Origin of the sequence: Neisseria sp. P0013.S005 (assembly GCF_051958425.1) — a bacterium.
Lineage (GTDB): Bacteria > Pseudomonadota > Gammaproteobacteria > Burkholderiales > Neisseriaceae > Neisseria > Neisseria subflava.
In genome coordinates this window covers 1-56524 of the sequence record NZ_JBQCVL010000003.1, presented here as the reverse complement: position 1 = coordinate 56524, position 56524 = coordinate 1, and the positions used below count along the sequence as shown (strand labels likewise).

The 56524-nt window shown below is 49.2% G+C and carries 56 protein-coding genes and 2 pseudogenes (1 of these 58 cut by a window edge); 38 read left to right on the top strand and 20 right to left on the bottom strand.

Going from position 1 to position 56524, the window contains the following annotated elements:
* From cmk to ACTHTA_RS04235, 10 genes are all read left to right on the top strand, one after another.
* Positions 1 to 657 carry the 3' portion of a (d)CMP kinase gene (gene cmk / locus ACTHTA_RS04280; protein WP_308887259.1) on the top strand. 3 nt of this gene lie to the left of the window's left edge, so the window shows 657 of its 660 coding nt (coding positions 4-660); its start codon lies beyond the left edge, outside the window; its stop codon occupies positions 655 to 657.
* A gap of 154 nt (positions 658 to 811) precedes the next feature.
* Positions 812 to 2497 carry a 30S ribosomal protein S1 gene (gene rpsA / locus ACTHTA_RS04275; protein WP_152333218.1) on the top strand — a complete coding sequence of 562 codons (1686 nt, stop codon included), beginning with the start codon at positions 812 to 814 and terminating at the stop codon, positions 2495 to 2497.
* Between the two features lie 10 nt (positions 2498 to 2507).
* Positions 2508 to 2822 carry an integration host factor subunit beta gene (locus tag ACTHTA_RS04270; protein WP_003678992.1) on the top strand — a complete coding sequence of 105 codons (315 nt, stop codon included), beginning with the start codon at positions 2508 to 2510 and terminating at the stop codon, positions 2820 to 2822.
* Between the two features lie 260 nt (positions 2823 to 3082).
* The gene (gene zapE, locus ACTHTA_RS04265) at positions 3083 to 4219 is read left to right on the top strand and encodes a cell division protein ZapE (RefSeq protein WP_308887257.1); all 1137 of its coding nucleotides are present in this window, start codon (positions 3083 to 3085) and stop codon (positions 4217 to 4219) included.
* A 93-nt stretch (positions 4220 to 4312) separates the two neighbouring features.
* The gene (gene ndk, locus ACTHTA_RS04260) at positions 4313 to 4738 is read left to right on the top strand and encodes a nucleoside-diphosphate kinase (protein WP_063075507.1); all 426 of its coding nucleotides are present in this window, start codon (positions 4313 to 4315) and stop codon (positions 4736 to 4738) included.
* 168 nt (positions 4739 to 4906) lie between these two features.
* The gene (rlmN, locus tag ACTHTA_RS04255) at positions 4907 to 5995 is read left to right on the top strand and encodes a 23S rRNA (adenine(2503)-C(2))-methyltransferase RlmN (RefSeq protein WP_308887256.1); all 1089 of its coding nucleotides are present in this window, start codon (positions 4907 to 4909) and stop codon (positions 5993 to 5995) included.
* Between the two features lie 8 nt (positions 5996 to 6003).
* Positions 6004 to 6759, top strand: coding sequence for a type IV pilus biogenesis/stability protein PilW (gene pilW / locus ACTHTA_RS04250; protein WP_063075505.1), 756 nt, complete (start codon positions 6004 to 6006; stop codon positions 6757 to 6759).
* Positions 6760 to 7644, top strand: a complete 885-nt coding sequence (locus tag ACTHTA_RS04245) for a helix-turn-helix domain-containing protein (RefSeq protein WP_308887255.1) — start codon at positions 6760 to 6762, stop codon at positions 7642 to 7644. It abuts the gene before it with no gap.
* Between the two features lies 1 nt (position 7645).
* A complete protein-coding gene (gene ispG, locus ACTHTA_RS04240) occupies positions 7646 to 8911 on the top strand; it encodes a flavodoxin-dependent (E)-4-hydroxy-3-methylbut-2-enyl-diphosphate synthase (protein ID WP_308186610.1) in 1266 nt (421 codons plus the stop codon).
* A 33-nt stretch (positions 8912 to 8944) separates the two neighbouring features.
* On the top strand, positions 8945 to 9790 hold the full coding sequence (locus ACTHTA_RS04235; protein ID WP_049329646.1) for a DUF817 domain-containing protein: 846 nt from the start codon (positions 8945 to 8947) through the stop codon (positions 9788 to 9790).
* Between the two features lie 58 nt (positions 9791 to 9848).
* Here ACTHTA_RS04235 and ACTHTA_RS04230 read toward each other — a convergent pair whose 3' ends face one another.
* Together ACTHTA_RS04230 and ACTHTA_RS04225 are read right to left on the bottom strand one after the other, a co-directional pair.
* Positions 9849 to 11390 carry an L-lactate MFS transporter gene (locus ACTHTA_RS04230; RefSeq protein WP_440364137.1) on the bottom strand — a complete coding sequence of 514 codons (1542 nt, stop codon included), beginning with the start codon at positions 11388 to 11390 and terminating at the stop codon, positions 9849 to 9851.
* A gap of 224 nt (positions 11391 to 11614) precedes the next feature.
* Positions 11615 to 12196, bottom strand: coding sequence for a superoxide dismutase (locus ACTHTA_RS04225; protein ID WP_003683473.1), 582 nt, complete (start codon positions 12194 to 12196; stop codon positions 11615 to 11617).
* 154 nt (positions 12197 to 12350) lie between these two features.
* Here ACTHTA_RS04225 and dnaB point away from each other — a divergent pair, with 154 nt between their 5' ends.
* From dnaB to ACTHTA_RS04195, 6 genes are all read left to right on the top strand, one after another.
* Complete coding sequence (gene dnaB, locus ACTHTA_RS04220) at positions 12351 to 13757, top strand: replicative DNA helicase (protein WP_308887253.1); 1407 nt, start codon at positions 12351 to 12353, stop codon at positions 13755 to 13757.
* A 157-nt stretch (positions 13758 to 13914) separates the two neighbouring features.
* Positions 13915 to 14580 (top strand): GspH/FimT family pseudopilin, encoded by a 666-nt coding sequence (locus ACTHTA_RS04215; protein WP_308887252.1) that lies wholly within the window; start codon positions 13915 to 13917, stop codon positions 14578 to 14580.
* Positions 14581 to 14595: 15 nt separating this feature from the next.
* A complete protein-coding gene (gene pilV, locus ACTHTA_RS04210) occupies positions 14596 to 15243 on the top strand; it encodes a type IV pilus modification protein PilV (protein WP_308887251.1) in 648 nt (215 codons plus the stop codon).
* A gap of 2 nt (positions 15244 to 15245) precedes the next feature.
* Entirely contained in the window at positions 15246 to 16181 is a 936-nt protein-coding gene (locus ACTHTA_RS04205) for a PilW family protein (RefSeq protein WP_308887250.1), read from the top strand.
* Positions 16160 to 16705 carry a pilus assembly PilX family protein gene (locus ACTHTA_RS04200; protein ID WP_308887249.1) on the top strand — a complete coding sequence of 182 codons (546 nt, stop codon included), beginning with the start codon at positions 16160 to 16162 and terminating at the stop codon, positions 16703 to 16705. The genes ACTHTA_RS04205 and ACTHTA_RS04200 overlap by 22 nt, the downstream gene beginning before the upstream one ends.
* Positions 16706 to 16709: 4 nt before the next feature.
* Positions 16710 to 17198 (top strand): PilX family type IV pilin, encoded by a 489-nt coding sequence (locus ACTHTA_RS04195; RefSeq protein WP_308887248.1) that lies wholly within the window; start codon positions 16710 to 16712, stop codon positions 17196 to 17198.
* 52 nt (positions 17199 to 17250) lie between these two features.
* Here the strand turns inward: ACTHTA_RS04195 and ACTHTA_RS04190 are convergent, their stop codons facing one another.
* Positions 17251 to 17871 carry a Smr/MutS family protein gene (locus ACTHTA_RS04190; protein WP_308887247.1) on the bottom strand — a complete coding sequence of 207 codons (621 nt, stop codon included), beginning with the start codon at positions 17869 to 17871 and terminating at the stop codon, positions 17251 to 17253.
* Between the two features lie 136 nt (positions 17872 to 18007).
* Between ACTHTA_RS04190 and ACTHTA_RS04185 the strand changes: the two genes are divergently transcribed.
* The 7 genes from ACTHTA_RS04185 to mutL all read left to right on the top strand — a co-directional run bounded on the left by ACTHTA_RS04185 (position 18008) and on the right by mutL (position 25596).
* Complete coding sequence (locus tag ACTHTA_RS04185; RefSeq protein ID WP_308887246.1) at positions 18008 to 18385, top strand: hypothetical protein; 378 nt, start codon at positions 18008 to 18010, stop codon at positions 18383 to 18385.
* A 135-nt stretch (positions 18386 to 18520) separates the two neighbouring features.
* Entirely contained in the window at positions 18521 to 19996 is a 1476-nt protein-coding gene (trpE, locus tag ACTHTA_RS04180) for an anthranilate synthase component I (protein ID WP_308887245.1), read from the top strand.
* A gap of 79 nt (positions 19997 to 20075) precedes the next feature.
* Positions 20076 to 21014: a DNA cytosine methyltransferase gene (locus tag ACTHTA_RS04175; RefSeq protein ID WP_308887244.1), complete on the top strand. Its 939-nt coding sequence runs from the start codon at positions 20076 to 20078 to the stop codon at positions 21012 to 21014.
* Complete coding sequence (locus tag ACTHTA_RS04170; protein ID WP_308887243.1) at positions 21015 to 21875, top strand: NgoMIV family type II restriction endonuclease; 861 nt, start codon at positions 21015 to 21017, stop codon at positions 21873 to 21875.
* Between the two features lie 16 nt (positions 21876 to 21891).
* Positions 21892 to 23028 (top strand): 5-(carboxyamino)imidazole ribonucleotide synthase, encoded by a 1137-nt coding sequence (locus ACTHTA_RS04165; protein WP_308887242.1) that lies wholly within the window; start codon positions 21892 to 21894, stop codon positions 23026 to 23028.
* A 72-nt stretch (positions 23029 to 23100) separates the two neighbouring features.
* Positions 23101 to 23583: a GNAT family N-acetyltransferase gene (locus ACTHTA_RS04160; RefSeq protein WP_003683615.1), complete on the top strand. Its 483-nt coding sequence runs from the start codon at positions 23101 to 23103 to the stop codon at positions 23581 to 23583.
* 36 nt (positions 23584 to 23619) lie between these two features.
* Positions 23620 to 25596 carry a DNA mismatch repair endonuclease MutL gene (gene mutL, locus ACTHTA_RS04155; RefSeq protein ID WP_308887241.1) on the top strand — a complete coding sequence of 659 codons (1977 nt, stop codon included), beginning with the start codon at positions 23620 to 23622 and terminating at the stop codon, positions 25594 to 25596.
* A 56-nt stretch (positions 25597 to 25652) separates the two neighbouring features.
* On the opposite strand, the gene kdsA is transcribed toward mutL, so the two are convergent.
* From kdsA to ACTHTA_RS04140, 3 genes are all read right to left on the bottom strand, one after another.
* Positions 25653 to 26495: a 3-deoxy-8-phosphooctulonate synthase gene (gene kdsA / locus ACTHTA_RS04150; protein ID WP_036472435.1), complete on the bottom strand. Its 843-nt coding sequence runs from the start codon at positions 26493 to 26495 to the stop codon at positions 25653 to 25655.
* 74 nt (positions 26496 to 26569) lie between these two features.
* Complete coding sequence (gene panD, locus ACTHTA_RS04145; RefSeq protein ID WP_070748848.1) at positions 26570 to 26953, bottom strand: aspartate 1-decarboxylase; 384 nt, start codon at positions 26951 to 26953, stop codon at positions 26570 to 26572.
* A 78-nt stretch (positions 26954 to 27031) separates the two neighbouring features.
* Positions 27032 to 28573 carry a YdgA family protein gene (locus ACTHTA_RS04140; protein WP_308887240.1) on the bottom strand — a complete coding sequence of 514 codons (1542 nt, stop codon included), beginning with the start codon at positions 28571 to 28573 and terminating at the stop codon, positions 27032 to 27034.
* A 175-nt stretch (positions 28574 to 28748) separates the two neighbouring features.
* Here ACTHTA_RS04140 and ACTHTA_RS04135 point away from each other — a divergent pair, with 175 nt between their 5' ends.
* Entirely contained in the window at positions 28749 to 29339 is a 591-nt protein-coding gene (locus ACTHTA_RS04135) for an aminodeoxychorismate/anthranilate synthase component II (RefSeq protein ID WP_308887239.1), read from the top strand.
* Between the two features lie 88 nt (positions 29340 to 29427).
* Positions 29428 to 30456 carry an anthranilate phosphoribosyltransferase gene (gene trpD, locus ACTHTA_RS04130; RefSeq protein ID WP_308887238.1) on the top strand — a complete coding sequence of 343 codons (1029 nt, stop codon included), beginning with the start codon at positions 29428 to 29430 and terminating at the stop codon, positions 30454 to 30456.
* 65 nt (positions 30457 to 30521) lie between these two features.
* Here trpD and ACTHTA_RS04125 read toward each other — a convergent pair whose 3' ends face one another.
* From ACTHTA_RS04125 to ACTHTA_RS04105, 5 genes are all read right to left on the bottom strand, one after another.
* A complete protein-coding gene (locus ACTHTA_RS04125) occupies positions 30522 to 30770 on the bottom strand; it encodes a CsbD family protein (RefSeq protein ID WP_308887237.1) in 249 nt (82 codons plus the stop codon).
* 121 nt (positions 30771 to 30891) lie between these two features.
* Complete coding sequence (locus ACTHTA_RS04120; RefSeq protein WP_308887236.1) at positions 30892 to 31458, bottom strand: SGNH/GDSL hydrolase family protein; 567 nt, start codon at positions 31456 to 31458, stop codon at positions 30892 to 30894.
* A gap of 122 nt (positions 31459 to 31580) precedes the next feature.
* Complete coding sequence (locus ACTHTA_RS04115; protein ID WP_308887235.1) at positions 31581 to 31838, bottom strand: hypothetical protein; 258 nt, start codon at positions 31836 to 31838, stop codon at positions 31581 to 31583.
* 88 nt (positions 31839 to 31926) lie between these two features.
* Positions 31927 to 34125, bottom strand: coding sequence for a heavy metal translocating P-type ATPase (locus tag ACTHTA_RS04110; protein WP_440364624.1), 2199 nt, complete (start codon positions 34123 to 34125; stop codon positions 31927 to 31929).
* A gap of 99 nt (positions 34126 to 34224) precedes the next feature.
* Positions 34225 to 34434 carry a heavy-metal-associated domain-containing protein gene (locus ACTHTA_RS04105; RefSeq protein ID WP_440375714.1) on the bottom strand — a complete coding sequence of 70 codons (210 nt, stop codon included), beginning with the start codon at positions 34432 to 34434 and terminating at the stop codon, positions 34225 to 34227.
* Positions 34435 to 34581: 147 nt separating this feature from the next.
* Between ACTHTA_RS04105 and cueR the strand changes: the two genes are divergently transcribed.
* Complete coding sequence (cueR, locus tag ACTHTA_RS04100; protein WP_049351350.1) at positions 34582 to 34974, top strand: Cu(I)-responsive transcriptional regulator; 393 nt, start codon at positions 34582 to 34584, stop codon at positions 34972 to 34974.
* A gap of 246 nt (positions 34975 to 35220) precedes the next feature.
* Here cueR and ACTHTA_RS04095 read toward each other — a convergent pair whose 3' ends face one another.
* Positions 35221 to 35430, bottom strand: coding sequence for a heavy-metal-associated domain-containing protein (locus ACTHTA_RS04095; protein WP_004519826.1), 210 nt, complete (start codon positions 35428 to 35430; stop codon positions 35221 to 35223).
* 145 nt (positions 35431 to 35575) lie between these two features.
* On the opposite strand from ACTHTA_RS04095, the gene ACTHTA_RS04090 reads away from it, so the two are divergent.
* The 3 genes from ACTHTA_RS04090 (at position 35576) to ACTHTA_RS04080 (ending at position 39056) form a co-directional block, all read left to right on the top strand.
* The gene (locus tag ACTHTA_RS04090) at positions 35576 to 36748 is read left to right on the top strand and encodes a sugar transporter (RefSeq protein WP_440364387.1); all 1173 of its coding nucleotides are present in this window, start codon (positions 35576 to 35578) and stop codon (positions 36746 to 36748) included.
* Between the two features lie 265 nt (positions 36749 to 37013).
* Positions 37014 to 38429 (top strand): SLC13 family permease, encoded by a 1416-nt coding sequence (locus ACTHTA_RS04085; RefSeq protein WP_440364388.1) that lies wholly within the window; start codon positions 37014 to 37016, stop codon positions 38427 to 38429.
* A gap of 117 nt (positions 38430 to 38546) precedes the next feature.
* The gene (locus tag ACTHTA_RS04080) at positions 38547 to 39056 is read left to right on the top strand and encodes a peptidylprolyl isomerase (RefSeq protein WP_004519830.1); all 510 of its coding nucleotides are present in this window, start codon (positions 38547 to 38549) and stop codon (positions 39054 to 39056) included.
* 76 nt (positions 39057 to 39132) lie between these two features.
* On the opposite strand, the gene ACTHTA_RS04075 is transcribed toward ACTHTA_RS04080, so the two are convergent.
* Entirely contained in the window at positions 39133 to 39630 is a 498-nt protein-coding gene (locus ACTHTA_RS04075; RefSeq protein ID WP_002232090.1) for a YbhB/YbcL family Raf kinase inhibitor-like protein, read from the bottom strand.
* A gap of 186 nt (positions 39631 to 39816) precedes the next feature.
* Between ACTHTA_RS04075 and ypfJ the strand changes: the two genes are divergently transcribed.
* On the top strand, positions 39817 to 40653 hold the full coding sequence (gene ypfJ, locus ACTHTA_RS04070; RefSeq protein WP_308887228.1) for a KPN_02809 family neutral zinc metallopeptidase: 837 nt from the start codon (positions 39817 to 39819) through the stop codon (positions 40651 to 40653).
* Between the two features lie 121 nt (positions 40654 to 40774).
* A complete protein-coding gene (locus tag ACTHTA_RS04065; protein ID WP_308887227.1) occupies positions 40775 to 42157 on the top strand; it encodes a phosphomannomutase/phosphoglucomutase in 1383 nt (460 codons plus the stop codon).
* Between the two features lie 102 nt (positions 42158 to 42259).
* Here ACTHTA_RS04065 and rpe read toward each other — a convergent pair whose 3' ends face one another.
* Entirely contained in the window at positions 42260 to 42940 is a 681-nt protein-coding gene (gene rpe / locus ACTHTA_RS04060; protein WP_308887225.1) for a ribulose-phosphate 3-epimerase, read from the bottom strand.
* Positions 42941 to 43217: 277 nt separating this feature from the next.
* Between rpe and ACTHTA_RS04055 the strand changes: the two genes are divergently transcribed.
* Positions 43218 to 43646 carry a Spy/CpxP family protein refolding chaperone gene (locus ACTHTA_RS04055; protein WP_250600749.1) on the top strand — a complete coding sequence of 143 codons (429 nt, stop codon included), beginning with the start codon at positions 43218 to 43220 and terminating at the stop codon, positions 43644 to 43646.
* Between the two features lie 65 nt (positions 43647 to 43711).
* On the opposite strand, the gene ACTHTA_RS04050 is transcribed toward ACTHTA_RS04055, so the two are convergent.
* Together ACTHTA_RS04050 and ACTHTA_RS04045 are read right to left on the bottom strand one after the other, a co-directional pair.
* On the bottom strand, positions 43712 to 44578 hold the full coding sequence (locus ACTHTA_RS04050) for an ATP-binding protein (RefSeq protein WP_049329674.1): 867 nt from the start codon (positions 44576 to 44578) through the stop codon (positions 43712 to 43714).
* Between the two features lie 15 nt (positions 44579 to 44593).
* On the bottom strand, positions 44594 to 45208 hold the full coding sequence (locus ACTHTA_RS04045) for a riboflavin synthase (RefSeq protein WP_003683409.1): 615 nt from the start codon (positions 45206 to 45208) through the stop codon (positions 44594 to 44596).
* Positions 45209 to 45333: 125 nt separating this feature from the next.
* On the opposite strand from ACTHTA_RS04045, the gene ACTHTA_RS04040 reads away from it, so the two are divergent.
* The 3 genes from ACTHTA_RS04040 (at position 45334) to ACTHTA_RS04030 (ending at position 47704) form a co-directional block, all read left to right on the top strand.
* Positions 45334 to 46179 carry a 23S rRNA (adenine(2030)-N(6))-methyltransferase RlmJ gene (locus ACTHTA_RS04040; protein WP_308887224.1) on the top strand — a complete coding sequence of 282 codons (846 nt, stop codon included), beginning with the start codon at positions 45334 to 45336 and terminating at the stop codon, positions 46177 to 46179.
* Positions 46180 to 46308: 129 nt separating this feature from the next.
* A complete protein-coding gene (locus ACTHTA_RS04035) occupies positions 46309 to 46662 on the top strand; it encodes a hypothetical protein (RefSeq protein WP_308887223.1) in 354 nt (117 codons plus the stop codon).
* Positions 46663 to 46729: 67 nt separating this feature from the next.
* Entirely contained in the window at positions 46730 to 47704 is a 975-nt protein-coding gene (locus ACTHTA_RS04030) for a class 1 fructose-bisphosphatase (RefSeq protein ID WP_308887221.1), read from the top strand.
* An 84-nt stretch (positions 47705 to 47788) separates the two neighbouring features.
* Here ACTHTA_RS04030 and ACTHTA_RS04025 read toward each other — a convergent pair whose 3' ends face one another.
* The 4 genes and pseudogenes from ACTHTA_RS04025 to ACTHTA_RS04010 form a co-directional block, all read right to left on the bottom strand.
* The gene (locus tag ACTHTA_RS04025) at positions 47789 to 48685 is read right to left on the bottom strand and encodes an IS3 family transposase (RefSeq protein WP_440364389.1); all 897 of its coding nucleotides are present in this window, start codon (positions 48683 to 48685) and stop codon (positions 47789 to 47791) included.
* Positions 48589 to 48939: a helix-turn-helix domain-containing protein gene (locus tag ACTHTA_RS04020; RefSeq protein ID WP_440364390.1), complete on the bottom strand. Its 351-nt coding sequence runs from the start codon at positions 48937 to 48939 to the stop codon at positions 48589 to 48591. The genes ACTHTA_RS04025 and ACTHTA_RS04020 overlap by 97 nt, the downstream gene beginning before the upstream one ends.
* Positions 48940 to 49088: 149 nt before the next feature.
* Positions 49089 to 53363 (bottom strand): annotated as a pseudogene (gene glgB / locus ACTHTA_RS04015) (1,4-alpha-glucan branching protein GlgB).
* Between the two features lie 217 nt (positions 53364 to 53580).
* On the bottom strand, positions 53581 to 54063 hold the full coding sequence (locus tag ACTHTA_RS04010) for an FKBP-type peptidyl-prolyl cis-trans isomerase (RefSeq protein WP_003683125.1): 483 nt from the start codon (positions 54061 to 54063) through the stop codon (positions 53581 to 53583).
* Positions 54064 to 54577: 514 nt separating this feature from the next.
* On the opposite strand from ACTHTA_RS04010, the gene ACTHTA_RS04005 reads away from it, so the two are divergent.
* From ACTHTA_RS04005 to ACTHTA_RS03995, 3 genes and pseudogenes are all read left to right on the top strand, one after another.
* On the top strand, positions 54578 to 54844 hold the full coding sequence (locus ACTHTA_RS04005; protein ID WP_003683138.1) for a hypothetical protein: 267 nt from the start codon (positions 54578 to 54580) through the stop codon (positions 54842 to 54844).
* A 95-nt stretch (positions 54845 to 54939) separates the two neighbouring features.
* Positions 54940 to 56313, top strand: coding sequence for an FAD-binding oxidoreductase (locus tag ACTHTA_RS04000; protein WP_308888480.1), 1374 nt, complete (start codon positions 54940 to 54942; stop codon positions 56311 to 56313).
* Positions 56314 to 56414: 101 nt separating this feature from the next.
* Positions 56415 to 56524, top strand: a pseudogene (locus ACTHTA_RS03995) (IS481 family transposase); the annotation flags it as partial.

The window sequence follows — 56524 nt, the reverse complement described above, 5'->3', positions numbered from 1 at the left end:
AGCCTCAAGCAAAAAGTTATCGCCATCGACGGCCCCAGCGCATCCGGTAAAGGGACGGTTGCCTCACGCGTAGCCGAAGCCTTGGGTTTTCTTTACCTCGACTCCGGTGCGCTTTACCGCCTGACCGCGCTTTACGCACAAAAACAAAATGTTGCCTGGTCAGATGAAGACGCCGTCAGCACACTGGCAGAAACTTTACCCGCACAATTTGAAGGCAGCGTCGTATTATTGAATGGCGAAAATGTATCCGAGCAAATCCGTACCGAAGCGATCGGCATGGGCGCATCTGCCGTCGCGCAGTTGCCTAAAGTGCGCACAGCCCTTTTGCAGCGCCAACGCGACTTCCTAACCGAAAAAGGTTTGGTCGCCGACGGCCGAGATATCGGCTCGGTTATTTTCCCTGATGCCGCATTAAAAATTTTCCTAACCGCGAGTGCCAATGTCCGCGCCCAACGTCGTGCAAAGCAACTCGGTATCCCATGCGAAGGGGTTGCATTCGAGCGTATTTTGTCGGACATTGAAGCGCGCGACGAAGCAGACCGCCGCCGCCCTGTTGCTCCGTTGAAACAGCTGCCCGATGCCCTGCTTTTAGACACTGATAACCTTTCTATCGAAGAAGCTGTAAAAAAAGTGCTTGATTGGTATCATAAAGTTTAAAATTTGGAGTATAATCGCGAAGTTTTCATTTCAGACGGCCTGTTAACCCTATAACAAGGCCGTCTGAAAACATTTCCCAACCTGCTGCGCCAAGGACGGCAGGTCATTTCAAACCTAACCCGCACCCCTTGGCGGTGTACCGAAAAGAGTATATATGACTATGGAAAATTTTGCCCAGCTGCTGGAAGAAAGCTTTACCCTGCAAGAGATGAACCCAGGTGAAGTGATTACTGCCGAAGTAGTCGGCATCGATCAAAACTTCGTTACCGTTAACGCAGGTCTGAAATCAGAATCTCTGATTGATGTTGCTGAATTCAAAAACGCTCAGGGCGAGATTGAAGTTAAAGTTGGCGATTTCGTTACCGTTACCATCGAATCTGTTGAAAACGGCTTCGGCGAAACCAAACTGTCCCGCGAAAAAGCCAAACGCGCTGCCGACTGGATCGCTTTGGAAGAAGCTATGGAAAACGGCGACATCTTGTCCGGCGTTATCAATGGCAAAGTCAAGGGTGGTCTGACTGTTATGATCAACAGCATCCGCGCATTCCTGCCGGGTTCTTTGGTTGACGTACGTCCTGTAAAAGACACTTCTCACTTCGAAGGCAAAGAAATTGAATTCAAAGTGATCAAACTGGACAAAAAACGCAACAACGTTGTTGTGTCCCGCCGCGCTGTTCTGGAAGCTACTTTGGGTGAAGAACGCAAAGCCTTGCTGGAAAACCTGCAAGAAGGTTCAGTTATCAAAGGTATCGTTAAAAACATCACCGATTACGGTGCATTCGTTGACTTGGGTGGCATCGACGGTCTGTTGCACATCACCGACTTGGCATGGCGCCGTGTGAAACACCCAAGCGAAGTTTTGGAAGTTGGTCAAGAAGTAGAAGCCAAAGTCCTGAAATTCGACCAAGACAAACAACGCGTTTCTCTGGGTATGAAACAACTGGGCGAAGATCCTTGGAGCGGCCTGACCCGTCGTTACCCACAAGGTACCCGCCTATTCGGTAAAGTATCCAACCTGACTGACTACGGTGCGTTCGTTGAAATCGAACAAGGCATCGAAGGTTTGGTACACGTTTCCGAAATGGATTGGACCAACAAAAACGTACACCCAAGCAAAGTTGTTCAACTGGGTGACGAAGTTGAAGTCATGATCCTGGAAATCGACGAAGACCGCCGCCGTATCTCTTTGGGTATGAAACAATGCCAAGCCAATCCTTGGGAAGAATTTGCCGCCAACCACAATAAAGGCGACAAAATCTCCGGTGCGGTTAAATCTATCACTGACTTCGGCGTATTCGTAGGCCTGCCCGGCGGTATCGACGGTCTGGTTCACCTGTCTGACCTGTCTTGGACTGAAGCTGGCGAAGAAGCTGTACGCAAATACAAAAAAGGCGAAGAAGTGGAAGCCGTTGTATTGGCAATCGACGTTGACAAAGAGCGTATCTCTTTGGGCATCAAACAACTGGAAGGCGATCCTTTCGGTAACTTCATCAGCGTAAACGACAAAGGTTCTTTGGTTAAAGGTTCTGTGAAATCTGTTGACGCCAAAGGTGCCGTTGTTGCCCTGTCTGACGAAGTAGAAGGCTACCTGCCTGCTTCCGAATTCGCAGCTGACCGCGTTGAAGATCTGACCACCAAACTGAAAGAAGGTGATGAGGTTGAAGCCGTTATCGTAACCGTCGACCGCAAAAACCGCAGCATCCGCCTGTCTGTTAAAGCTAAAGACGCTAAAGAAAACCGCGAAGCGCTGAATTCAGTTAACGCCGCTGCAACTGCCAATGCCGGTACTACCAGCCTGGGCGACTTGCTGAAAGCCAAACTGTCCGGCGACCAAGAATAAGGTTGCAGACATGACGAAGTCTGAATTGATGGTTCGCCTCGCAGAAGTGTTTGCCGAGAAAAATGGCAACCAACTGCTGGCTAAAGATGTCGAATACAGTGTAAAAGTCTTGGTTGATACCATGACCCGCTCACTGGCTCGTGGACAACGTATCGAAATCCGCGGCTTCGGCAGCTTCGATTTGAACCACCGCCCTGCCCGTATCGGGCGCAACCCAAAAACCGGCGAACGCGTGGAAGTGCCAGAAAAGCATGTTCCTCACTTCAAACCGGGTAAAGAGTTGCGTGAGCGTGTAGACTTGGCATTGCAAGAAAGTGCTCATTAATACTTAGTAGCAAAACGCCGCAGAAATGCGGCGTTTTTTTATTTTCTCAAGAAATACCAAAGCCGGCTCTTTTCACGCATACCTTAATCGCACACTCTTTCAACTATATTTACTACAATGCTTTTGCAAAAAACGCAGGCCGTCTGAAATCATTTATAATAGACCGACTATTCTGTAATGAAAACATCATTCCAACTGCTGTCCAAACTATTGCGGATGATGTTTCAACTATCGCCAGCAAAACATAATAAAGGTTACACATGAGCAATAGAGACCAACTATTCACACCACCTCCATTTGAAAACCACAGCCCATTGACTTGGTATCAAGCTGCAGCCGAACAGCCTAACTTTATCCGCGACGAAGCCCAAGCGCGAGCCATTGAATATTTGGATCGTTTGTGGACCGAGCTGATGATGTTCAAACGCAAACGCAACCGTTTTCTCGGCCGTAGCTTGCGTTCCCCCCAAGTACCTAAAGGACTCTATTTTTATGGCGGCGTAGGACGTGGTAAAAGTTTCTTGATGGATGCTTTTTTCGGCTGTCTCCCTTATCGTCGCAAGCGTCGCGTGCATTTCCATGCCTTCATGGCCGAAATCCATCAGCGCCTTAAAGTCTTGAAAAGCGAAGCCAATCCCTTAAAAGCCGTTGCAACAGAAATTTCCAAAGAAACACGAGTTTTGTGTTTTGACGAGTTTCACGTCAGCGATATTGCCGATGCCATGATTTTGGGTCGCTTGCTGGAAAACCTGTTGAGTGAAGGTGTCGTCTTGGTAGCCACTTCCAACTACGCCCCATCCGAACTCTATCCTCAAGGCCAAAACCGCAGTAGCTTTCTGCCAACCATCGCTCTTATCGAGTCCAACCTGACTGTTTTAAATGTGGATGGCGGCGAAGATTACCGCTTGCGTACGTTGCGTCCTGCCGAAATTTTCTTTGTCCCCAATAATGAAGAAAACGAGCAAAAACTGGCTGCTTTATTTAAAGAAATGAGCGGAATCTCTGAATTAAACCCAGGCATCAGCATTATTCATGGACGGGAAATTCCTCATAAAGCCCAGTCAGAACGCGCCATCTGGTTTGATTTCCGCGCATTATGTTTTGGCCCGCGCTCACAAGCTGACTATTTGTATTTAGCCGAACATTACGAGATGGTTTTCCTTTCAGGATTAGAACGCCTAACCCCTCAAGAAAAAGCAGAAGCACGCCGTCTGACATGGTTAATTGACGTTTTATACGATTTCCGTGTGAAGCTGTGCGCTACCAGCGCAGTTGGCGTAAACGATATTTACGTCGAAGGCGATTTTGCAGAAGAATTTACCCGTACGGCCAGCCGTATGATCGAAATGCAATCTGAAGTCTACTTGGAACAACTGCACCTGACTTTAAGCAAATAATGCCTTTCCCAAAAAGGGGCGAAATTTGGTAGAATACACTTCCCTGCCTCTTGGCTACGACAACTTACCTTTCAATAAAAACAAGGACATAACATGGCCATAGAACGTACGATTTCCATCATCAAACCCGATGCAGTAGAAAAAAACGTCATCGGCAAGATTTACAGCCGCTTTGAAGAAAACGGTTTGCGCATTATTGCGGCAAAAATGAAACATCTCTCTGAGCGTGAAGCAAAAGAGTTTTATGCCGTACACAAAGGCCGCCCTTTTTATGAAGACTTGGTTAAATTCATGACACGCAATCCTGTCATGATTCAAGTATTGGAAGGTGAAAACGCCGTTGCCAAAAATCGTGAACTGATGGGTGCAACCAATCCAGCCGATGCAGCTCCTGGCACAATCCGTGCCGACTTTGCAGAGTCTGTCAGTGTTAATGCCGTACATGGTTCTGACAGCGTTGAAAATGCTGCGATTGAAATTGCTTACTTCTTCAGCCAAAGCGAAATCTGCCCTCGCTAAGAATAAAAGCCTGTAGCCGCTTTACGGCCGTCCGATTCATATCGGACGGCAAAACTGCTTTGTATGCACTACAAATTAAAGGCCGTCTGAAAACCCAAAGGCTTTTAAAGCAAAGCTGCCCAATAAGCCCCTTTGCTTTAAAAGCTTTACTGAGAAACATAAAAATACATGAAAACCAATCTACTGAATTACGATTTAAACGGACTGACGCAACACTTTGCCGAAATGGGCGAAAAGCCTTTTCGTGCCAAGCAGGTAATGCGTTGGATGCATCAAGCCGGTGCACAAAACTTTGAAGAAATGACTGACTTGGCCAAATCATTGCGTGCCAAGTTAAATGAACAAGCCACAATCGAAGTGCCTAAATTAATGATGGCACAAGAATCTACGGATGGCACGCGCAAATGGTTGCTGGATGTCGGCACGGGCAACGGTGTAGAAACCGTTTTCATTCCCGAGGCTGAACGCGGTACTTTGTGCATCTCTTCCCAAGTCGGTTGCGCATTGGAATGCACCTTCTGCTCTACCGGACGACAAGGTTTCAACCGCAACCTGACTGCCGCTGAAATTATCGGTCAACTTTGGTGGGCCAATAAAGCCATGGGCGTTACCCCTAAAAACGAACGCGTTATCTCCAACGTGGTGATGATGGGTATGGGCGAACCCATGGCAAACTTTGACAATGTTGTTACCGCTTTGAGCATTATGCTGGATGATCACGGCTACGGCTTGAGCCGCCGTCGTGTGACCGTTTCCACTTCGGGTATGGTTCCACAAATGGACAGACTGCGTGACGCAATGCCTGTTGCTTTGGCTGTGTCTTTACACGCATCCAACGATGAAGTGCGCGATCAGATTGTTCCCCTCAACAAAAAATACCCGCTTAAAGAATTGATGGCGGCCTGTCAACGTTATTTGGTCAAAGCACCCCGTGACTTTATTACCTTTGAATACGTTATGCTCAACGGCATCAACGATAAAGCGCAACATGCGCGCGAATTGATTGAGTTGGTTAAAGACGTACCATGCAAATTCAATCTGATTCCGTTCAATCCTTTCCCAAATTCCGGCTACGAACGTTCTACCAATGAAAATATCCGTGTCTTCCGCGATATTCTGCAACAAGCCGGCTTTGTCGTTACTGTCCGCAAAACCCGCGGCGACGATATCGATGCAGCTTGCGGACAATTGGCCGGACAAGTACAAGATAAAACACGTCGCCAACAAAAATGGCAACAGATTTTGGTCGAACAATAAGGTTAATTATGAAAATTAAGTTCGGATTCGCTTTACTTACCGCACTGACTCTTTCTGCCTGCGCTTCCTCTTCCGGCCCAAGCCCTAAAGAACGTGCCATTCAAGTTTCTAATATCAAAACCCAACTGGCTGTGGAATATATGCGCGGCCAAAACTACCGCCAAGCTACTGAAAGTATCGAAGAGGCGCTTAAGTCCAATTCAAAAAATGACCTTGCTTGGTTGGTACGCGCCGAGATTTATCAGTATTTGAAGGTCAAAGATAAAGCTCAGGAAAGCTTTCTTAAAGCATTGTCTTTAAAACCTGATAGCGCGGAAGTCAACAACAACTACGGTTGGTTCTTGTGCAATCAAATGAATGCACCGGCCGAATCTTTGGCTTACTTTGACAAAGCACTGGCCGACCCAACCTACCCAAGCCCCTTTATTGCCAATATGAATAAAGGCATTTGCAGTGCAAGGTTAGGCCAATACTCCTTAGCCCAAGCCTATTTGGAAAGGTCTTTAGCAGCGAATCCACAATTCTTCCCTGCTTTCAAAGAACTTGCCCGAACCAAAATGATGGCAGGCAATCTGAACGATGCCGACTATTATTTCCGCCAATACCAAAGCAAAGTTGATGTCCTTCAGGCTGACGATTTGCTTTTAGGCTGGCGTTTGGCTACTGCCTTGGGCAATAAACACGCCGCATACGAATACGAAGCCCAACTTAGGGCAAACTTCCCTTATTCAGACGAACTACAAACCGTCACAACAGGCCACTAAATGGAAAATAACGATAAAATCAACTACAACACACAAGCCGCCAAAACATTGGGGGATGAATTACGCAAACACAGAACTGATGCCAAAATTGATATTCAAGATGTTGCTTCACGTTTGAAACTGTCTGCCGAACAAATTGATGCTTTGGAAAAAGGGGAATATTCAGGCTTTCCCGGTTTAGTCTTTGTTTCAGGCTATCTGCGTTCATATGCACGATTTTTGAAAATCGACGAACAAACCATCGCCAAACATTTGCTCTCCATTACTCCGCAACTTGAAGACCATGTATACGCGGTAACACGCAGTGCCAACACCGGCTTAAGCTACCAAGACACTGAAAAGCAAGGTTTCCCAAAATGGATATTGGGGATAGCCGCACTGGCTTTGGCTGTAGGCGGTGTTTACTTTTGGCAAAGCAAATCCAGTTTTGAAAACGAACAGGCAAATATTCAAAACAGCAAAGATGTTGCTGATACGATGAAAACGCCTGCCTTAAAAACGGATAATGTTGCCGTTAGCGAAATGACGGAAGACGGCAAAAAAGAAATAACCAATAAGCCTGAAGTGACTAATGATCAAGCTGCCTCAGCAGCTTCCGCCGTCGTACAAGAAGAGAAGCCTGCCGTCAAAGTTGAGAAAGACGAACTTTGGATTAAAGTTCAATACCGAAGCAATCTGATCATTACAGACAAAGATGGAAAAGTAGTATTCAGCCGTATCGTTCCGGCCGGAAGCGAACAACGTCTGAGAGGCGGCGCGCCTTACAATGTTTGGCTCGGTATTGCAGCCGGCTCTGAAGCCAATTACGGCGGCACACCTATCGAACCTTTGAAATACCGTGTTGCCGGTGAAAAATCCGCCTCTTTTGTTGCAGGAAAAAACTAAAATGACCACACCTAAACGCCGTCAGACACATCAAGTCAAAATTGACCACCTCATCATCGGCTCCGAGGCGCCCGTTCTTGTCCAATCCATGACCAATACGGATACGGCAGATGCCGCAGCAACTGCCCGACAAGTCAAAGAATTGAGCGATGCCGGCTCGGAAATGGTTCGTATCACAGTCAATACTCCTGAAGCGGCTTCCAAAGTAGCCGAAATCCGCAGCCGCTTAGACGATATGGGCTACACCACCCCCCTGATTGGTGATTTCCATTTTAATGGCGAACGCTTATTGGCTGAATTTCCTGAGTGCGGCAAGGCCTTGGCCAAATATCGGATTAACCCGGGCAATGTCGGTAAAGGTGCAAAAGGCGATGAAAAATTTGCCTTTATGATCCGTACTGCCGCAGAAAACAATAAAGCCGTACGCATCGGTGTGAACTGGGGTTCGCTTGATCAAAGCCTTGCCAAGCGCATGATGGATGCCAACTTAGCTTCTGCCACACCGAAACCGCCTGAAGAAATCATGAAAGAGGCTTTGATTGTTTCTGCGCTGGAGTCGGCAGAAAAAGCCGTGGCTTTGGGCTTGCCTGAAGACAAAATTATTTTGTCGTGCAAGGTCAGCGCCGTACAAGACTTGATTCAGGTTTACCGCGAATTAGGCAGCCGTTGCCGTTACCCGCTCCATCTCGGTCTGACTGAGGCAGGCATGGGCAGCAAGGGTATTGTGGCCTCCACTGCAGCTTTGTCCGTATTGTTGCAAGAAGGTATCGGCGACACCATTCGAATCTCCCTTACGCCCGAACCCGGCTCCCCGCGTACACAAGAAGTCATTGTCGGTCAGGAAATCCTGCAAACCATGGGCTTGCGCTCCTTTACGCCAATGGTTACAGCCTGCCCGGGTTGCGGCCGTACCACCAGTACCGTATTCCAAGAATTGGCTCAAGACGTACAAAACTATTTACGCCAGAAAATGGCTGTTTGGCGCACTGAATATCCAGGTGTTGAATCATTGAACGTCGCCGTAATGGGGTGCGTGGTAAATGGTCCGGGCGAAAGCAAGCTTGCCGATATCGGTATCAGCCTGCCCGGTACAGGCGAAACACCGGTTGCGCCGGTTTATGTAGACGGCGAGCGGAAAGTCACCCTCAAAGGCGACAATATCGCTGCAGAGTTTTTACAAATCGTTGAAGATTATGTCAAAACCAACTACTGTGAGGGCGGCGCAAAACGTAAGCAAAACCGCGTCATTCCGATTCAATCTGCCTAAAACATTTTCAAGATAAAGAGGCCGTCTGAAAATATGTTGGGCAAACTGGATACTTGGCTGACTGAGCACCCCAAACGCAAGGATTTGCATAGTTGGCGACGCTTTATCGTTGAATTTTGGTTTTTCGGTTTGAAAGAAGCACGAGCCTGCTTATTTGCAGGCTTGTTTTTCATTGCCATGTTTCTTGTTCCGAAAACAGGCTGGTTGGGAATTTCGCGCTACGACCTGCTACTGATTTTTGCCATCTCCGTACAAGCAGCCATGCTGTATTTCAAGCTGGAAACTTGGGATGAAGTGAAATCGATTACGCTGTTTCACTTGGTGGGCTTTGCTTTGGAATGGTTCAAGACATCAGGCGATATCCAGTCTTGGAGCTATCCTGATGAGGCTTATACCAAAATTGGCGGCGTACCGCTGTTTGCAGGCTTTATGTATGCCGCAGTCGGCAGCTATATCATTCAAGCATGGCGGCTGTTTGACCTCAAAATCAAAAACCATCCGCCGTATTGGTTGGGCACTTTGTGCGCACTGGCGATTTATATCAATTTCTTCACCCATCACTATATCGGCGACTATCGCTGGTATCTTGCAGCTTTTGCTCTCGGCCTATACGCCCGGACAACGGTCTTATACACACCCTATGACACCACTCGCAAAATGCCCCTCCTGCTCGCTTTCGTCCTGATCGGATTTTTTATTTGGCTGGCGGAAAATTTGGGAACCCTATTCGGCGTTTGGCGCTATCCCAACCAAATCGGCGCATGGGCATCAGTACACATCAGCAAATGGAGTTCATGGGCTTTACTGGTGATGATGACTTTTACCATCGTTGCAAATTTAAAACACATCAAACATACCATCAGCGTATCGAAAGATTAGTTATTTAACATTTGAAAAGGCCGTCTGAAACTTTCAGACGGCCTTTAATTTTCAACAATCAATTAAACAAACTTAAGGCTTTAACAAACACCATAATGACACCATAGCATAAAGGGATGCAAACCAAAGCCCAGCGCCACCATATACCGATACCGCCCGCTGATACTTTCTTGCTGATCAAATAGGCATCGGATACAGCGGTTTCATCATCGGGGTTGCCGCTATGTGCCGCGACCTTAATGTCCTTCTCGTGATGCTTTTCGTGAACCGAACGGACACTCAAATTACACAGCAAACCGACAATCAACAAACCTGCCATGATGTACATGGTAATGCTATAAGCCTCGGCAGCCGGAACGCCGCTTTCAATTTGACTTTGGCGGATATAGTTGACCAACACCGGGCCGATAACGGCCGCAGTTGACCATGCCAGCAAAATCCTGCCGTGGATTGCACCGACTTGATAAGTGCCGAACAAATCCTTCAGATACGCCGGAATCGCTGCGAAACCGCCGCCATACATGGAAATGATGACGCAAAACCCAATAACAAACAAAGCCTTATTACCGCTCTCTCCAATAGACGGAATGGCAAAATACAACAGCGAGCCGAGCACAAAGAAAATGGTATAAGTATTTTTACGCCCGATTTTGTCTGACACGCTGGACCACAAAAAGCGGCCGCCCATATTAAACAGGCTCAACAGACTCACAAAACCTGCCGCCGCACCCGCGCCAATGGCAGCCTGTTTACCGACAGAAGTTTCAGAAAACAGCTCCTGAATCATGACCGAAGCCTGACCCAAAACGCCGATACCCGCCGTCACGTTCAAGCACAACACCCAAAACAAGAGCCAAAATTGCGGCGTCTTCATGGCTTCGGAAACATTGACGTGATTACTGCTGACCAATTTGCTTTTGATTTTCGGCGCAACATAACCTTTAGGTTTCCAGCCATCGGCAGGTATGCGGATGGTAAACGCACCGAACATCATCAACACCAGATAGAACAACCCTAAGACGACAAAAGCCTGCGCTACGCCAACCGAAGTTTCACTGGAGAAAAAATTCATCAGCGACACGGATAAAGGCGAAGCCAACATCGCGCCGCCACCAAAGCCCATAATCGCCAAACCTGTCGCCATACCCGGTTTATCGGGAAACCATTTCATCAGTGTCGATACAGGCCCAATATAGCCCAAGCCCAAACCGACCCCGCCAATCACACCGTTGCCCAAATAAAGCAAAAACAGATTGTGCGTATGGACGCCAATCGCCGAGACAAAAAAGCCCAAGCTAAAGCAGCAGGCAGCAACAAACATCGCCTTACGCGGCCCAACGCGTTCCATCCAAGTACCGAACATAGCCGCAGACGCGCCCAACATCGCCAAGGCAATACTGAAAATCCAACCTACCGTGGTCAGCTTCCAATCTCCTATAGCCGACTCAGTAATACCGATAAGCTTGGTCAGCGGCGCATTGAACACGGAATAAGCGTATATCTGCCCGATGGCAAGATGCACGGCCAAAGCGGCAGGCGGTACCAGCCAACGATTAAAGCCGGGTTTGGCAATGGTCGCCTCACGGTCTAGAAATTTCATAAAATCCTCTTGTCTATGTGTGTCAAACGCTGATTCCATATCATGCGGAATCAAAAAAATTGTTGACAATATTTTAGCATAATCTCCCCTTTATCCTTTTTTTTGCTCCATGATAATTTTGCGCATCAGACAGAAAAAACATTCATCTAAACCATCTCTTCACGCCAATATTGACAAAAAGGCCGTCTGAAAATTTTTCAGACGGCCTTTTCATCCATATCGTTTTATGCGGCGAAGCGTTTGGCAACTTCATCCCAGTTAACGATTTCCCAAAAACCTTTCAGGTAGTTAGGACGGCTGTTGCGGTAGTCGATGTAGTAGGCGTGTTCCCATACGTCGCAAGTCAACAGCGGAGTGTTTTCAGTAGTCAGCGGAGTACCTGCATTGGAAGTAGAAACCAGATCCAATTCACCGGCAGGCGTTTTCACCAACCATGCCCAACCTGAGCCGAAAGTACCGGCCGCGCAGGCATTGAACGCTTCTTGGAATTTCTCGAAGCTACCCCATTTAGCGTCGATGGCCGCAGCCAATTCGCCGGCAGGTTTGCCTTGACCTTTAGGGGTAAAGCCCAGCCAGTAGAAAGTGTGGTTCCAAGTTTGGGCAGCGTTGTTGAACATACCGCCGGAAGATTTTTTCACGATTTCTTCCAAAGGCATTTCTTCAAACTCAGTGCCTTTGATTTGATTGTTCAAATTGGTGATGTAAGTTTGATGGTGTTTGCCGTAGTGAAACTCCAAAGTTTCTTTGGTTAGATGAGGGGACAAGGCATCCAGTTCATAAGGCAATTGTGGCAGCTTGTGTTCCATTTTTATGCTCCTAATTATTGATATTTATATTTTGGTAGTGTGTGTTGTCAAATCGACAACATGGCTATTTTACCTGCTTTAGCCTAAACAAACCAATTGAACTTACACTGCGCTATAATAGTGGATTGCAATTTTCCAGCCAGAGATGCCCGTCATGAGCAATTATTCCGATATGCCGTCTGAAGACCGTGAAATCAGCGCATTGTCACTGCCGCCACATTCCACAGAAGCGGAGCAATCCGTCTTGGGCGGCCTGATGCTGGAAAATTCTGCTTGGGACCGTATTGCCGATGTCGTTTCCGGCGAAGATTTCTACCGCCACGAACACCGCCTGATTTTTCGTGCGATTGCCAACCTGATTAATGAAAGCCGTCCTGCCGACGTCATTACCGTTCAGGAAAGTTTGGAACGCAATGAAGAATTGGAAGCGGCAGGCGGATTCAACTATCTGATTACACTGGCGCAAAACACGCCATCCGCTGCCAATATCCGCCGCTACGCCGAAATCGTGCGCGAGCGTTCCATCATGCGCCAGCTTGCCGAAGTCGGTACAGAAATTGCACGCAGCGCATACAATCCGCAAGGGCGTGATGCAGGCCAGCTTTTGGACGAGGCAGAAAACAAAGTATTCCAAATCGCCGAAAGTACCGCCAAATCCAAACAAGGCTTCCTTGAGATGCCCGACCTTTTGAAAGAAGTGGTCGAGCGCATCGATATGCTTTATTCGCGCGACAATCCTGATGAGGTAACCGGCATATCGACAGGTTTTATCGACCTCGACAAAAAAACATCAGGCCTTCAACCGGGCGATTTGATTATCGTGGCGGGCCGTCCGTCTATGGGTAAAACCGCCTTTTCGATCAACATCGCAGAACACGTTGCCGTAGAGGGCAAACTGCCTGTCGCCGTATTTTCGATGGAGATGGGCGGTGCGCAGCTGGTTATGCGTATGCTGAGTTCAGTCGGACGTTTAGACCAAAGCGTTTTAAAAACCGGCAGATTGCAAGACGAACATTGGGGCCGTCTGAACGAAGCTGTCGTTAAACTCTCCGATGCACCCATGTATATCGATGAAACTCCGGGTTTGACCGCGCTTGAACTGCGCGCCCGCGCCCGCCGTCTTGCGCGCCAGTTCAACGGTAAATTGGGCTTGATCGTTATCGACTACCTGCAATTGATGTCTGGCTCCGGCCGTTCTGACAACCGTGCTTCCGAGCTTGGTGAAATCTCGCGCTCCCTCAAAGCATTGGCTAAAGAGTTGCAAGTTCCCATCATTGCCCTGTCGCAGTTGAGCCGTACAGTTGAGCAGCGTACCGACAAACGCCCGATGATGTCCGATTTGCGTGAATCCGGCGCAATCGAACAAGATGCCGACTTGATTATGTTCATGTATCGTGATGAATACTACAACTCAGAATCACCCGCAAAAGGCTTGGCGGAATGTATTATCGGCAAACACCGTAACGGTCCAGTCGGGAAAGTATTCCTCACTTGGATGGGTCAATTTACCAAATTTGATAATGCTGCCTATATTCCAGAATCCATGTTGATGGAAGATTGAGACAGATTGTCTGAAAAACTAACCGAATTTCATATTTTATTAGTCACGTATTACAAAATCGTTTAAAATAAATCTAATAAAAGCAAAAGCATTGCCACAGGCAAGTGCAAAAGAGAAAACGTCAGTTACCCAACACATTACTACCAAAAAATCACTCATGTATCAGACACAAAAAGGCTTCACCCTAATTGAGTTGCTGATCGTCATTACTATTGCAGCAGTAATGGCCGTCATCGCACTTCCCAATATGAATCAATGGATTGCCTCCAGACGTGCGGCATCGCAAGCAGAGCAAATTGCCAATCTGCTGCGCTTCGCGCGAAATGAGGCCGTCCGTCTCAATCTTCCCGTTTACATCTGCCCGGTCAAAATTAAATCCGATGGCTCGCCCAATAATGGTTGCGATTCCAAATATGCCGGTAATGGTATGTTGGCCTACGCTGATAAAAACGAAGATTCAAACTATAAAAATGATGGTGTCGATTTATCCATCCGCTCCATTATTCTTAATGGGGATACCGACAAAGTGGAATACAGCTTCAACTATATCCCTATCGGCAACGACCGTTCTGCTCTTTCTGCTTCAGCTTCAAAAGAAGTCTGGTGGAGATTTCTGCCCAATGGTACATTTGGCCATTCGACTGATGGCAAGAATTATCAATTTTCAGACGGCCACATCAAAATCAGCCTGACGGATAAATCTGCCGCCGATGCTGAAACCAAGAAAGCCCGTGCTACCGTACTTTTAATCAATGGTAATGGGCATGTCGAAATCTGTGCTAAAAACGATGAGCGCAAAATGTGCGAATACTCTTCCAAATAATAACAACGGTATCTTATGAACATTACTAATCCTACTCATCTCAGATTATTTAAAGGCCGTCTGAAAACGAGCTCAACAAGCTTTACCCCAAAACTTCAATCAGGTATGACCCTGATTGAAGTTTTGATTGCCATGTTTGTCCTTGCCATCGGTGTGCTTGCCCTTCTGGCTGTTCAATTGCGTACCGTATCCAACGTGCGCGAGTCTGAAAATCAAACCACAGTCGCCCAAATTACACAAAATCTAATTGAAGGCATGCTCATTAATCCGACGCTCTCTGAAGAAACCGATACTGCAGGGGAAAAAACCTCCCGTTATAAAAAATCCTATGATGCCTACCTAAAATCCGACTCTAAACAAACTGCAAAATTTGAAGCCAAAATGAGCAAAGCCCAACTTGCACAGGCTCAAATTGCACAGTTTAAAGCTGATTTAGCCAAAGCCCTTCCCGAAGCCCAAGTCTTCTCGACCATCTGCAAAGATTCTTCCGGTGCAGAGCCGACTTACGAAAATGGGTTTAACGCAAAATGCGATGGCAAAGGCGATACAACCATCGTGAAAGTTTTATGGTTGCAAGATGTTGAAGAAGAAAATAGCGCAAAAAATCTCAACACATCGGGGCATCACGTTGTCTATACCTACCAATCACGCGTAAGAGACTAACAATGAACAATAAACGCTTACTCAACCATATTACCAATAAAACCGCCATTCGTGGTTTTAGTATCCTTGAATTTCTGGTTGCCAGCCTGCTCAGCATGATCGTCTTAATGGCTGTCAGCTCCACTTACTTTACTGCGCGCGGATTAAACAAGTCTGCCAACGCCCGTATCGGTATCCAACAAGATTTGCGCAACGCCGCCAATATGATCGTCCGCGATGCGCGTATGGCAGGTAATTTCGGCTGCTTCAATATGGCGAATTTTCCTGCCTCTGCAGTGATAGAAGACAAAAGCTCGGATGAATATACATTGAAAACAGCCGGTGTGAATAAGCTGTTACCGGTTAAAGAAATCAATAAATTAAGCTATACAGGCTTTGTTCAAACTGGCAAAGCCCTGCTGTTCCAATACGGTATCGACAAAGCGGACTCTGCTGCAAAAACTGCCATTGCCAGCAGCTGCTCCGGTATTGCCAAACCTCACATAGAAATTAAAGATTTGGCTGCGGCAAAATCAGCTTTAAAAATTACCAACTCTGATCAAGACGGCAGTATCGCCATTATGAAACATGAAATGATTGCCTACGCTGTCGGTAAACTTGGCGAAGAGAGCGGTTTGTTCCGTTTCCAATTATCAAATGATGGCTCATGGAGTAATCCGCAGCTGTTAATTAAAGGCATCACTGCTATGGATATCCACTATATCTATGCAGAATGTCCTGATTCTGAAAATGCATCTGCCAGCGGATTGAATACAGAATCATTTGATTACAAAAACGCATTGGATATCTCAGCTAAGGCCAAGTCTCCGGCTTCTATCCAAATCGTACTGAATAACGGCAGTATTGACCCATCAAAAGAACAAGACAATAAAGTCGATATCTATAATATTAATGCCACCATCCGCGGAGGAAACGTATGCGCCGACAGATCACTCTAATCAAACCTGAACGGCAGCAGGGCTATGCTTTGTTTATCGTCTTAATGATGATGGTCGTCATCGCCCTGCTCGTGGTTACAGCCACCCAGTCCTACAATACCGAACAGCGTATCAGCACCAATGATGCCGACCGCAAACTGGCAACCACCCTAGCCGAAGCGGCACTGCGTGAAGGTGAAAATCAAATTTTTGATATTGAAGGTAAAAAGACTACTTTTACCGCAAAATGTGAAAAAGGTTTATGTTCCACACCAAACGTAAAATCCAATGACGATTTTACTGAAGAAGGCAACCCAACCGTAGATGCTTGGAAGCGAAAATGCGACAAAAGCCTGTGTATTGACGCCAATGGTACGGAATATCCTTTAGATAAAAAAAGTGGCATCGTAAATAATCCACGCTACATCATCGAATATTTAGGTAAAACGACAGAGGGTCGAATTACTTACCGCGTTACCGCCAAAGCATGGGGTAAGAATGCCAATACCCAAGTCGTTCTTCAGTCTTACGTTGCCAGCGAATAATATAATGAATACCACCTCTACCAAACAACTAGGCTTTACGCTGGTTGAGATGATGATTGCTGTCGCCATCTTAGCAATCCTGAGCGTCATTGCCATTCCCTCTTACAACCGCTACATTGAACGCGGCTACCAATCACAAGCGCATGCCGAGTTAGTCGCCATCAATTCTGCTTTTAAAAACCAGATGGTTAAAAATCCAAAGTGGAAAACTGATGAGATTAAAACTCAGTTGGATGACTTTATTTCCTCATACAAAGGCCATAAAGATTTGGCAGACAAATATAAATACTCTGCCGAAATGATTGATACCAGTAAAAGCCGGGCCTATCGTTTGAAAGCCATTCCCATCAAAACAGGCTATACCCTTTCCGTTTGGATGGATAGTTTGGGCAATGCTTACAAATGCACTGATATTGACTCTGCCAAAGATTCCAAAACTACAATGACCAATGGCAAAGGTTGCGAATCGGTTTCCAAAAAGAAATCTTCTTAATCTGACAAACATAAAAAAGCAGTGTCATTTTATCGACACTGCTTTTTTTATTTTACTGTTTCCAATCATCGTCTCGGCGTTGGCGTTTCAACAAGATCCTGACTGCGCCATCATTGCCTTGTCGAGGCTCGACATAAGCCAACACATCAGGATGCTGCATCAACCAGCGGCGCGTCATATTTTTCAAAACCGGTTTATAGCCTGCGGAACCCAAGCCGCTGCCGTGGACAATCTCGCCGCAAACGCCGCGTTTTTTCGTAAACTCAATAAATTCATTCAATACCTGCTGCGCTTCTTCCTGCGTATAGCCATGTAAATCCACATCAGCCACGACAGGATAATGGCCGTTTCGCAAACGCATCAAATCATTTTTACCCTGCCCGTTTTTACTGAACGAAGCCGGCGGTTCTTCCCAGCCGCCGCTGCCCACATAAAAATAATCTTCCTGCTCCAAAGTCGCCATTTCTTTAGGTCGCGGCTTGATCGGAGATTTATCACGGGGCTGTTCATAATAGTTACCCGCATTTTTCAACGGTATAACCTTACCAACTGCCTTACTGAAATCCATATCCTCTACCTGCTTTTTAGCCTTCGCTTCCGCTTCCCGCTCCGCTGCTTCCTGTTTCGCCTTTTTACCCAAAGCCTTCAGCGTTTCTTGAAAGTTTGCCGTCATGGTTTGTCCTTTCCAAAAAATTGATTGCGCACATTATAGCAAACCCGGCTACAAGGCCGTCTGAAAGACTCTTACCATCGCTTCTTGTTTAGGGTATAGTATTGATGCATTGCCAGTCTTACAAAAGAGAGAAATCATGTTTAAACGCCCGGAAGAAATCATCGTCTTGATACTTGCCCTATTATGGGTCGGACTCAGCTACTACTTTGCCGCCATCCTGATTTCAGATGCCTACACCATTCTCCTGATTACCGTATTGACTTTCATTTGGGCGGCCATCTGTTTCCTTTTATGGCAACGCAACTTAAGCCGTCATATTTGGCCGCTGTTCCTCGGCAGCCTGGTTGCCTGCTGGTGGCCATACTTCACTTGGCTTGCAAGCGACGTTCCCGAAGGCACATGGTATTCAGGATGGACATTCAAATCCATTATCGCCCTGATTCCCGTTGTTGCCGCTTATCTCTTCAAGTGGAAACGAAGCCGGAAAAACAAAATCGCCAACACCCTTGCCTGATACCTCGCACCGTCTTTTTCAGACGGCGTTTTCCATATCTGACATAACGCTCAGACTGTCAACAATCCCAATAAAATGCTATACTCTTCACACGATTTAACACCCTAAAACAGGCCGTCTGAAAGACTTATCAAGATGATCAGCAAACAAGAATACCAAGCCCAAGCCGCACAAGGTTACAACCGCATTCCACTCGTTCAAGAGCTGCTTGCCGACTTGGACACACCGCTCTCAATCTACCTCAAACTTGCCAACAAGCCTTTCACCTACCTGCTTGAATCCGTTGTCGGCGGCGAACGTTTCGGCCGCTATTCCTTTATCGGCCTGCCTTGCAGCTACTATCTCAAAGTCAGTGGCAAACACGTCGATGTTTATCAAAACGGCGAAATCGTCGAGCAACACGACGGCAATCCGCTGCCATTTATCGAAGCCTTTCACAACCGCTTCAAAACGCCTGAAATCCCAAGTCTGCCGCGCTTTACCGGCGGATTGGTCGGCTACTTCGGTTACGAAACCATCTACAATTTCGAACACTTTGCCCACCGCCTGAAAAACAACGCCAAAGCCGACCCGCTCGGCACGCCCGATATTTTGCTGATGTTGTCGCAAGAATTGGCGGTTATCGACAATTTGAGCGGCAAAATCCACCTCATCGTTTACGCCGATCCCTCGCAGCCCGACGGCTACGAACGCGCCCGCGAACGACTCGAAGACATCCGCACCCAGTTGCGCCAAAGCTGCGCCATCCCGCTTTCCCTCGGCAGCAAACACACCGAAGCCGTCAGCGAATTCGGCGAAGAGCCGTTCAAAGCCTGCGTCAACAAAATCAAAGACTACATCTTCGCAGGCGACTGTATGCAGGTCGTCCCCAGCCAGCGCATGAGCATGGAATTCACCGACAGCCCGCTTGCCCTCTACCGCGCTCTGCGCACGCTCAACCCTTCGCCTTACCTCTTTTACTACGATTTCGGCGATTTCCATATTGTCGGCTCCTCCCCCGAAATCCTCGTCCGCCGCGAACGCGACGATGTCATCGTCCGCCCTATCGCCGGCACACGCCTGCGCGGCAAAACACCAGCCGAAGACCTCGCCAACGAACAAGACCTGCTGAGCGATGCCAAAGAAATTGCCGAACACGTCATGTTGATTGATTTAGGACGCAACGACGTCGGCCGCATCAGTAAAACCGGCGAAGTCAAAGTCACCGACAAAATGGTGATTGAAAAATACTCCCATGTAATGCACATCGTTTCCAACGTCGAAGGCCGTCTGAAAGACGGTATGACCAACATGGATATCCTCGCCGCCACCTTCCCGGCAGGTACACTTTCCGGCGCACCCAAAGTCCGCGCCATGGAAATCATCGAAGAAGTCGAACCGAGCAAACGCGGCATCTACGGCGGCGCCGTCGGCGTATGGGGTTTCAACAACGACATGGATTTGGCAATAGCTATCCGCACAGCCGTAGTGAAAAACAACACGCTATACGTCCAAAGCGGCGCAGGCATCGTCGCCGACTCTGACCCGACCTCCGAATGGCAGGAAACGCAGAACAAAGCCCGAGCAGTGGTTAGGGCGGCGCAGATGGTACAGGAGGGGTTGGATAAATAAGTTTCAGACGACCTTTGTAGAGAGAAGATCGTCTGAAAATCACAAAGCAACATCAGAGAAACTTACGCAAAAGATCACAATGCAATTCACATCATTAGAAATTTGTGCAGGAGCAGGAGGACAAGCCTTGGGTTTAGAAAGAGCAGGCTTTTCCCATGCCGCACTGATCGAGATCGAATCTCCAGCTTGTCAGACACTACGTTTAAATCGCCCTAATTGGAATATTATTGAAGGAGATGTCCGTCTAGTTCGGGGAAATGAATATAAAGGTATTGATTTATTAGCCGGTGGAGTTCCTTGCCCACCTTTTTCCAAAGCAGGTAAACAATTAGGAAAAGATGATGAACGAGATTTATTCCCTGAGGCTATTCGTCTAGCTAAGGAAACTGACCCTAAAGCCATCATGTTAGAAAATGTGCGGGGGTTACTTGACCCAAAATTTGAAGATTATCGCAACCATATTACAGAACAATTTGCCAAGTTGGGTTACATAGGTCAATGGAAGTTGCTCTATGCCGCTGACTATGGGGTATCGCAACTTAGACCCAGAGTTTTGTTTGTTGCATTAAAAAACGAATATGCAGATTTTTTCAAGTGGCCTGAACCGACCATAAAACAACCGCAAACTGTTGGTGAATTACTGTTTGACTTAATGTCAGAGAATAACTGGCAAGGTGCGCATGATTGGCGTTTGAAGGCAGACCAAATCGCTCCAACTTTAGTTGGAGGTTCAAAAAAACACGGTGGTGCTGACTTGGGGCCTACACGGTCCAAACGCGCATGGGCGGAGTTGGGTGTGGATGGTTCAGGTTTGTGGAATAGTGCGCCGCCTGAAGACTTTTCGGGGATGCCTAGATTGACTGCCCGAATGACAGCGCGTATCCAAGGATTTCCTGATGACTGGCAATTTTTTGGTAAAAAAACGCCTATGTACCGCCAAATCGGCAACGCTTTTCCCCCGCCGGTAGCCGAAGCGGTGGGCAGGCAGATTATCAAAGCCTTAAAAAAGGAAAATTAAATGAATCCGCTTTTTACCCAAGAACGCAGGATTTTCCATAAGAAATTATTGGATGGCAATGTTCTTGCAACCAACAATAGAGGCGTAGTCAGCAATGCGGATGGGAGCAATACCCGAAGTTGCAATATAGCCAAGGGGATTGCCGACTTACTGCATTCGGAAACGGTTTCGGAAAGATTACCCGGTCAGACATCGGGAAATGCTTTTGAAGCAATATGCAGTGAGTTTGTCCAATCTGCTTTTGAGAAATTGCAGCATATCAGACCCGGCGACTGGAATGTTAAGCAGGTCGGTTCTCGCAACCGTCTGGAAATCGCACGTTATCAGCAATACGCACATCTGACAGCCTTAGCCAAGGCTGCCGAAGAAAACCCCGAATTGGCTGCCGCCTTGGGCAGTGATTACACCATTACTCCCGATATTATCGTTACCAGAAATTTGATTGCAGATACAGAAATCAACCGTAATGAATTTTTAGTTGATGAAAATATTGCCACATATGCCAGTTTGCGTGCGGGTAATGGCAATATGCCGCTGCTCCACGCCAGTATCTCTTGTAAATGGACGATTCGCAGCGACAGGGCTCAAAATGCCCGTTCTGAAGGATTGAATTTGGTTAGAAATAGAAAAGGCAGACTGCCGCACATTGTTGTCGTAACGGCAGAACCGACGCCAAGCCGCATTTCATCCATTGCCTTGGGTACAGGGGAAATAGATTGCGTTTACCATTTTGCCTTATATGAGCTGGAACAAACTTTACAATCATTGAATTATGAAGACGCTTTGGATTTGTTTTACATCATGGTCAATGGTAAACGATTAAAAGATATTTCCGACCTTCCCTTAGATTTGGCAATTTAAACAGAATTATTCCACTATGAACAAATCCCCCATCCTCCCCCCCGCTACCCTCGGCATCCTCGGCGGCGGCCAATTAGGCAGAATGTTTACCGTTGCCGCCAAAACCATGGGCTACAAAGTAACCGTTCTCGACCCCGATCCGAACGCGCCGGCAGCAGAATTTGCCGACCGTCATTTGTGCGCGCCGTTTGACGATCAGGCCGCTTTGGACGAGTTGGCAAAATGCGCGGCGGTTACCACTGAATTTGAAAACGTCAATGCCGACGCGATGCGCTTTCTGGCAAAGCATACCAACGTTTCTCCGAGCGGCGACTGCGTTGCCATCGCGCAAAACCGTATTCAGGAAAAAGCGTGGATACGCAAAGCGGGGCTGCAAACCGCGCCGTATCAAGCGATTTGCCGTTCAGACGACATCAGCGAAGAAAGCGCGCAATTTTTGCCCGGCATCTTGAAAACGGCTACATTGGGCTACGACGGCAAAGGTCAAATCCGCGTCAAAACGGTGGACGAACTCAAAGCCGCGTTTGCCGAACACGGCGGCGTGGATTGTGTTTTGGAAAAAATGGTGGATTTGCGCGGCGAAATTTCAGTTATCGTATGCCGTCTGAACAATGAAAACGTGCAAACCTTCGACCCCGCCGAAAACATCCACGAAAACGGCATCCTTGCTTATTCCATCGTTCCCGCGCGGCTGAGTACCGACGTGCAGCAACAGGCGCGGCAGATGGCGCAACGCTTGGCGGACGAATTGGATTATGTCGGCGTGTTGGCTGTGGAAATATTCATCGTCGGCGACACGCATGAATTGGTCGTCAATGAAATCGCCCCGCGCCCGCACAATTCCGGCCACCATACGCTGGATACCTGCGCCGCAGACCAGTTCCAGCAGCAGGTACGCATTATGTGCAACCTGCCGCCCGCCGACACTAAGCTGCTTTCTTCATGCTGCATGGCGAATATTTTGGGCGACGTCTGGCAGGAAGACGGTGGCGAACCGAATTGGCTGCCGTTGCAAAGCCATCCGAATGCACACCTGCACCTATACGGCAAAAAAGCCGCGCGGAAAGGCCGAAAAATGGGCCACTTTACCGTCTTGGCCAACGATGCGGACAACGCGTTCCAAACCGCACAAACCTTACATCAAAGCCTGTAACCTTACCCACTTTTTTCAGACGGCCTTTGATTGCAAAAGGCCGTCTGAAATCAATTTTTCCGACCATCCGCCATGAGCCTTCTGACCATCCTCCGTCCGGCAACCGAAAAAGACTGCCAAGCTATACACAACGCCCATCTGCATGCCGTTCAATACGCCTGCATTCGCTGTTATGATGAAACTATTATGCACACATGGGAAAGTCTGCTCGACATCAACAGCTATTTGGAAACCATCTCCGATAAAAACAAAGCCTTGTGGGTGGTCGAATACAAAGGGCTGATTCAAGGCTTCTTCCAAGTCGATTTCAAAGAAGCGCAACTGGACGCCTTATACGTCCATCCGCTCTTCCACAATCTTGGCTTGGGTACGGCCTTGCTCAGCCGCGCCGAAGAAATGGCACGAAATGCAGGCCTCAGCTTTCTCAAACTGTATGCCTCGCTCAATTCCGTGCCTTTCTATCGCCTCAATCGTTATGAATCGCTCGGTACTGCCGTGTTGCAGCTGAACAAAACCGTCCGCGTCGAATGCGAATTGATGCGCAAATACCTGTAATTTTCCCTTCCGCCGTTGCTTTTTTGAAAGAAACCGATGTCCCGAATTGCCGCTCTGCCCGACCATCTTGTCAACCAAATCGCCGCCGGCGAAGTGGTCGAACGCCCTGCCAACGCCTTAAAAGAAATCGTTGAAAACAGTATCGATGCAGGCGCGACAGCGATTGATGTCGAACTGGCAGGCGGCGGCATCCGCCTGATTCGCGTCAGCGACAACGGCAGCGGTATCCATCCAGACGACATCGAGCTTGCACTACACCGCCACGCTACCAGCAAAATCAAAACCTTAAACGATTTGGAACACGTCGCAAGCATGGGCTTTCGCGGTGAAGGTTTGGCCAGTATCGCCTCCGTCAGCCGCCTGACACTGACCAGCCGTCAAGAAGACTGTTCGCACGCGACCCAAGTCAAAGCCGAAGACGGCAAACTCAGCAGCCCTACGGCAGCCGCCCACCCCGTCGGCACCACCATCGAGGCTGCCGAACTCTTCTTCAATACACCGGCGCGACGCAAGTTCCTCAAATCCGAAAACACTGAATACGCCCACTGCGCCACCATGCTCGAACGCCTCGCGCTGGCGCATCCGCACATTGCCTTCTCACTCAAACGCGATGGCAAACAAGTGTTCAAACTCCCTGCCCAAAGCCTGCACGAACGTATCGCCGCCATTGTCGGCGATGATTTTCAGACGGCCTCATTGGAAATTGACAGCGGTAATGGCGCATTGCGGCTCTATGGCGCGATTGCCAAGCCGACTTTCGCCAAAGGCAAAACCGACAAACAATACTGCTTCGTCAACCATCGTTTTGTCCGCGACAAAGTCATGCTCCATGCTGTCAAACAGGCATACCGCGACGTATTGCATAACGCGCTGACGCCTGCTTTCGTCCTCTTCCTCGACCTGCCGCCCGAAGCCGTGGATGTCAACGTCCACCCGACCAAAACCGAAATCCGCTTCCGCGACAGCCAACAAGTACACCAACTCGTGTTCCACACGCTCAACAAAGCCCTTGCAGACACGCGCGCCGACCTGACCGAAAGCGTCAGCAACGCAGGCGAAGTGTTGCATGACATTACCGGTGTTGTCTCCACCCCAATGCCGTCTGAAAACGACAGCGAAAATCTGTTTGATAGCACATCCAACTACCCGACAGGCAACAAACCCGATACACGCAATGCCTTTGGTTCATCAGGCAAAACCGCGCCTATGCCTTACCAAGCCGCTCGTGCGCCGCAACAACGCAGCCTGTCCCTGCGCGAAAGCCGCGCGGCCATGAATACTTATGCCGAGCTCTACAAAAAAACCGACGACATCGACCTTGAATTGAGCCAATTCGAGCAGGCACGTTTCGGCAATATGCCGTCTGAAATGCCTACCCAAAAAACAGATACGCCGCTTTCAGACGGCCTTCCCTCCCAATCCGAACTGCCGCCGCTCGGCTTTGCCATTGCCCAATTACTTGGCATCTACATCCTTGCCCAAGCCGAAGACAGCCTGTTGCTCATCGATATGCACGCTGCCGCCGAACGCGTCAACTACGAGAAAATGAAACGCCAACGTCAGGAAAACGGCAACCTGCAAAGCCAGCGACTGCTTATTCCCGTAACCTTTGTCGCGTCCCACGAAGAATGCGCCGCCCTTGCCGATCATGCCGAAACGCTGGCAGGCTTTGGCCTGGAACTGTCCGACCTAGGCGGCAATACCCTTGCCGTCCGTGCAGTTCCCGCCATGCTCGGTAAAGCCGACGTCGTTTCGCTGGCCAAAGACGTATTGGGCGAACTCGCCCAAGTCGGCAGCAGCCAAACCATCGAGGAACACGAAAACCACATCCTTGCCACCATGTCCTGCCACGGCTCAGTCCGCGCCGGCCGCCAGCTCACCCTGCCCGAAATGAACGCCCTCCTGCGCGATATGGAAAACACCCCGCGCAGCAACCAGTGCAATCACGGCCGTCCAACTTGGGTCAAACTGACTTTAAAAGAATTGGATGCGTTGTTTTTACGCGGACAGTAACGCCGATAAAAAGGCCGTCTGAAAATGCTTTCAGACGGCCTTTCAACTATTCGCCCTTAACGAATATCCATAGGTGCAAACGATTTCACGGTTTCATCAATCGCTTTAACACGGGTCAGGAAGTCTTCCAATTGGGCAAGCGGCAATGCGCTTGGTCCATCGCATTTGGCTTGGTCGGGATTGGCATGAGATTCAAGGAACAAACCGGCCAATCGGGTTGCCATACCGGCAAGTGCCAAGTCCAATACTTGGGCGCGACGTCCGCCTGATGCGGCGGCACCAGATTCGCGCGTTTGCAGGGAATGGGTGACGTCAAAAATAACGGGCAGGTTGTTACACGTTTTTTTCATCACACCAAAGCCGAGCATATCCACTACCAAGTTGTCGTAGCCGAAGTTTGCACCGCGTTCGCACAAAATGATTTGCTCGTTGCCTGCTTCTTGGAATTTCTCCACAATGTTTTTCATTTGAGACGGGCTGAGGAATTGCGGTTTTTTGATGTTGATGACATTGCCGGTTTTCGCCATTGCCACCACCAAATCGGTTTGGCGCGCCAAGAAGGCAGGCAGCTGGATGACATCGCAGACTTCAGCAACCGGCTGGCATTGGTAAGGCTCGTGAACGTCGGTAATCACGGGAACGTTAAACTCGCGTTTCACCGCTTGAAAAATCTTCATGCCTTCGTCCAAACCCACACCGCGGAAAGAGTGAATAGAAGAGCGGTTTGCCTTGTCGAAAGAGGCTTTGAACACATAAGGAATGCCGAGTTTATCGGTGACTTTAACGTATTGCTCACAGGCTTTCAGCGTAGAGTCGAGGTCTTCAAGGACATTGATGCCGCCGAAAAGGGTAAAGGGCGCATCGTTGCTGACGGTGATGTTGTTGATTTGGATATTCACGGCAAAGCCTTTCAGATAAGTTGAATTTGGGAAAGAGGCCGTCTGAAACATTTCAGACGGCCTTTGTTTGAATATTACAACACGGTGTGCGGCGGCTCATAAGAAATCACATTGCGGATTTTATTGTTCTCATCGACGAGGACGACTTTCGGTTCATGCGCTGCAATTTCAGGTTCGGACAACATGACGTAAGACATGATAATCACGATGTCGCCTTTTTGAACCAAACGCGCGGCCGCACCATTGAGGCAAACGACGCCGCTGCCGCGTTCGCCGGGGATGGTGTAGGTTTCAAGACGTTCGCCGTTGTTATTGTTGACGATGGCGACTTTTTCGTTAACGCAAATACCTGCCGCATCCAGCAGGTCTTGGTCAACGGTAATGCTGCCGACGTAGTTGAGGTCGGCTTCGGTAACGGTGGCACGGTGGATTTTGCCGCCGAGCATGGTACGGAACATGGGTTTCCTTTTTGATTGTGGGTTGATTTGCGGTTTTAACTTCTGAGAAGTTAAAACCGCTGTTTGTGTGATTAAGGATTAGTTATTGGGAAAGTCCGCTTCGTCAAACTCGGGTTCAGGGTCGCTTTGCAGGACTTTTCCGTTTAATTTCAACTCGCTGTTTTGCAGAGTCAGATGGGTTTTGACATTATTATCTTCTAAGGTCAGATATTTCTCGCTTGCCATGCTTTTGATGGTGCTGTCTACCATCAGGCGCAAGGTCTCGTTGATATCGTCAATACTGGCGCGGCCTGCGGCTTCATCTTCGGCATTGACGCTAAACAGGCTGCTTGCTTGGTTGACGGCGAGCTGCTCCAACAATTTTTGCGGTACGCTCATATTGAAGTCGGCTTCGGTTTTCTTCAGCATATCGCCCAAATTGTTGAGGTCTTTGGCTGCCAAACCTTTAAACGCAAGTTTGCCGCTGACATCGACATCGCCATGAGGCATGGTGAATTTGAAGGTTTTAACGTTTAAAACCGGATTATTGGTAAACAGGCCTGAAGCCTCGTTTTTGGCCGTCTGAATCAAGGAAGCCTGAATCTCTTCTTCGCTCATTTTCTTCACGGACACTTCGGCAATTTTGTTTTTCAATGCCAAAAGTGATGCCGCATCCAAATGCTCGGCAGCGACGTTGATATCCAGAGGGCCGTATTTGTCTTCGCCATAAGTCAGGCTTTCAAATTGGAAGCGGCCTTCGCTGTTGATGAATTTATCGACTTCGCCGGTTTGTGTATCGAAACGCAGTTTGCTGACTTCGATTTTAGACGGAGCAATCGTGCCGGTCGGATTGATGAATGCACCGATTTGCAGATTGGTCACAAGGTTGACCAGTTCGTTCAACTTAACGTTGTAATCGATGTTTTCTTTCCATTGCAGCAGGAATTTATCCAGCGTAATGCTGCTCTTGCCCAAAGAAAGCTTGGTCAGGCCGTCTTCCGTTTCGGATTGGAAGCGCAGGTTTTCCAAAGACACATCGCCTTTGTCGGCCAATTTGACTTGTAAAGACGGCGCAAGGTAATCGTGGCGATAGCTTTTAAAGCCTTGGCTGTAATCGGTATTGCCGCTAAAGCCTTTCCAGTTGAGCTTGATACCGGAAAGCTCTTCATAGTCGAAGGCGGGGATATTGAGGCTGAGTTTGCCGTCGCCGGAAAGGTAAACCGTATTGGTCATGGTCAACGGCGTTTGCTGGCCGAAGAAGCGGTCCAAAACTTTTTTGGTTTCCGGATGGTATTGGAACTCGGTTTCCACATGGGCGCGCGTACCGAAGCCGCCGGCAAACGGGCCGTGTGTCACATGATTGATGACCGTAATCGGCTCTTGCAGGACGGTTTTCAAATTGTCCGGCAGGTATTTTTGCGTATTTTGAAGCAGGGTAGGCTTGAGGCGGATGACGGTGGTCTCGGTTGAACTGAACCAGCCGCGATCGTATTGGTGGGACTCAACGGTCAGGAAACCGGATTCCTGCAACAGCTTTTGTTGCTCGGTCAGGCTTTCTTCCGCTTTGACACCAAGATAATAAGGCGTGCCGAGCGCAGCGGCGACAACAATGGCGGCAGTCGGGATAAGATACTTTTTCATCACTTCAAACAGATTAGGTTCAAAGCGTAAAGCATAGCATTTTTTAGCTGTTTTGTCTTATCCGCCTTTTCAGACGGCCTTTAGGTAAAGATTGTGATATTATGCAAACATAAACGATTTTTACACTTTTGGCAGGCCTCCCTCTGTCTGCCAAAATGTCATTAAAGGTTTGCAAATGCTTTTATTCATTGATAATTACGACAGCTTCACCTACAACATCGTCCAATACTTTGCCGAATTGGGGCAGGAAGTTTTGGTACGTTGCAACGATGAAATCACCATCGAAGAAATCGAAGCCCTGAAACCGCAATATCTGGTCATCGGCCCCGGCCCTTGTTCCCCTAAGGAAGCAGGCATTTCTGTTGCAGCCATGCAGCACTTTGCCGGCAGGCTGCCCGTCATGGGCGTGTGTCTCGGCCATCAAACCATGGGCGAAGCGTTCGGCGGCAATGTCGTGCGCGCGCAAACGATGATGCACGGCAAAGTCTCCCCCGTTTTCCATCACGGCACAGGCATGTTTAAAGACCTGCCCAATCCGGTCAACTGCACGCGCTACCACAGCCTGGCCATCGACCGCGCCACCCTGCCCGACTGCCTCGAAATTACCGCATGGACGGAAGACGGCGAAATCATGGGCGCACGCCACAAAGAATATGCTGTCGAAGGCGTACAGTTCCACCCCGAAGCCCTGCTGACCGAACACGGCCACGATATGCTGAAAAACTTCTTGGAAGAATTCAAAGACTATCACCCGCAAAAATCTTAATGAAAGGCCGTCTGAAAGGTGTTTGACAGTGTTCAAACCGCATTTTCAGACGGCCTGAATCACATCGGACACGAACAAAGGAAAAATCATGATCACCCCTCAACAAGCGATTGAACGCCTCATCAGCAACAACGAGCTTTTCTACGATGAAATGACCGACCTCATGCGCCAAATCATGAGCGGCCAAGTTCCGCCCGAGCAAATCGCCGCCATTCTGACCGGCCTGCGGATTAAAGTTGAAACCGTTTCCGAGATTACCGCCGCAGCCAGCGTGATGCGCGAATTTGCCACTAAAGTGCTGCTGGAAAACGCCGATGACTTGGTCGATATTGTCGGCACAGGCGGCGACGGTGCCAAAACTTTCAATATTTCCACGACTTCCATGTTTGTCGCGGCTGCGGCAGGCGCGAAAGTCGCCAAACACGGCGGCCGCTCCGTTTCTTCATCCAGCGGCGCTGCCGATGTCATGGAACAAATGGGCACCAACCTCAACCTCAACCCCGAACAGGTCGCCCAAAGCATTCAGCAAACCGGCATCGGCTTTATGTTCGCACCCAACCATCACAGCGCCATGCGCTATGTTGCCCCCGTCCGCCGTTCGCTCGGCTTCCGCAGCATCTTCAATATCTTGGGCCCGCTGACCAATCCTGCCGGCGCGGCAAACCAACTCTTGGGCGTGTTCCACATCGACTTGTGCGGCATTCTTTCCCGCGTATTGCAACAGCTTGGCTCCAAACATGTTTTGGTTGTGTGCGGCGAAGGCGGTTTGGATGAAATCACGCTGACCGGCAAAACCCGCGTTGCCGAACTGAAAGACGGCAAAATCACCGAATACGACATCAGCCCAGCCGATTTCGGCATGGAAGTCCGCCGCAATTTAGACGAAATCAAAGTCGAAAACGCGCAAGAATCCCTGCAAAAAATGAACGAAGTGTTGGACGGCAAAGCCGGTGCCGCACGCGATATCGTCGTCCTTAATGCCGCTGCCGCGCTCTATGCAGGAAATGTGGTTGCTTCGCTGGCAGATGGTGTCAAAGCCGCTCAAGAAGCCATCGACTCCGGCAAAGCCAAAGCCAAAAAAGACGAATTTATCGAATTTGGCAAACAGTTTGCCTAAACTTTAAAACCATAAAACAAAGGCCGTCTGAAAAATCTTTCAGACGGCCTTTTATTCTTTAAATATTAAAATTTTCTTTTAATATCATTAATTAAGCTTTCAACTTTTTCTTTGGCTTCATCAACCAAATGCTCGGCTTCTTCTTTGCCTTTTTGCAAAACATCGCTGCCTTTTTCTTCAATGTTGCCGACCACTTCTTTTACTTTGCCAACGCCTTGTTGAATCAAGCCCTCAGCTTCAAGTTTAGCATTGCCGGATACATCTCCAACCACTTCTTTTACTTTACCGCTGATTTTATCTAATTCGCCGCTCATGGCCATACTCCTAGATTAAATGTTGATAAGAATTAGTGCTGCATTACCTGATATTGGGAACTTTGCTTTAGCTTTAAAGGCCGTCTGAAAGCCAAAACATGACAAAACGAGTTAAGTAGGGTTAGTCCATCTGTTTCAATATTGCTTCGGCTACTGCCTTGCCTATCATCTTACTGCCGAACTCATTGAAATGAAGTCCGTCACACAGCATCACATCAGTCAAATCCTGCCCAAACATCAGACTGTATAAATCATTGACGGCAAAACCATATTGCCTTGCCAAATCCTCAGCCACACGGTTATAGGCCTTCAAGTCGGCCAGATAACGGCGCGAGGGTTTGACGATATTGTGTACGCTTTCCAAAAAGGGCGTGCTGCTCGCCCAAATAATTTTTGCACCTATCTGTTTTAGATAATCGAAAATTCGGGTCAGGTTGTTGCGGTAGGTGTCTATATCGGCCACCGGCTCATTACAGCCTTGATTGTGGCGGATGTCATGCAAACCGCAGTTGATGTGGATAATGTCTCCCACAGTCGCGCCCTCTGTCCATTTCCCGATATGCTCTAACACATCATGCGACGAACGGCAGTTTTCCGATGGAGAAACAATATCCGCCTCAGGCAAAGCGGCGCGTGTGTAAGGCTCCGAAGCAAGCCGAACGGAATCGCCGATTAAGTAAACGGTCATTTTTGTTCTCCTCCCTTTATTTGAACCAACAGCAAGGCCATCTGAAATATTACTTATATTATTATAAGAGTGCTATTTCAGACGGCCTTAACTTCAGTCAAGTTTTATTGTTAAATCATAAATTAACGCTGACTGTTTTTATAAAAATCAATTAATTGCTTGGCCTGCAACATAGGCAGCCCAAAACGGTCGCTTACGGCTTTCAAATCCTTCCACTCCTGATCGGTCAGATTTTGCCCAACCCATTTGAGGTTTTCCGGATTGCTTTTGATTTTCTCAAAATACGCCTGCTTGCGTTTCCAGTTGCGCGACCACACCAGCAACATGGTAAAAATACATAAAACAATCAATACAATATTGGTAAACAACATCATGTCCATACGACATACTCCCGCTTGGGTCTCAAAATTAGAAAATATGGATTAAAGGCCGTCTGAAAAAAACAGTCTTCAGACGGCCTTTATATTATCACTCAATATTCACCCGTTTCAGGCGCAAGGCATTGCTCAACACGGAAACCGAGCTTGCCGCCATTGCCGCGCCCGCGATGACGGGATTTAAAAAGCCGAGTGCGGCGAGCGGAATGCCCAAGATATTGTAGAAGAAGGCGAAAAACAGGTTTTGCTTGATGTTTTTCAAAGTGGCTTGCGACACCAGCAGAGCATCGGCGAGTTGATTGACCGAATGTTGCATCAGCGTGGCGGATGCGGTGTGTTCGGCAACATCCGCACCGCCTTTCATGGCGAAGCTGACGTTGGCGGCGGCGAGCGCGGGTGCGTCGTTGATGCCGTCGCCAACCATCGCCACGGTTTTGCCGGCGGCTTTGAGTTTCTGCACTTCGGCGGCTTTGTCGCGCGGACTCATGTTGCCGAAGGGGTGTGCGATGCCCAGTTGTTTGGCGACGTATTCGACCGTACCTTGGTTGTCGCCGCTCATGATGTAAACATCGATGCCGTGTTTTTTCAGACGGCCTATGGCTTCGGCGGTATCGGCTTTCAGCGCGTCGGCGAGTGCGAATGCGCCGATGGGTTTGCCGTTGGCGGAAACGGCGACGATGCTTGCGATGCGCCAGACGTCGTCTGAAAGGTTTTCAGGTAGCTTTAATTCGGCAAAATCAAGTTTGCCCGCTTTCACTAAGCCAACGCCTTCGACTTCGGCGGTAATGCCTGCGCCGACGACGGTTTGCGCGTTTTGTGCGGCGGGAATCTCCAAACCGCGCGCTTGGGCGGCGGAGACGATGGCGCGGGCGAGCGGGTGGGCGGCGTTTTGTTCGACAGCAGCTGCGATGCGGTACAAAGCGTCTTCGTCAAAGCCGCTGTCGGGAACGCAATAGACGGCGGCAACCTGCGGCCTGCCTTCTGTCAGCGTGCCGGTTTTGTCCAACACGACGGCATCGACGTGGGCGGCTTCTTCCATTGCCGCCGCGTCTTTGAACCAAATGCCATGTTTCACCGCTTTGCCCATGCCGACCATAATCGCGGCAGGGGTTGCCAGACCGAGCGCGCACGGGCAGGCAATCACCAAAACGGCAACGGCGTGCATCAGCGCAACCGTCCAATCGCCTTTAATCAGCCAAGTAACAATAAAAGTCAAAAGCGCAATGCCCACAACAGTTGGCACGAATACCGCCGCCGCTTTATCGGCTACACGCGCAATCGGTGCTTTACTACCTTGTGCTTCAGAGAGCGCATTCATCATGTCGCCGAGTAGGGTTTGGCTGCCGAGCTGCGTAGCGCGGTACACCACGCTGCCTTCGGTCATCAGCGCGCCGGCCAACACTTTGCCGCCTGCTTTTTTCTCTTCGGGATTGGATTCGCCGGTAAGATGACTCTCGTCCGCCCAGCCGCTGCCGCTTTCGATGATGCCGTCGGCGGCAATGCGTTCGCCGTGGTTGGCGCGGATAAGGTCACCGATTTGCACTTGGTCGATGGGCAGTTGTTTCCATTCGCCATCACGTTGCACGTTGACTTGGGTTGGCGTCAGTTTCAGCAGCAGGCCCAAGCTGTTGAGGCTGGATTTTTTGGTGCGGTGTTCCAAAAATTTGCCCAGCGACACAAAACCAATCACCATCACGCCTGCTTCAAAATACACATGATAATACGCATGCTCCATACCGTGCGCCGCGTGCGGGCTGAAAAAAAACGTATAAATGGGATAAAACAGCATATAAACGGAATACAGGTAAATCGAGACCGTGCCGATGGTAACGAGCACGTCCATATTCGCCAGTCCGCCTTTAATACTCGCCCACGCGCTTTTGTAAAACGGCACCGCCAGCCAAAGTTGCACCACACTTGCCAGCGCAAACTGCCACAACGGCGGAATCATCCAATCGTGCCGCCCGATCATCATGCCTGCCATGCCGATAAGGAACGGGACGTTGATGGCGAACAGCAGCCACAGCCGCCAGCTTACATGCGCGGTTTCTTCGGGTTGCGGCAGCGCGTCTTCCGTTTTTTCTTTTGCACCGTAACCGGTTTTCTCGATGATTTTGGCGATGTCGGCGGCGGAGGTTTGGCTGTCGTCAAACACCACCTGCGCCTCCTCGCTGGCGAAGTTCACCCCCGCCGATTCGACAAAGTCTTTTTTGTTCAACACTTTTTCAATGCGCGAAGCGCAGGCCTGACAGGTCATGCCTTCGATTTGGAAACGGACTTTTTGTTGCATGGTTTCTTCCTTCTGAATGTGGTTGGGCTACCTGAAAAAAGCGGAGCAGGGTTTTCAGGTAGCCTTTGGGGTGTTGCAGTCGATTTGTTGCGATTCGATTTACAAAGCCGCATCAAAGCCGCCGTCTTCCACCGCTTCTATCAGCGCGGCGGAGTTGGTTTGGGCGGGGTCGAATTCCACGACGGCATTCTTGTTTTCCAGGCTCACTTCGGCCTTGTCCACGCCGTTTACGCCTTCGAGGATGCTGGTAACGCTTTTCACGCAGCCGCCGCAGGTCATGCCTTCGATGTTTAATGTGATGGTTTGCATAGGGTTTCCTTTCTGTTGGAATGAGGCTGAGGTTTTAAAGCCCGTTGCAGCCAAAGCTTTCAGGTAACCTGAAATGATGGGTCTGCTCTTGCTTTCCCGCTAAGTGCCGCCACTATAAAGCTTTACCCGAAGTAAAGGTCAAGCATCATGATGAACATCAGCCAGGCCGCGGCCGAGAGCGGCCTTTCCGCCAAACAAATCCGCGACTACGAAAAGCACGGCCTAATCGCCCCGGCCGCGCGTAGCGAAGCGGGCTACCGCCGCTACGGACAGGCCGACCTTGTCCGGCTGCGCTTTATCCGCCATGCGCGGGAAGTGGGCTTTTCGCTGCCGCAGATCGGGCAGCTTTTGAGCCTGCAACACAACCCGCAGCGTACCAGCCGCGAAGTGAAAACGCTCACCGCGCGGCACATCGCCGAGCTGGAAGCCAAAATCGAATGCTTGCAGGGCATGGTGGCCGAGCTGCAACGTTGGCACGATGCCTGCGCGGGAGACGACTGCCCGGATTGTGCGATTTTGGCCGGGCTGGAGGAGCGTTAGGCGGCTTGGGCAGAATAGAAACAGGCTACCTGAAAAGTTTCAGGTAGCCTTAGTCGGCCGCTAACGGTTTGGTACAGGCCTCGTCGTAATACGGCAGCCACTTGCCGCCGCTTTGCTTCAGATATGCGCGAAAACTTTTGTTTACCCGTGTGGCGGTGTAATCCAAATAATGGCAAAAAGTAAGTTATCAAGAGACAGAGGCCGTCTGAAGCGTTTCAGACGGCCTTTTCAAAATACGCTTATCGGTTACAAAGCCACATCATAGCCGCCGTCTTCTACGGCATCAATCAGCGCGTCGGTATCTGTCTTGCTTTCATCAAAAGTAATCACTGCATTTTTGTTTTCCAAGCTGACTTCTGCTTTTTCCACGCCTTCTACGCCTTCCAAAAGACGGGTTACGCTTTTCACGCAGCCGCCGCAGGTCATGCCGTCGATGTTGAGGGTAACAGTTTGCATTTGTATTTCCTTTCATTCAAACAAATATGGTTGCCAAATACTTTACTCCTTACACAAACAGCTTGCAAATTCTTCATTAAAGGCCGTCTGAAAAATGCAGATAGGCGTACAATAACGCCCTTTGCTTCATCAAACGGACATAATAATGACTTCAACATTCAAACAATGGGTTAGCGTATGCGCGCTGGCGGTGGGGGCGTTTATTTTCAATACCACCGAATACATTCCGATTGCGCTTTTGAGCGACATCGGTCAGAGCTTTGGCAAAGCGGCAACGGAAGTGGGCATGATGATTACGGTGTATGCGTGGATTGTTGCGCTCCTATCGCTGCCGCTGATGCTGATGACGAAAAACATCGAACGGCGCAAATTATTGCTGATGCTGTTTGCACTGTTTGCGCTGTTTCACGCGCTGTCGTTTTTTTCTTGGAACTTCAACATCCTCTTGCTCAGCCGTATCGGGATTGCGCTGACACATGCGGTCTTTTGGTCGATTACGGCTTCTTTGGCAGTACGGCTTGCGCCCACCGGCAAAACCAATCAGGCTTTGGGCTTGCTCAGTACAGGTACGGTTTTGGCGATGGTTTTGGGCATTCCGCTGGGGCGCGTGGTCGGGCAATACTTCGGCTGGCAGCTCAGCTTCCTGCTGATCGGCGTCTGCGCTGCCGGCGTAATGCTGGTGTTGGCCAAAAACCTGCCTGCTTTACCCAGCCAAAATACCGGCTCTTTAAGCAGCCTGCCGAGTTTGTTCAAACGCCGCAACCTAATGCTGCTTTATGCCATGACGGTGTTGATTATTACGGCACATTTCACGGCATACAGCTATATTGAGCCTTTTGTGTTGCAAGTTGGCGGATTTAAGGCTGAACAAGTTACCATCGTTTTGAGCCTGTACGGTTTGGCAGGTTTTGCCGCTTCTTATCTGTTTGGCAAATGGTTTGCCAAATCGCAACGCCTGTTTATGCTTGGCGCGGTGGCGGTCATCCTGCTCTCTGCCCTGCTGCTTCTGCCGTTTGCCTCTTTCCCTTATGCGGTGTACGCGCTGGTGTTTATTTGGGGCGTGGCCATCGTCATCGTCAGCTTGGGCATGGTGTCGAAAGTCTTGGCATTTGCCTCGGATGCAACAGATGTGGCTAACTCAATTTATTCAGGTTTGTACAATGTCGGCATCGGCGGCGGTGCGCTTTTGGGACACTATGTAACCGTCTGGTTCGGCCTTTCCAATATCGGCATTGCCGGAGCCTTGCTGGCAGCGGCAGGTCTGGCCGTTTGCGGCTTGTTGTTTAAGGAACAAGACAATCTGACGCAAAACGTTTAAATCCATATAAATCAGGATGGTATTACTGACTCGGCTGTAATTTTGGCAGTTTTACCGATTTGTCCTGATTCTTGTTAACCCACGATGGGTCTTTATTCCTCCGGATAAGCAGTTTTCTTGCTGCTTATCCGGTTTTCATTTCATTTTTAAAAAACAATTTACAATTTGTTTACACTACATTAAATTACAAATATACTGTTACCTATTAGGCCGTCTGAACGTACGGCTGAAAAGAAAAACCAATCATGTTTCAGAGGAATACATCATGGACTTAAACGCCAAGGATAAGACTCAGCATCCTGAAAACGTCGAGCTTCTCAGTGCGCAGAAGCCGATTACCGACTTCAAAGGACTGCTGACGACCATTATCTCTGCTGTTGTCTGCTTCGGCATTTATTACATCCTTCCCTACAGCCCCGATGCCAACAAAGGTATCGCGCTGTTACTTTTTGTTGCGGCACTTTGGTTTACCGAAGCCGTACACATTACCGTTACCGCGCTGATGATCCCTATCCTTGCCGTTGTACTCGGCTTCCCGGATATGGACATCAAAAAAGCAATGGCCGGTTTCTCCGACCCGACGATTTACATCTTCTTCGGCGGCTTCGCGCTTGCAACCGCCCTGCACATGCAACGTCTCGACCGTAAAATCGCCGTCAGCCTGTTGCGCCTATCCCGCGGCAATATGAAAGTTGCCGTGTTGATGCTGTTTGCCGTTACCGCCTTCCTGTCTATGTGGATCAGTAACACTGCGACTGCCGCGATGATGCTGCCTTTGGCAATGGGCATGATGATCCACCTCGACCAAGAAAAAGAACGCAAAACCTACGTTTTCGTCCTGCTCGGTATCGCCTACTGCGCCAGTATCGGCGGCTTGGGTACCGTGGTCGGTTCTCCTCCGAACATGATTGCCGCCAAAGCGCTGAACTTGGACTTCGTCGGCTGGATGAAGCTCGGCCTGCCGATGATGCTTTTGATTCTGCCGCTGATGCTGTTCTCCATGTACGTCATCCTCAAACCTAATTTGAATGAGCGCGTGGAAGTCAAAGCCGAATCTATCCCTTGGACTTTGCACCGCGTTATCGCGCTGTTGATTTTCTTGGCCGCCGCCGTTGCTTGGGTATTCAGCTCCAAAATCAAAGCTGCATTCGGTATTTCCAACCCTGATACCGTTATCGCCCTGATTGCCGCCGTTGCCGTCGTCGTATTCGGCGTGGCGCAATGGAAAGAAGTTGCCCGCAATACCGACTGGGGTGTATTGATGCTCTTCGGTGGCGGTATCAGCTTGAGCGCGTTGCTGCAATCTTCCGGCGCATCTGAAGCTCTGGGTCAGCAAGTTGCTTCCACGTTCTCCCATTCTCCTGCATTGCTGGTGATTTTCGTGGTTGCCACCTTCATCATCTTCCTGACCGAGTTCACCAGTAACACGGCTTCCGCCGCCCTGCTTGTGCCTATTTTCGCAAGCATTGCCGCGCAAATGGGTCTGCCTGAACAAGTCTTGGTATTCGTCATCGGTGTCGGCGCATCTTGTGCCTTCATGTTGCCGGTTGCCACACCGCCTAACGCGATTGTGTTCGGTACAGGCTTAATCAAACAACGCGAAATGATGAATGTCGGCTTATTGCTGAACATCCTCTGCGTGGTATTGGTTGCTCTGTGGGCTTATGTTGTACTGATGTAAACCATCGACCCAAACAACAAGGCCGTCTGAAAGAATATTTTTCAGACGGCCTTGAAGTTTGTCGTTCAGACACAATTTAACGACTAATTCAAACCGGATTCTAACGAAAGGAAACCCATGATTATCCTGCACACCAACAAAGGCGACATCAAAATCGAACTCGATTTCGACAAAGCCCCCGTTACTGCTAAAAACTTCGAGCAATACGTTAAAGACGGCTTCTACGACGGCGTAATCTTCCACCGCGTCATCAAAGGCTTCATGATTCAAGGCGGCGGCATGGACGAAAACATGAACGAAAAAGAGACCCGCGATCCGATTCAAAACGAAGCGTCCAACGGTTTGCCTAACGAAAAATACACCATCGCCATGGCGCGTACTTCCGATCCTCACTCTGCCAGCGCGCAATTCTTCATCAACACTGCCGACAACGCTTTCCTGAACTTCCGTTCTAAAGAGCTGTACGGCAAAACCGTAGTCCAAGACTGGGGCTATGCCGTATTCGGTAAAGTCGTTGACGGTTTTGACGTTGTTGATGCCATCGAAGGCGTTTCTACCAAACGTCACGGCTACCACGACGACGTACCAAGCGAGCCTGTCATCATCACTAAAGCCGAAGTGGTTTAACTGATTTGATTTCCCATAAAAACAGCCTGTCCGAATTAAAACCGGACAGGCTGTTTTTCAATAATGACGCATACCGTCACACATCATAAGTACCGACCACGCATGCCGAATCCAACACATGGCCCTGCATGGCAAAATGCAGCTCATTAAAGCGGAAACCGCGCGGCAAATCCAAAACGGTATCCAGCGCGTACACAATCAGTTCATAACGATGTCGGTTGTTCGGTGGCGCCATACCGCCGTAAAAAGAAGCCTCTTCGATTTCAAATTTACCCAACGCACTCGCCCAAGTATTCGCGCCCTGCGTAAAATCTGTTGCAGAAATACTTTCATTTTCTGCCACAGAAGTGCGTTTCAAATCCGAAATCAACCAATGCGTCCATACGAAGCCGGATGCTGAAATGGCATCTTTGTCTTCCAACACCACGGCAAACGATTTTGTTCCTTCAGGTGCATCTTCAATCTCAAAAGGAATCGAATAAGAAGGCATACCGCTCGGGCTGAACTGGCTGCCGCGCTTGCCGTATTTGTCTTCAAATTCGCCGTTGACAATAGCTTTACTGCTGACTTTCATCTTATATCTCCCAATAGTAGGTTTGTTCATTCTAACAAACACCAAGGCCGTCTGAAAGATACTGCCGTTTTCACTTTCCCGATGTCGTATTTTCAGACGGCCTCAAGCAATATTCACAATTCGATCAAATACATTTGACATTCCATAGTATAATCCGCCGCATGAAAACTACATAGGATACACATTATGGATTGGAAAGGTCGTGAACAAAGCCAAAACGTCGAAGATCGCCGCGGAAGCCGTGGCGGCGGCGGCAAAACGCCGGGCATACTCGGCATTATCGTGGTTTTGGTCGGTGCATATTACGGCGTGGATTTAAGCGGTTTGGTTGGCGGCTCATCTTCGATGGGCATTCCTACCCAGCAAGCTACCCGACTCGACAGCCAACAAGAAGCCGAATTGAACGAACTGTCCCGTGTCGTCCTTGCCGATACGGAAAAAGCATGGGGCAAATACTTTCAACAACACGGTCAAAACTATAGACCGACGACCATGGTGTTATATGAAGGCGGTACATCCACTGCCTGTGGTACGGGCCAGTCTGCCATGGGTCCGTTTTACTGCCCGGGCGACCAAAAAGTTTATTTGGATTTGAGCTTCTATGAAGACATGCGCACCAAGCTCAAATCCGCCAGCGATGCTGCATTTGCCTACGTTATTGCCCACGAAGTCGGCCATCACGTTCAAAACCTGCTCGGCATCCTGCCTAAAGTCCACAAAATGCAGCAGCAAGTCGGCAAGAAAGAGGCCAATGCCCTTTCCGTCAAACTCGAATTGCAGGCCGACTGTTTCGCCGGTATTTGGGGACACTACGCCGTCAACAACAATATCTTCAAAGCCGAAGACATTAAAAAAGCGATGCTTGCCGCCGAATCCGTCGGCGACGACCGCTTGCAGAAACAAGCTCAGGGCTATGTCGTTCCCGACAGCTTTACCCATGGCTCGTCTGAAGAACGCATGACTTGGCTCAAGCGTGGTTTGGAAAGCGGCGGCATCAACCAGTGCAACACTTTCAACAATTGATTCGACCAAGCAACACTGTTCTTTGATGTAACGACAAAAGGCCGTCTGAATGCTTCAGACGGCCTTTTAGCCGTGTTAAAATAAGCCCCATTATTTCCCCTTAAATTTAAAGGAAATCCACATGGCAAATATCGCCCGCGACATTTTTAAAGCCTACGACATCCGGGGCATCGTCGGTAAAACCCTGACTGCCGAAGCTGCCTACTTAATCGGTAAAGCCATTGCCACCAAAGCCTTAGAAAAAGGCATTACCCGCATCGCACTCGGCCGCGACGGACGCTTGAGCGGTCCCGAACTGATGGAACACATCCAACGCGGCTTTACCGACAGCGGCATCGACGTCCTCAATGTCGGCATGGTCGCCACCCCCATGCTTTATTTCGCCGCCATCAACGAATGCGGCGGCAGCGGCGTGATGATTACCGGCAGCCACAACCCGCCCGATTACAACGGTTTCAAAATGATGCTCGGCGGCGACACCCTCGCAGGCGAAGCCATCCAAGAACTGCTCGCCCTGATTGAAGCCGACAAACTGGTTGCCTCCGACAAAAAAGGCAGCGTAATCGAAAAAGACATCTCCGGCGAATACCACAACAACATCGTCGGCCACATCAAGCTCAAACGCCCGATGAAAATCGTGATTGACGCGGGCAACGGTGTCGGCGGCGCATTTGCAGGCAAACTCTACAAAGGTTTGGGCAATGAAGTGACCGAACTTTTCTGCGAAGTGGACGGCAATTTCCCTAATCACCACCCTGATCCGTCCAAACCGAAAAACCTGCAAGACCTCATCGTCGAGCTTAAAAACAGCGATGCCGAAATCGGCTTGGCATTTGACGGCGATGCCGACCGCTTGGGCGTAGTCACCAAAGACGGCAACATCATCTATCCAGACCGCCAACTGATGCTTTTCGCGCAAGACGTGTTGAGCCGCAATCCTAAAGCCAAAGTGATTTTCGACGTCAAATCCACCCGTCTGCTCGCGCCTTGGATTAAAGAACACGGCGGCGAACCTGTAATGGAAAAAACCGGCCACAGCTTCATCAAATCCACCATGAAAAAAACCGGCGCACTGGTTGCCGGCGAAATGAGCGGCCACGTTTTCTTTAAAGAACGCTGGTTCGGCTTCGACGACGGTATGTATGCCGGCGCACGCCTCTTGGAAATCCTGTCTGCCTTCGACAATCCATCCGAAGTGTTGAACAAGCTGCCGCAAAGCATTTCCACTCCGGAACTCAACATCGACCTGCCTGAAGGCAGCAACGGCCACAAAGTGATTGAAGAGCTGGCTGCCAATGCCAAGTTTGAAGGTGCAACCGAAATCATCACCATCGACGGCTTGCGCATTGAATTCCCTGACGGCTTCGGCCTGATGCGTGCTTCCAATACCACGCCGATTTTGGTATTGCGCTTTGAAGCGGATACGCAAGAAGCGATTGAGCGTATTCAAAACCAATTCAAAGCAGTCATTGAAAGCAATCCAGCATTGAAATGGCCGCTGTAAGGGTTTAGGCTAAAAAAAGGCCGTCTGAAAATCATTTCAGACGGCCTTTAATATTAAACATTGATTATTTAAAGTTTGGAAACCAAGAATATCCCGGCTTAGTTATCCGACTTGCGCCAACTGTTGACGCATTTCATCGATAACGGCTTTGTAATCCGGTTTGCCAAAAATCGCCGAACCGGCCACAAACGTATCCGCACCTGCCGCCGCAATTTCAGCAATATTGTCTGTCTTCACGCCGCCATCGACTTCCAATGCGATATGGCGGCCACTTTGCCGTTCATACTCGTCCAACATCTCGCGCACTTTGCGGATTTTCACCAGCGTATTCGGGATAAAGCTTTGTCCGCCAAAGCCCGGGTTGACCGACATCAGCAAAACCATATCCAGTTTGTCCAAAACGTTTTCCAGAATATTGGCCGGCGTAGCAGGATTCAATACCAAACCTGCCTGACAGCCGTATTCTTTAATCAAACCCAAGCTGCGGTCGACATGGCGGCTGGCTTCCGGATGGAAAGTAATGATATTGGCACCGGCTTTGGCAAACGCATGAATCAAATCGTCCACCGGCTCAACCATCAAATGCACATCGACCGGCACGGTTGCATACGGTTTCAAAGCCGCGCAAACCATAGGGCCGAAAGTCAGATTCGGCACATAATGATTGTCCATCACGTCAAAATGAATCAAATCCGCACCGGCGCGGATCACTTCGGCAACCTCTTCGCCCAAACGGGCAAAATCAGCGGACAAAATACTGGGTGCAATACGGTAGTCGGCCATGTTTATTCTCCTAAAGTGTGTTCCTTTGTCATTATCGCATTTTTAACCCTATGTTGTATGCTGCCGACAATATCTCTGCCGTCATTTTTATGAATTTACATTTCATATACATTAATGAAACTTATAATCACATAGTAAGGCTTTGAAAATAAATTATTAGATTACATATATGTGCAAAAAAATCTAACATCATTAACAAAAGTTAACTGCATTGATACTGCCTTTCACACGCTTATCGGTTATATTTCCAAACCTGATGAAACATTAGGAAAACACCGTGTCTGTTGCACTTTCCCGCTATCCGACTTTTATTTTCTTAGCACTCGCCCTACTCTGTTCCAGTCTGCCTGCACATGCCGATCCGTTTCTGGCCACTTTGAACGACTTCCACCCGAATTGCGACATCCGACAGCTCAATTTATCCGCCGACCAACACGCCGCCCTGCGCCGCCTGCGTACCGACTTCAAACAAATCAACGATAAAGCCTACCGTAAAACCGTACGCTCCGACCGCAACCGCCGTCAAACCATCATCAAAATCCTCTCCGGCGACTCATTCGACTCAAACGCCGCCCGTGATTATGTTGAAAACCGCTACCTCTCCAGCATGGACTATGCGGTGGATGAAATGGAAATCCAATACCGCTTCTATCATCTGCTCAATCCGCGCCAACGCCAGCAATGGTTGTCTTCATGCTTGCGCTAATAAATCAATAAAAATACAGAAAGGCCGTCTGAAACCATATTCAGACGGCCTTTGTTTTTTCAACCTTAATCCAGCACTCTTTCTTCCGGCAACCGGCCTGCCCAGTCGCAGGCAAACTGCCATGCCGAACGGCCTGAACGGCTGCCGCGCATTTGCGCCCATTGCAACGCGGCTTGGCGCGCCGTATCGTCAAAAGGCACATTGAAATCGTCCAACCAGTTGGCTACGGCGGTCAAATAATCGTTTTGATCGAAAGGATAAAAACTCAGCCATAAGCCGAAGCGGTCGGAAAGGGAAATTTTCTCCTCGACGGCCTCTTTCTGATGGATTTCTCCGCGAATGCCCGTAGTACCGCCGTTTTCATCCATGTATTCGGGAATTAAATGACGGCGGTTGGAAGTGGCATAAACCAAAACATTGGTGCAACGTTGCGACAGTCCGCCGTCTAAAGCCGTTTTCAAGGCTTTATAGGTTTCATCACCGGTTTCAAACGACAAATCATCGCAGAAAACGATAAATTTCTCGGGGCGCTCAGACAACAGCGTCAACAAAGCCGGCAAGCTGATCAAATCGCTTTTGTCCACTTCAATCAGTCGCAAGCCGCGCTCGGCGTATTCGTGCAACAACGCTTTAACCAAGGAGGATTTGCCCGTACCGCGCGCACCGGTCATCAAGACATTATTTGCCGGACGGCCTGCCAAAAATTGCTCGGTATTGCGTTTCAGCCTATCGGTTTGCGAACCGACAGCCGCCAATCTGCTCAAAGGAAACGTATGCGGACGCGGCAGGCTTTCCAAAATACCTTTTTTGCCCACGCTGTGCCAACGGTAGGCCAAAGCGCGCCAGTCGGTTTTACCGGCTTCATCAGGCAGGATTAAATCCAGACGGTTTAAAACGGAATTGGCTTTTTTCAAAAAATTGGATAATTTCATTTCGGCTTTCTTTTTTCAGACGGCCTTTTGTGCCAATACACGCATCACGGTATCGACAACGGCTTGGGTTTGCGGATCGATTTCGATATTGATGAGGTCGCCTTCTTTGCGGCTGCCAAACAGGGTACGCTCCAAAGTCTCCGGAATCAGGTGTACGCAAAATTCGCTGTCGCTGACTTCGCCTATGGTCAGGCTGCAACCGTCCAAACCGACAAAGCCTTTGGTCAGGATATAAGGCTTGAGGTTTTCCGGCAGCTCAAACCAAACTGTGCGGTTGAACTCGCTGGACTCGATACGGGAAATTCGGGTAACCGCCATCACATGGCCGCTCATCACATGACCGCCGATTTCGTCGCCAAACCGTGCCGCGCGTTCTAAATTGACGCTGTCGCCGACTTTCAAGCTGCCAAGATTGGTTTTGCGTAAGGTTTCGTCCATCAAATCAAAGCTGACTTTGTTGCCGTCGATTCGGGTGATGGTCAGGCAGCAGCCGTTGTTGGCAACAGAGGCGCCGGTTTGCAGATTGTCGGCGATTTCGGGGGGCAGCTCGACAGTGTGGGTACGAAAGTCGGGCGAAGGTTGGGCGATGTCTGTAATTTTGCCCATGCCTTGTACGATGCCTGTAAACATGATGTCTTCTTTCCGATGGTACGATAAGGCGGATATTGTAGCATTTTCCAGGCACAAAGGCCGTCTGAAAGCGGTGATGGCGATGGTTTGGGGTATAATCGGATTTTTATTTCCGCAGCCCGATCATGCTCAGCTACCGCCACGCCTTCCATGCCGGCAACCATGCCGATATACTCAAGCACTTTATCCTCTTCCTCGTCCTCGAATATTTCAACCGCAAAGACAAGCCCTATTGGTATATCGATACGCACAGCGGTGCCGGTTTGTATGATTTGAGCGGCGATGAAGCGCAAAAAGTCGGCGAATACAAACAAGGCATTGCGCTCTTGGAACAAGCTGACAAGCTGCCTGCCGAATTGGCCGAATTTGTGGGCCGTCTGAAACAAATACTGCCGCGAGACAACCTTTACTGCGGCTCGCCTTGGCTGGCACAGGCACTCACGCGCGATAGCGACAAAATGCGCCTCTTTGAGCTGCACCCTGCTGATTTTGTCCATTTGCAAAACAATATGCGTGAAGTCCGTCCTGCGCGTAAAGTACAGGTCAGTCAAGCGGACGGTTATCAGGGCTTGATTTCATTACTGCCTCCTCCGCCGCGCCGCGCCGCGGTCTTGATTGATCCGCCCTACGAAGAAAAACAAGACTACCGCCGTGTCGTCCAAGTTTTGAAAGATGCTTTAAAACGCTTTGAAACCGGCTGCTACATGGTTTGGTATCCCTGCCTGAGCCGTGAAGAAAGCCGCAAACTGCCGGACGAACTCAAAAAAATCGCTCCCGACAATTATCTGCACGCCGAGCTTCATGTCCATACGCCGCACAGTGATGGATTCGGTATGCACGGCAGCGGCATGTTCGTCATCAATCCGCCCTATATGCTTGCCGAACAGTTGCAAAACAATCTGCCCGAACTTTCCAAAATTTTGGCGCAAGATGCCGGCGCGCATTATGTATTGGAAAGCAAAACGAAATAAACGCTGCCGTCTGAACGTATATCCAAACGCTTCAATTTTGCCGCCATACCCGTTCAGACGGCCTTAACCCTTTATACTTAAGCCTTTTTCCACTACAATTCACAACATAACAATTAACGGCTGTCCCTCATGAATATACGCACACCCCTAGCCTGCACGCTCCTGCTTTGCGCGTGCAGCGAATCAGTAAAAAACGAATTTAAAGAAGAATTTACCCAAAGTTTCCGCACCGAATTTGTCCGCTCGGCAACCGAAGCCTGCGTAGAAAAAGCTGCAGGAAAAAGCCCGTTTGATTCCGCGACTACTGAAAAAATCTGCCGCTGCATCGGTGAAAAAACAGTCGACCAAATCAATCCTGAAGAAGCGGCCTCGCTTTTGGGCGGCAGCGACTCCATGAGCGACGAGCTGAAAAAACGCATCAAAGACACCAGCATCGCCTGCACTAAAGAAGTTTTAGGCATGGCCGACAGCAAAACCAAATGAACACGCCGTTTTCAGACGGCCTGAAATTGAAAAATACCCGATTTAAACTTAGGAAAAGAGTGAAACCGTGAATACATTGAACCAATTCTTAGCCCAACACCTGCCCGAACACAAACTGCCGCAAGAGCTGGCAAGCGTATTGGAATCCGTAGCCGCCGCCTGTTTGGACATCAACGCCAAAGTCCGCCTCGGCGCGCTTTCCGGCGTTTTGGGCATGGCAGGTACCGGCAACATCCAAGGCGAAGATCAAAAGAAACTTGACGTCATCGCCAACAACATCATGATTGATGTTTTAAAAGCCAATGCCAACATCGCAGGCCTTGCCAGCGAAGAAGAAGACACCTATGTCGTCACGCACGAAAACGGCGGCTATTTGGTATTGTTTGATCCGCTGGACGGCTCTTCCAATATCGACGTCAACATCTCCGTCGGCACCATTTTCTCCATTTTGGCAAAACCTGAAGGCGCATTGACTACCGAATCCTTCCTACAAAAAGGCCGCGACCAAGTAGCCGCAGGTTATGTTTTATATGGTCCGCAAACCCAACTGGTACTAACTGTCGGTCACGGCGTATTCGTCTTCACTCTGGACGATGCCAACCAATTCCTGCTGACTAAAGAAAATCCGCGCGTTCCGGAGTCCACTAAAGAATTTGCCATCAATATGTCCAACCAAAGACATTGGTTCGCCCCTGTTCAACAATACATTGACGAATTGCTGGCAGGCGAAACCGGCGTACGCGGCAAAAACTACAATATGCGCTGGGTAGCCAGCATGGTTGCCGAAATCCACCGCATCCTGATGCGTGGCGGCGTATTCATGTATCCGCAAGACAAACGCGATCCATCCAAACCGGGCAAACTGCGCCTGATGTACGAAGCCAACCCGATGAGCCTGCTTATGGAACAAGCCGGCGGCGCATCAAACAACGCCATCGAAGCCATGCTCGACATCCAACCTACCGGCCTGCACCAACGTGTTGCCGTATTCATGGGCAGCCGCGAAGAAGTGGAATACGTTTATAATCTGCATCAAAAATAATCAGATGTATTGATTTCAAACCCAAAAAGGCCGTCTGAAATATGTGAACTGGCCCCCAAATCTTGGACACTCATAAAAGCCTATTCAGGCGCTCTGTGTAAGCTGGGTTCTGTATGCGACAGGACTCAGCTTTTTCAATTTCAAACTGCAACGCTCCCGGTTGTAGTAATCCATATAGTCATCTATCTGTTTCATCAATTCGTCCACCGTCAATTCTCCTGCACGGTAGAAACACTCCGTCTTCAACACCGCAAAGAAGCTCTCCATCGGTGCATTGTCCCAAAAATTCGCCTTTCGCGACATGCTTTGAACCATGGAATGTTGGGCAAGCAATTCCCTATACCCCGCCGTACGGTACAGCACACCTTGGTCGGAATGAAGCATCGTTCCTTTGCTGGTCAGCCGGGGGGCGGCTTTTTCGAGCATTTCCTTCACCATTTCACTGTCGGCTCTGCGGCTCATGGCGTAGGCGACGATTTCCCGGTTGAACAGGTCCAATATCGGTGAGAGGTACAGTTTGCCGTCCTTTCCTTTGAGTTCGGTCACGTCTGTCAGCCATTTTTCGTTGGGCTTTTGGGCTGTGAACAGGCGTTTGAGGAGGTGTTCCGATATCTCGCCCATGGCGGGATGGCGGTAGGCTTTTTTCGCCCGTATTTTGGCTTTCAGCCCCATCTGTTTCATCAACCGAGCTGCTTTTTTGCGGTTCCAATCCAATGCTGCGGCAATGCGCCTTTGTCCGTATCGCCCTTTATGCCGTTCGTAGATTTCGGCGATAAGGGCTTTGTCGGCTTCATCGGGGTCGGGACGGTCTTGGTGGTGGTAGTAAAAGCTGCTTTTGGGCAGGTTTGCGATGTGTAGCAGGTATTTGAGCGGGTGTTGCGCCCTCAGTGTTTGGACGGTTTGGCTTTGTTCTTTTCGGTCTGCTTTTGGCTGAGGGCTTTTAACTCCTTTAGGTAGGCAACCTTTGCGCGCATATAGCACAACTCTTCGATAAGCTCTGCCTGTGTTTTTTCGTGGTCGGGTTTGTCGGCGATGAAGGGGTTTTTGCGGTGTTGGGGCATGGTTTTGGATTGGGGATGTTCGAGTGCGCTGATACCGCCTTCCTGATAGGCGTGTATCCATCGTCGCAGGTGGGTTCGTGAGATGCCGTAGTGGTCTGCAGTACGCTGTTGGCTGCGTATGTGCAGGTAGTGGAGTACGGCTTGGTATTTGAAGTGTAATGTATATTTGCTCATAAAAAAAACTGCACCTTGTGAGTTGGAGGGGGGGATGTCCAACTTTTGGGGTGCAGTTCAATTTTCAGACGGCCTTGAGTCATATTGATATCACTATCTTTTAATTTTCAGCTCAGTAGGCAGGCATGATGCCCACCCTCAAAGTTGATTTACGCTTCGTCTTTGACTGCCGCCTGATACAGGTAAACGGTTGCCAACGGCGGTACGGTAACAGACAGGGAATTTGGTTTGCCATGCGACCAAACTTCTTCTGTCTCCACCGTTGCGCCGGCAGAAACGCCGCTGCCTTTGTAATGCAGGTCGTCTGAATTGAGGATTTCGCGATATTCGCCGACAGAATTCACACCGAAACGGTAGCCTTCGCGCACCACAGGCGTGAAGTTGCTGATCACGATAACGCGGTTGCCTTCGCGGTCGCGGCGCTCGAAGACGAATACGGAATTGTCGCCATCATCGGCAACCAGCCATTCAAAGCCTTCAGGCCATTGGTCCAGTTGGTAAAGCGGCGCAGTGTCTTTATAGACATAGTTCAACTCGCGTACGAAGTCTTGTACGCCTTTGTGCCAGCCACCCTCTTGCTCCAGCAGGAACCAATCCAGTCCTTCGTTGTAGTTCCACTCTCGGCCTTGTGCAAACTCGCTGCCCATAAACAAGAGTTTTTTGCCGGGGAAGCCGTACATAAAGCCGTAGTAAGCGCGCAGGTTGGCAAATTGTTGCCAGCAGTCGCCGGGCATACGTCCGAGCAGCGAGCGTTTGCCGTGCACGACTTCATCGTGTGAAAGCGGCAGGACAAAGTTTTCGCTGTACTGGTACATCATGCCGAAGGTCATTTTGTTGTGGTGGTATTTGCGGTTGATGGGGTCTTCCATCATGTAACGCAAAGTATCGTTCATCCAGCCCATATTCCATTTGAAGCTGAAGTTCAAACCTTCTTGGCGGGTCACATTGGCAAACGAAGTAGATTCTTCGGCGATTTCAGTCGCTGCCGGAACTTCCTCTTTCAACATGGTGTTGGTATCGCGCAGGAAAGCGATGGCTTCAAGGTTTTCATGGCCGCCGTATTGGTTCGGAATCCACTCGCCGTCTTTGCGGTAAATCATGGAGGCGACGGCGTCCACGCGGATACCGTCAAAACCGAAACGCTCTATCCAATACAAGGCATTGCCTTGCAGGAAGTTTTTGACTTCGTTCCTGCCGAAGTTGTAAATCAGGGTGTTCCAGTCTTGATGGTAACCTTCGCGCGGGTCGGCGTGTTCGTACAGCGCGGTACCGTCAAACTTGGCAAGCCCATGGTCGTCGGTCGGGAAGTGTCCGACCACCCAGTCGAGGATGACGCCGATGCCTTCGTCGTGGGCGGCTTTAATCAGGGCGCGCAATTCGTCGGGCGAACCGAAACGGCTGGTCGGCACATACAATCCGGTCGCCTGATAGCCCCACGAGCCGTCAAAAGGATATTCGGAAACGGGTAGGAATTCGATATGGGTGAAGCCCATGTCTTTGACGTATGCCACCAATTCTTTGGCCAGCTCTTCGTAAGTCAGCCAGAAGTTGTTTTCGGGATTGCGTTTCCATGAACCCAAATGCACCTCATAAATGCTGATGGGCGCGTCAATGGCGTTGGCGCGGGCGCGGAAGTCGGGTGTATCCACTTTTTCCGGCAAACCGCGCACGACAGACGCGGTATTCGGACGCAACTCTGCGCCGAAGGCATACGGGTCGGTTTTTTGCCGCACATCGCCGTTGGCATTGCGGATTTCAAATTTGTAGAGGGCGTTGAGTTTGACTGCCGGAATAAAGATGTCCCAAATGCCGTTGTCGCGGTGGAAACGCATCACATGGCGGCGGCCGTCCCAGTTATTGAATTCGCCGATAACGGAAACGCGTTGCGCATTTGGCGCCCATACGGCAAAGTGTACGCCCTTCACGCCGTCCAACTCGGCAAAATGCGCGCCTAAAGTCTCATAAGGACGCAGGTGCTTGCCTTCGGCCAACAGCCAGGAATCCATGTCTTGCAACGCAGAGCTGAAATGATAAGGGTCTTCTTCAATCACAGGCTCGGAGTCTTCGGTATAACGGATACTCAAAGCGTAATCGGGTGCATCATCGGGCAAAACAGCCACAAAGAAACCGCGTTCATCAATTTTTTCAGACGGCACGATGAGTTCGCCGCTGCGGCGGTTCACAATATCCACGCTTACTGCGCCGGGAATCAAAACGCGCACTACTTCATCGCCCTCTGCAAGGCGGTGTCGTCCCAGATAAGCGAACAAGTCGCTGTGGGTGGCAAGAAACAGGCTTTCGACCGTATCGCGCTCGATTTGGTCAAGTTCATGATAAGCCTTGATTTAGCTGTTTGTTTTCATGCGTACCTCGTCAATAATGGCAAGTTGGCCGCCCATGAGGCGGTGTTGTAGGAAATCTTCCAAAGAAACCGGCATTTTTTGCGCCCAGTTCGGATAACCGTCCGGCACGCCGGGGACATTCAAATTGTCAATGACGCCCAGCAGGTTTTCCAGTTGTACGGCGTAAAGCTTGCTGCGGCTCAATGCGCCGTATTTGTGCAAAGCCGCCAGCAAAGTTTCATCGGCTTTTGCCGGCATTTGCACGTCTGCACCCAGACAGCCGGTATATTTCAATTTGTCCAGCAAATCGGCTTTATCGTGTTCGCGCTCATCCAAGGCCGTCTGAAAAGCGGCTGCATCAGGCAAAGTACCGAGTTTGAACATCGTATCCAAATCTTTGCCCATCCAATAACCTGCCAGCGGCGCGACATCGTGGGTACTGATGACCGTAATCGCCTGCTCAGGGTATTCTTCAGGCAGTTGGAAACCGTTCCAGCCCTTGCTGAAATACATCACTTTGTAGGAGAACACTTGATAGCGGTTAAGCAGATAACGCGCTTGATCGGGTACCGTTCCCAAATCCTCGCCGATGATGACGCAACGGTTGCGCTGGCTTTCCAAAGCCAATATGGCGAAAGTCACTTCGGCGTCGTAATGCACGTATGCACCGAAATCCGCTGTTTTATCGTTTAAAACCCACCACAAACGACACAATGCCATCACATGGTCAATCCGCAACACGCCATACAGCCGCATGTTTTCGCGCAACAAATGGGCAAACTTTTCATAGCCCGTATATTTCAACATCGACGGATTAAGCGGCGGCAAATTCCAATTCTGCCCTGTTGGCCCTAAAGGATCGGGTGGCGCACCGACCGATACGTCCATACAATAATCTTGGCGGTTTAACCAAGTATCCGCGCTGCCTCGCGCCACGCCGACCGCTAAATCGCCGTAAATACCGAGTTTGACACCGTATTCGGCAGCAGCTTTGTTGACTTCTTGCAACTGCTCCGCGCAAAGCCATTGCAGCCACATATAAAAACGGATTTCACGTTCATGACTGCGCGCGAATTTTTCTACTGCTTCGCCATCAGACTGATGAAATTCAGACGGCCACGACTGCCAACCCACTTGTCCGGGACGGCTGTAATACTGGTCCAAAGCCTCAAACAAACCGAAGCCTTGCAAAGCCTTGCCTTTTTCTAATACAAATGCTTCAAATGCAGCGCGTTCATTTGCCGCAGCTTCACAAGTATCTTGTTCAAACGCATTAAACGCCATATGCAGCGCATCACGCTTGCATGCCCAAACCGCCGTATAAGTCACCGTTTCCGTAACACGCAAAGCAGCAATGCGCTGACGGATTTTCGGTTGTGCCAACCAGTTTTTCAGTTGCTCGTTATAAGTAAACGCACCGACTTTCTCGATATCCAAGTAAATCGGATTAAGCCATTCGCGCGAAGAAGGGCTATACGGGCTGGCAAAGGCAGGCTTGCTGGTAAACAAGGCGTGCAAAGGGTTGATACCGACAAAATCCAGCTTTTTCTCCGCCGCATATTTCATCAGGTTCAATAAATCGGTAAAGTCACCTATGCCCCAGTTACGCTCGGAACGCAGGCTGTACAAATGCATGGTCAAACCATTCATCCGTCCGCCATTGGCAAGCAGTTTAGGCTGATAAACCGATTCAGGCGCAACAATCAGGCGTACAAGGCAACATTTGCCGCCGGTCTCGGCCGACAAAGTGTAATAACCGCAAGCCAGCTGGGGCAGCTTAATCCAAAGCGTATCGTTGTCGCCCGGATATAAAGTCAAGCTCTGACACTCATCCGCCTCATCAATCAATACGACCGCTTCCGCACCATGAAATTCAGACAGCATCTGTAAAGATTCTTCGCCGTTTTCATGCACGACCATCGTATTCAGATAAAGGTCGTCTGAATCCGGTTTGCTTTTGTCCAAAACAGCAACGATCGATTCCAAAACTTCAGGTTTGGTCGCATGATATGTACCGTTGATGTCGTGGTAGCCTAAATCAATACCGGCCGCTACAGCCTGCCGCTCCAATGTTTCACTCATTGCACTCTGCCTGTTTTACCAATATCTGAATCTTAATATAGATTTTGTCGCACCGTTACATGTAATTCATTGTAGTCTCTAACAAAATCCATATTTCCCTGTTTGATTTGACCTGCGCCAAAATTTCCTATTTATCTGTCTTATAAAAACTTAAAGGCCGTCTGAAAAGGAAGGTTTCATTCCTTTTCAGACGGCCTTTATCATGCTTCAAGCCTGATTAGTGGTGGTGATGACCGTGCGGGCCATGTACGTGACCGTGGGCAATTTCTTCCTCAGTCGCATCGCGCACACCTTCAACAGTCGCTTTGAACAATACTTTCATACCGGCCAAAGGATGGTTACCATCCACTACGGCTTTACCGTCGGCAACATCGGTTACGCGATAAATCAATACATCGCCTGTTTCCGGGTCATCAGCTTCAAACATCATGCCGACTTCAACTTCAACAGGAAATACGCTTACATCTTCAATACGCACCAGCTCAGGATCTTGTTCGCCGAAAGCATCATCAGGCGACAAAGCCACTTCAACGGTATCGCCTACATTTTTGCCGTGCAACGCTTCTTCCACCAAAGGGAAAATACCGTCATAACCGCCATGCAGGTAAGCAATCGGCTCTTCAGTTTTGTCCAACAGCTGGTTGTTTGCATCGTACATTTCATAATGCAGCGAAACTACGGAATTTTTAACAATAGACATCATGTCGTCCTTAATCAATATTTAAAAGTCAAGTTCAGGCTATTCTATCACAGCTGTAACTAAACAATCGGTTTACCTTAAACAAATACTTTTGGCAAACACAACAAAACCAAAAAAGCCCATATAAAAAACCAAATTGAATGATTCCAACCCATAAAAGTTGCTTTTTCACAACACAAAGTTGCTAAATTACAAAAAATTCCCCAAACGCAAAAACATTCTAAATCCTTAAAACCAACAACAGTTAAAAATAATCAAATTATTGAATATAAACGACTTTTTAAAAGTTCATTAATTATGAATATTTTTAGATGATTTTTTACCTGCCTCCCTGATTTACATTATTTTCGCTAATTTTGTATTGATTTTAATCCGCAAACGGTTAAGCAACGTTGCATTGGCCCACCCCGTGGGGCATAATAACGAAAATTCAGCAATGAATTTCTACTGTACAGGCCGTTTGACGGCTATTTTTAGTTTAAATGTTTAAATCGATTTAAAAAGGTCCTCAAAAATGAAAAAATCTCTGTTCGCTGCTGCTTTGTTGTCTTTAGCTTTGGCCGCTTGTGGCGGTGCTGATAAAGCTGCTGAAACTGCCGCTTCTGCTGCTTCTGAAGCCGCTGCTTCTGCTACTGAAGCTGCTGCATCTGCTACTGAAGCCGCTGCTTCTGCTGCTACCGAAGCTACTGAAGCCGCTGCTTCTGCTACTGAAGCTGCTGCATCTGCTACTGAAGCCGCTGCATCTGCTACTGAAGCTGCTGCTTCTGAAGCTGCTAAATAATATTCTTTTGAATATAAGAAAAGCAGGATACCATTGTGTATCCTGCTTTTTTACATTTCTCACACTCCCCTTCCCGACTTTTCCGCCTGACTGCCATGCACCTTCACGACCGTTTTGCTGAGTTTCTTTCCGCCTCTGAAATCATCGAAGCCACTCCGGCCTTGTTAAACGACCAACGCCGTCGTTTTGTTTCTTCGCCGGATATTGTCTTACAGCCGAACTCCGTCGAGAGCGTGCAGAAAATCATGCGTTTCTGTTTTGAAAACCGCATCCGCGTAACCCCGCAAGGCGGCAATACCGGATTATGCGGTGCTGCAGTAACTACGACCGGCGTACTGCTTAACCTGTCTAAACTCAACCGTATCCGCGATATCAACCTTGCCGACAACAGCATGACGGTTGAAGCAGGCGTGATTTTGCAGAATGCTCAAAAGGCGGCAGCTGAAGCCGGACGACTGTTTCCGCTCAGCCTAGCCAGCGAAGGCTCTTGCCAAATCGGCGGCAATATCGCCTGTAATGCCGGCGGTTTGAATGTCTTGCGTTACGGCAGCATGCGTGATTTGGTATTGGGGTTGGAAGTCGTTTTACCAAATGGCGAACTGGTTTCCCACCTTCAGCCCCTGCACAAAAACACGACCGGCTACGACTTGCGCCATCTTTTTATCGGCAGCGAAGGAACATTGGGCATCATTACCGCCGCCACACTCAAACTCTTTGCCCAGCCCAAAACCAAAGCGACCGCATGGGTAGGTTTAGACGATATTGAATCCGCCGTCTCACTTTTGACTGCGGTGCAAGGTCATTTTGCCGAGCGCTTGACCAGCTTCGAGCTAATCAGCCGCTTTGCCCTCGATTTATCTTCGGAATTTAGCCAACTCAAAAAGCCTGCCGATGCGGAATGGCATATTTTGATTGAACTTGCAGACTCCATGCCCGATGCCGGACTGGATGAAAAGCTTGCCGAATTTCTCTATCAAAACGGATGGGAAAACAGCATCTTAGCGCAATCCGAGCAAGCGCGCTCCGACTTATGGACCTTGCGTGAAAATATTTCCGCTTCCCAACGCAAACTCGGCACCAGCATCAAACACGACATCGCCGTCCCTATCGCCCAAGTAGCCGCCTTTGTCCGCCAATGCGCCCCTGCCTTGGAAACCCGCTTTCCCGGCATACAGATTGTCTGTTTCGGGCATTTAGGCGACGGCAGCCTGCATTACAATACGTTTTTGCCCAACGTATTGAGCAACGAAGCCTACCAATACGAAGACGCCGTCAATACCATTGTTTATGAAAACATCCTTGCCTGCCACGGCACGATTGCCGCCGAACACGGCGTAGGCATCATCAAAAAACATTGGCTGCCCCGTGTGCGTACGCAGGCCGAACTCGTTCTGATGCATGCCATTAAAAATCAGCTTGACCCTTATGGCATTATGAATCCGGACAAACTCCTGCCTTCTCTGGATTAACAAAATACAAAAAGGCCGTCTGAAACATTTCAGACGGCCTTTTATCTTATCTGTAGAAACTAGTAGCGTTGTTTACAGTATTTCTAGGAGAATACTGAAACATGAACATGCACAAAAACACCCGTCTCACCCCTCACCACCGCCAAGCCATTTGGCTGGCCTACACGCAGGGGAAGGAAAGCGTCACCTCCCTGGCACGCCGCTACCAAGT

What these genes read in the sequence shown, in the direction of transcription:
- rpsA (WP_152333218.1), top strand. Translation starts at nt 812, where the DNA reads ATGACTATGGAAAATTTTGCCCAGCTGCTGGAAGAAAGCTTTACCCTG.
- ACTHTA_RS04270 (WP_003678992.1), top strand. Translation starts at nt 2,508, where the DNA reads ATGACGAAGTCTGAATTGATGGTTCGCCTCGCAGAAGTGTTTGCCGAG.
- zapE (WP_308887257.1), top strand. Translation starts at nt 3,083, where the DNA reads ATGAGCAATAGAGACCAACTATTCACACCACCTCCATTTGAAAACCAC.
- ndk (WP_063075507.1), top strand. Translation starts at nt 4,313, where the DNA reads ATGGCCATAGAACGTACGATTTCCATCATCAAACCCGATGCAGTAGAA.
- rlmN (WP_308887256.1), top strand. Translation starts at nt 4,907, where the DNA reads ATGAAAACCAATCTACTGAATTACGATTTAAACGGACTGACGCAACAC.
- pilW (WP_063075505.1), top strand. Translation starts at nt 6,004, where the DNA reads ATGAAAATTAAGTTCGGATTCGCTTTACTTACCGCACTGACTCTTTCT.
- ACTHTA_RS04245 (WP_308887255.1), top strand. Translation starts at nt 6,760, where the DNA reads ATGGAAAATAACGATAAAATCAACTACAACACACAAGCCGCCAAAACA.
- ispG (WP_308186610.1), top strand. Translation starts at nt 7,646, where the DNA reads ATGACCACACCTAAACGCCGTCAGACACATCAAGTCAAAATTGACCAC.
- ACTHTA_RS04235 (WP_049329646.1), top strand. Translation starts at nt 8,945, where the DNA reads ATGTTGGGCAAACTGGATACTTGGCTGACTGAGCACCCCAAACGCAAG.
- ACTHTA_RS04230 (WP_440364137.1), bottom strand. Translation starts at nt 11,390, where the DNA reads ATGAAATTTCTAGACCGTGAGGCGACCATTGCCAAACCCGGCTTTAAT.
- ACTHTA_RS04225 (WP_003683473.1), bottom strand. Translation starts at nt 12,196, where the DNA reads ATGGAACACAAGCTGCCACAATTGCCTTATGAACTGGATGCCTTGTCC.
- dnaB (WP_308887253.1), top strand. Translation starts at nt 12,351, where the DNA reads ATGAGCAATTATTCCGATATGCCGTCTGAAGACCGTGAAATCAGCGCA.
- ACTHTA_RS04215 (WP_308887252.1), top strand. Translation starts at nt 13,915, where the DNA reads ATGTATCAGACACAAAAAGGCTTCACCCTAATTGAGTTGCTGATCGTC.
- pilV (WP_308887251.1), top strand. Translation starts at nt 14,596, where the DNA reads ATGAACATTACTAATCCTACTCATCTCAGATTATTTAAAGGCCGTCTG.
- ACTHTA_RS04205 (WP_308887250.1), top strand. Translation starts at nt 15,246, where the DNA reads ATGAACAATAAACGCTTACTCAACCATATTACCAATAAAACCGCCATT.
- ACTHTA_RS04200 (WP_308887249.1), top strand. Translation starts at nt 16,160, where the DNA reads ATGCGCCGACAGATCACTCTAATCAAACCTGAACGGCAGCAGGGCTAT.
- ACTHTA_RS04195 (WP_308887248.1), top strand. Translation starts at nt 16,710, where the DNA reads ATGAATACCACCTCTACCAAACAACTAGGCTTTACGCTGGTTGAGATG.
- ACTHTA_RS04190 (WP_308887247.1), bottom strand. Translation starts at nt 17,871, where the DNA reads ATGACGGCAAACTTTCAAGAAACGCTGAAGGCTTTGGGTAAAAAGGCG.
- ACTHTA_RS04185 (WP_308887246.1), top strand. Translation starts at nt 18,008, where the DNA reads ATGTTTAAACGCCCGGAAGAAATCATCGTCTTGATACTTGCCCTATTA.
- trpE (WP_308887245.1), top strand. Translation starts at nt 18,521, where the DNA reads ATGATCAGCAAACAAGAATACCAAGCCCAAGCCGCACAAGGTTACAAC.
- ACTHTA_RS04175 (WP_308887244.1), top strand. Translation starts at nt 20,076, where the DNA reads ATGCAATTCACATCATTAGAAATTTGTGCAGGAGCAGGAGGACAAGCC.
- ACTHTA_RS04170 (WP_308887243.1), top strand. Translation starts at nt 21,015, where the DNA reads ATGAATCCGCTTTTTACCCAAGAACGCAGGATTTTCCATAAGAAATTA.
- ACTHTA_RS04165 (WP_308887242.1), top strand. Translation starts at nt 21,892, where the DNA reads ATGAACAAATCCCCCATCCTCCCCCCCGCTACCCTCGGCATCCTCGGC.
- ACTHTA_RS04160 (WP_003683615.1), top strand. Translation starts at nt 23,101, where the DNA reads ATGAGCCTTCTGACCATCCTCCGTCCGGCAACCGAAAAAGACTGCCAA.
- mutL (WP_308887241.1), top strand. Translation starts at nt 23,620, where the DNA reads ATGTCCCGAATTGCCGCTCTGCCCGACCATCTTGTCAACCAAATCGCC.
- panD (WP_070748848.1), bottom strand. Translation starts at nt 26,953, where the DNA reads ATGTTCCGTACCATGCTCGGCGGCAAAATCCACCGTGCCACCGTTACC.
- ACTHTA_RS04140 (WP_308887240.1), bottom strand. Translation starts at nt 28,573, where the DNA reads ATGAAAAAGTATCTTATCCCGACTGCCGCCATTGTTGTCGCCGCTGCG.
- ACTHTA_RS04135 (WP_308887239.1), top strand. Translation starts at nt 28,749, where the DNA reads ATGCTTTTATTCATTGATAATTACGACAGCTTCACCTACAACATCGTC.
- trpD (WP_308887238.1), top strand. Translation starts at nt 29,428, where the DNA reads ATGATCACCCCTCAACAAGCGATTGAACGCCTCATCAGCAACAACGAG.
- ACTHTA_RS04125 (WP_308887237.1), bottom strand. Translation starts at nt 30,770, where the DNA reads ATGAGCGGCGAATTAGATAAAATCAGCGGTAAAGTAAAAGAAGTGGTT.
- ACTHTA_RS04120 (WP_308887236.1), bottom strand. Translation starts at nt 31,458, where the DNA reads ATGACCGTTTACTTAATCGGCGATTCCGTTCGGCTTGCTTCGGAGCCT.
- ACTHTA_RS04115 (WP_308887235.1), bottom strand. Translation starts at nt 31,838, where the DNA reads ATGGACATGATGTTGTTTACCAATATTGTATTGATTGTTTTATGTATT.
- ACTHTA_RS04110 (WP_440364624.1), bottom strand. Translation starts at nt 34,125, where the DNA reads ATGCAACAAAAAGTCCGTTTCCAAATCGAAGGCATGACCTGTCAGGCC.
- ACTHTA_RS04105 (WP_440375714.1), bottom strand. Translation starts at nt 34,434, where the DNA reads ATGCAAACCATCACATTAAACATCGAAGGCATGACCTGCGGCGGCTGC.
- cueR (WP_049351350.1), top strand. Translation starts at nt 34,582, where the DNA reads ATGATGAACATCAGCCAGGCCGCGGCCGAGAGCGGCCTTTCCGCCAAA.
- ACTHTA_RS04095 (WP_004519826.1), bottom strand. Translation starts at nt 35,430, where the DNA reads ATGCAAACTGTTACCCTCAACATCGACGGCATGACCTGCGGCGGCTGC.
- ACTHTA_RS04090 (WP_440364387.1), top strand. Translation starts at nt 35,576, where the DNA reads ATGACTTCAACATTCAAACAATGGGTTAGCGTATGCGCGCTGGCGGTG.
- ACTHTA_RS04085 (WP_440364388.1), top strand. Translation starts at nt 37,014, where the DNA reads ATGGACTTAAACGCCAAGGATAAGACTCAGCATCCTGAAAACGTCGAG.
- ACTHTA_RS04080 (WP_004519830.1), top strand. Translation starts at nt 38,547, where the DNA reads ATGATTATCCTGCACACCAACAAAGGCGACATCAAAATCGAACTCGAT.
- ACTHTA_RS04075 (WP_002232090.1), bottom strand. Translation starts at nt 39,630, where the DNA reads ATGAAAGTCAGCAGTAAAGCTATTGTCAACGGCGAATTTGAAGACAAA.
- ypfJ (WP_308887228.1), top strand. Translation starts at nt 39,817, where the DNA reads ATGGATTGGAAAGGTCGTGAACAAAGCCAAAACGTCGAAGATCGCCGC.
- ACTHTA_RS04065 (WP_308887227.1), top strand. Translation starts at nt 40,775, where the DNA reads ATGGCAAATATCGCCCGCGACATTTTTAAAGCCTACGACATCCGGGGC.
- rpe (WP_308887225.1), bottom strand. Translation starts at nt 42,940, where the DNA reads ATGGCCGACTACCGTATTGCACCCAGTATTTTGTCCGCTGATTTTGCC.
- ACTHTA_RS04050 (WP_049329674.1), bottom strand. Translation starts at nt 44,578, where the DNA reads ATGAAATTATCCAATTTTTTGAAAAAAGCCAATTCCGTTTTAAACCGT.
- ACTHTA_RS04045 (WP_003683409.1), bottom strand. Translation starts at nt 45,208, where the DNA reads ATGTTTACAGGCATCGTACAAGGCATGGGCAAAATTACAGACATCGCC.
- ACTHTA_RS04040 (WP_308887224.1), top strand. Translation starts at nt 45,334, where the DNA reads ATGCTCAGCTACCGCCACGCCTTCCATGCCGGCAACCATGCCGATATA.
- ACTHTA_RS04035 (WP_308887223.1), top strand. Translation starts at nt 46,309, where the DNA reads ATGAATATACGCACACCCCTAGCCTGCACGCTCCTGCTTTGCGCGTGC.
- ACTHTA_RS04020 (WP_440364390.1), bottom strand. Translation starts at nt 48,939, where the DNA reads ATGAGCAAATATACATTACACTTCAAATACCAAGCCGTACTCCACTAC.
- ACTHTA_RS04010 (WP_003683125.1), bottom strand. Translation starts at nt 54,063, where the DNA reads ATGTCTATTGTTAAAAATTCCGTAGTTTCGCTGCATTATGAAATGTAC.
- ACTHTA_RS04005 (WP_003683138.1), top strand. Translation starts at nt 54,578, where the DNA reads ATGAAAAAATCTCTGTTCGCTGCTGCTTTGTTGTCTTTAGCTTTGGCC.
- ACTHTA_RS04000 (WP_308888480.1), top strand. Translation starts at nt 54,940, where the DNA reads ATGCACCTTCACGACCGTTTTGCTGAGTTTCTTTCCGCCTCTGAAATC.